This is a genomic window from Microcystis sp. (assembly GCF_048564745.1).
Lineage (GTDB): Bacteria > Cyanobacteriota > Cyanobacteriia > Cyanobacteriales > Microcystaceae > Microcystis > Microcystis ichthyoblabe_A.
The window spans coordinates 1-48,011 of the sequence record NZ_JBLZRT010000013.1 but is presented as its reverse complement, the minus strand read 5'-3'; the positions used below and the strand labels follow the sequence as shown (position 1 = coordinate 48,011).

The window sequence follows — 48,011 nt, the reverse complement described above, 5'->3', positions numbered from 1 at the left end:
GAAGCCCTAGATGCCAAGGGAACCCGCGATTATTACCAAAATAAGACGAGAGCTTAAGGTCGTCGGTCGTCGGTCGTCAGGAAATAGGGTGATAGGGTTTTGGGGTGATAGGGTGATGAGACAGCTTCCCCACTTCCCCACACCCTGTCCCCAGGAAAAACTTTTTGCCGCAAACCCTAAATATGGTCGAGCATGATGCCAGTTCAATTATCGTTGCCGTTGTATCATCAACTTTCTCAACCAGAGGTGATTGAATACTTGACCAGCGATGGGTCAGCGGGCTTATCAGCAGAAGAAGTGGCCAGTCGCTACGAAAAATATGGCCCGAATGAACTGCGATTTAAGCCGGGGAAACCAGCTTGGTTGAGATTTTTGGGGCAATTTCATCAGCCACTACTCTATATTCTCCTGCTTGCGGGTACTATTAAGGCATTTTTAGGGTCTTGGACGAATGCCTCGGTGATTTGGGGAGTTACCCTGATCAATGCCATTATTGGCTATGTGCAGGAAGCTAAGGCGGAAGGTGCGATCGCTTCCTTGGCCAAAGCCGTAACCACAGAAGCGACGGTGTTGCGAGAGGGACAAACTCTCCGGATTCCATCTCGGGATTTGGTGCCGGGAGATATCGTTTTATTGGTATCGGGGGATAAAGTACCGGCGGACTTGAGGCTGCTGAAAGTCCGCAATTTGCAGGTGGATGAGTCTGCCCTGACTGGGGAATCCTTGCCCGGGTCAAAAGCGATCGAACCCTTACCCGGGGATACGCCCCTAGCAGAAAGGACAAACATGGCCTACGCAGGGAGTTTCGTTACCTTTGGACAGGGCAAAGGGATTGTTGTCTCTACGGCCAATGCCACCGAAGTGGGGCAGATTTCCCAGTCGATGGAAAGCCGAGTCAGCCTTAGCACACCCCTGACCCGTAAATTTGCCCAATTTAGCCGCACCCTACTCTACGCAATTTTGACCCTAGCAACCTTGACCTTTGCCATCGGGTTAGGACGGGGGAAATCTTGGATCGATATGTTTGAAGCTGCCGTTGCCCTCGCAGTGAGTGCGATTCCAGAAGGGCTGCCGGCAGTGGTAACGATTACCTTGGCCATTGGGGTCAACCGCATGGCCCGTCGTCATGCGATTATTCGTAAACTGCCCGCAGTGGAAGCATTGGGGAGTGCGACCGTCATTTGTTCCGACAAAACCGGAACCCTGACCGAAAATCAAATGACTGTACAGTCCATTTATACTGAAGGGCAATATTACGCCGTTAGTGGTGGTGGCTATAGTCCCAAGGGCGAAATTAGTCTGATCACCGATGGCAACCCTGGCAGCCCCTTTGCAGATGAATTGCCCCCGGCCCTAGGGGATTGTCTGGTAGCTGGTTTGCTTTGTAATGACTCCGGGCTAAAACAAACGGGAGAAGATTGGTCAGTGGTGGGGGATCCTACGGAAGGGGCGCTGATTGCGGCCGCCGCCAAAGCAGGTCTCAGTCAATTGGGGCTATTGTCTTTAACCCCACGATTAGATGCAATTCCCTTTGAATCTGAGTACCAATACATGGCAACCCTGCATGATGGGATACCTCGCCTGATCTATGTCAAGGGATCGGTTGAGTCCCTGATGCGTCGTTGTTCCCAGATGATCGATCGCTATGGTCAGATGACCGCGCTGAACGCCCAACAGATCGAGCAAGCGGTAGAAACGATGGCAGGGCAGGGTTTACGGGTGCTTGCCTTTGCCAAAAAAGCAGCAGCGACCCATCAGCATTCTATCGACCATGAGGATATCGAAACAGGCTTGGTGTTTCTGGGATTACAGGGCATGATTGACCCGCCTCGTCCAGAGGCGATCGCTGCCGTTCATGCCTGTCAAACTGCCGGGATTCGGGTCAAGATGATTACTGGTGATCATCTTGTCACGGCACGGGCGATCGCGGAACGGATGGGCATTAAAACGGCAGCACAAGTCTTAGCATTTGAGGGAAAAGAATTAGCGCAAATGGATAATCATCAACTGGCCCAAGCGGTGGTCGATGGATCGGTATTTGCCAGGGTTGCCCCTACCCAAAAACTGCAACTGGTGGAAGTACTCCAGTCTCAAGGGGAAATCGTGGCGATGACCGGCGATGGTGTCAATGATGCGCCGGCTCTCAAGCAGGCCGATATCGGCATTGCCATGGGGAAAGGGGGAACGGAAGTCGCCAGGGAATCGGCTGATATGCTCCTCACTGATGATAACTTTGCCTCGATCAAGGCCGCTGTCGAAGAAGGACGCACCGTTTATCAAAATTTACGCAAAGCGATATCTTTTCTCTTGCCTGTCAATGGTGGCGAATCGATGACCATTCTGATCAGTACTTTACTAGCGCGAGATTTACCCATCCTCTCCCTACAAGTACTCTGGTTGAACATGATCAACTCGGTCACGATGACTGTTCCCCTGGCCTTTGAAGCAAAATCCCCCGGCATTATGCAGTCACCACCACGCAATCCCAATGAACCTTTGATCACCAAAAAACTATTGCGCCGAATTTTGGCTGTTTCATTGTTTAACTGGATTCTGATTTTTGGTATGTTTGAGTGGGCTAAATCGACCACAGGAGATATTGCCGTTGCCCGCACAATGGCAATTCAATCCCTTGTGGCAGCACGGGTTATCTATCTGCTCAGTATCAGCCAATTAGGGATGAGCCTAGTTAACTACCTGCGTGGTCAGTCAACCTCGATTACTAATGCACCAATCCTAATTTTGGGGATTGTGGCTGCTGTTGCCCTACAAATTTTATTTAGTCAATGGGGGGTGATGAACAGTCTGTTTGCAACGGCGACCCTAAGCGGTCATCAATGGCTAATCTGTTTATTGCCGATGCCGCTCATGGTACTTTGGGCAATTTTTACCAATGTTATCGATCCTCCTCATTGTCATGGGAAATAACTAGGGTTTGCGGCAAAAAGTTTGTTGGTGGGGTTAGGAGTCAGGAGCCGGTCGTCGGTCGTTTCAGGCTTTGTTGCCCTCTCTTTTTGTACCAGTTTATGTACTAAAAGAAGGATAATGCAAGGTTTTTGAGAGTCCCAATCCGATTTTCTGGCACTAATACCATTTCTCTAAATGAAAACTACACATCGAATTTAAGTCACCCTTTTTAAGGGGGATTTAGGGGGATTAAACTTCTGTAGTCAGACTTTGGAGAATTGGTATAACATCGGATTTTAACAGGTCAAAAACCTCATTTTAAAAGGGTTTTACCATTATTCAGCAAACCCTAAATATTCTCAAGTTTTTGTAATCAATCAATAATTTTTACTTATCTTTAGCCAACATTGGGTTAGGAGACAGTATTCTCCGAGTCGGGAGTCAGGAGTCAGGAGTCGGGAGTCAGCTTTATTCTCCCCACACCCTACACCCCACACCCCACACCCCACACCCCACACCCGTTCGGACCTCGGCGTGAGCTCGGTCGAACGCTGAGCTCACGGCCGAAGCCCACACCCCACTTCCCCACTTCCCCACTTCCCCACTTCCCACTGTGCAGGGGGATTATTTTCTAGAGAATAAAACGTAAAAACAGGGAATAATAAACAGAGTTAACAGAGTTGCTAAAGACAAACCCGAAAAAACGACAATTCCTAAAGGTTGCAGGAATTCTCCCCCCTCTCCTAATCCTAAAGCGAGGGGAAATAAACCTAAAACCGTGGTCACGGTAGTCATTAAAATCGGTCGTAAACGTTGGGGAGCGGCCTTTAAAATAGCTTGTAGTCGAGTAAAACCGAATTCTTGCCGCAATTGATTCGCCAATTCCACCATAATAATCGCATTATTAACCACAATCCCCACCAATAAAACCACCCCGACGATGACAATGGCATTAATCGGGGTTTTGGTCAAATATAGTCCAAAAATTCCCCCCGCTAGGGCCAAAGGAACGGTTAACATAATCACCAAAGGGTCTATAAGCGAGTTATACTGCACGGCCATGACCACAAAGACTAAAAATACCGATAAACCCGCTAATAAACCCAAAGAACCCTGAATTTCTTGATTAGACGTGGCAGCAGCACTGGGTAAAATGCTGACACCATCGGGTAAGGGAGTAGCGTTTAAAACCGATTGTACCCCCGCGAGTGCGTCACTTAATTTCGCTCCCTCGACCAAACTGCCGATAATAATAAAAACTTGACGCTGATTGATTCTCTGGATGACCCCGGGGGTTTTTCCCGCTTCAATCCGGGCTATATCTGCTAATTTTAAGTCTTCTTGCCTATTGACAAAAATAGGTATTTGTGATATGTCACTAATTTTTTGGCGCGAGTTGGGGTCCAATTGTACCCGGATATCGATTAATCTTTCTCCCCGTTGCAGTTGGGTGGGGATTGATCCTTGAATAGCGGTCCGTAGGGTTTGTCCCACTTCCAGGGTACTCAATCCCAAACTATTTAAGCGGGTCCAATCGGGTTTAATCTGGATTTCCGGTTGTCTGGGGTCAGCATCGGCACGAAAACGCGCACTAGGGACTTTTTCATCGAGAATACCGAGGATTTCTTCACCAGCTTGCTCTAAAGTTTTCCCATCGCGTCCCTGTAACATCACATCCACATCGGCACCAACGGAGGGAGAGTTATTCAGAATAATACCGCGCACTTGACCGGGGGTGAGACGCAAACGCACGTTAACGAGGTTTAATTGCTCTAGTGCTTTGCTCATGCGTTCGATATATGCTTCTGTATTAGTGCCTTTTTTGAGACTAATCGTACTAGAAGCACGCAAAATATTTTCATTGGTAGTTGTGCCAAAAAGAGAACCGCCACTGGTAGTAAAAACGTACTTAGTCTCTGGTTGTGATGATAAAATCTTTTCTACTTCCCGCATCACCTGACGGTTAGTATTTAAATTGGTACCGGGGGGAAATTGAGCAAAAACGTTCACCTGTCCGGTTTGAATACGACTAAAGACTTCCTGGGGGATATATTGCCAGAGATAGAAACTACTTCCCCCTAAAATTAAAAAGGCCAGCAGGATAACAGGTATTCTGTAGTGGATGATTTTAGCTAAAAAACGACCGTAGAGGATGGTTAAACCTTCTAGACGTTGACTAAAGACTTTTAATAGCCAAAATCGCTGAATACCACTAGAAACCCGCATATTTAACAAACGACTGGCCAACATGGGAACAACGGTTAACGCACACAGCAGAGAAGCAGCCACAGCAAAACTGATAGTGAGGATAATCTCGTTAAACAGCAGGGAAATAAAACCACCCAATAATAAAAATGGCAGGATAGAGACGAGATTAGTCGCAGTGGAGGCCACTAAAGCAGATTCTACCTCTTGGCTGCTATTACGCGCAATTTCTAAAAAATCTCGCTTATTTTGGTTTTGATTAACTTTGAGGGCAATATTTTCCAGCATGACGATGGAATTATCCACCACGATACCCACCCCTAGGGCCAATCCTCCCAAACTAAACACATTTATCGATAACCCGAATAACTTCATACAGATAATTGCGACGAGGGTAGAAAGAGGAATCGCTAGGGTAATGATAAAAGTCTGTCGCAGGGAACCGAGAAAGACGAATACAGTCAATCCTGCTAGAATTGTCCCCGCTAGTCCCGAAGAAACCACGTTATTGACCGCGTTTTGGATAAATACAGACTCATCGGTAGTGGTGACGACTTGCATTCCCCCGGTCATTAACCCGGATTTTTTTAATTCTGTAATGCGTTTTTTGACCCCTTCTACCACAGCAATCGTGTTCGCATTCGGTTGTTTTTGGACGCTAACCCTGACGGCATTTTTTCCATTTAGGGTGACAAAAATTCTTTGTTCTTCTGTCCCATCGATAACTCTGGCCACATCCCGCAGATAGACTTTTTCTTCGGGATTATTACTATCGGTCAGTGCTAAATCTTGGATATCTGCTACGTTTTTAAATTTCCCCATCGCGCGGGTTAAAGGTTCCCCGGTTTCTCCCTCTAGTCGGCCCCCAGAGATGTCCTGATTACGTCTTTTTAGGGTGTCTAAAACCTGATTTAATCCCACCCCTAAAGATTGTAATCGCTGCAGGTCAATATTAACTTGAATTTCTTCTCTAACTCCCCCAATCACGTCCACTACTGCCACTCCTCCCACAAATCCTAATTCTCTCCCTAATTCTTCATCAGCAAATAATCTTAAATCTTTTAGGGGTAGGGTATCAGAAACGAGAGCGAATTCATAGACGGGTAAACGAGAGGGTTCAAATTTGTTTAAGCGCGGTTCCTCAATAATATCGGGTAAATTTTGTCGGACACGATTAAAACTTTCGGTAGCTTCATTTAAAGCAACATTTAAATCTCCCCCCGGTTGAAAAAATAAATCTACTCGCATCCTCCCCTCGCGAGTTTCTGAATAAACTTGCACTACTCCCTCGGTGGCACTCATTCCTTCTTCTAGGGGTTTAGTTACTTCTTCGAGAATAACTTCCGGGGAAACTCCCGGGACATTCATCCTTAAACTAATGCGAGGATAAGTAATAGAAGGAAGCAAATCTACTTGTAAACGATTTAGAAAAAAAAGACCGATGATGATAACTGCTATAGTTAACGTCAATACTCCTATGTGACGACGAATTGATAGACCGCTTAGGGAGATGTTTTCTAACATGATTACCTATGGGGGAGAGTAAACAGTGAAAAGTAAACAGTGAAAAGTAAACAGTAAACAGTGACCAATCACTGATAACTGATTAATTGTGCATAACTCGACCGAAACTCCATAATTTTTGATAATAATGACGACTGACGCTATCCCTATCATCGGTGAGTAGATTGATAGCGATACCATTATTACCTGTTTCTTTACCTGAACTGTGGATATATTGATTATTCCCTAGATATAAAGCCACATGATTAACTCTTTTATCACCAAAGAAAATTAAATCTCCTGGGAGTAATTCCTCTCGGTTTATTTTTTGACAAAAAGCCTCCTGTTGATAGGAATCCCTCGGCAACCAAATGCCAAAGCTGGCAAAAGCGGCCTGGATTAATCCTGAACAATCGTAATTAGGTGCAAGGGTTCCACCCCAGAGATAATGATTGGTACGGTTCCTTGCTTCCTGAGTAAAAGTGATAATATCAGGAATATGTTTTTCTATGTCTGAACGAGTTACAGGAATTTTTTGATAAGCTGTGGTGGCCACCGCAATTGCATCTAAATCTTCTCCGCATAACCAAGCTAAATAATTATCTTCCCTTAGCTGAATTTGTAGCCCTTTTTCGGTAATTTCTAGGGAAATAAATTTTAATTTTCTTCCCTGTTGTGCTTGGGTAGCTAACTCTTGACAACTGGGAGAATTGTAGAGATTTAAGTCTCTTATACAGAGATATTCCTGGGTGGATGATGGGGGAAGGGAGATGATTTTCATAAAAAATAGATCAGAATTATATTGACAGAAACAAATGCCCAACTAGCCAAAAGCTAAGGGATAAAATTGAGGATTTAATGATAAAATAAATAAGGAGAGTAACCTTAGTTCTGTCATCTTCAAGTTTCCACCTCTCTTAATTCTTGGCCACAGAGATAATCTATAACCGAACCGAATCCCTCAAAAATTATTAAACCTCTTGCCTAATTAACTTTTCAGGGTTCAAAAACGGCAAAAATAAGGATTAAATGGCATAAAATCTGTGAATAGAGCATTTAATTGACTATTAAGTAGGTAGGTGTTAAAAATTGTCAGATACCCCCCTTATCAAGGGGAGATTAAGGGGGGATCGAAGGCAAAATTTATCTTCTATCTTAACTCTCCTGACTACTGGCTACTGGCTACTGATCCCTAACCCTAACAACAATTTTTAATTTTTACAACAGGTCTAGGATAGCCAGTTCCTTAACAATATGTTACAATAGCCGGCGAGAGGGGGGTGGCCAATATCTGGAACTTTTGGGCTAGAGATAGATTCTAGGTATCAGCAGTCACCTCCTAGAGTAAGCTTTTAATCAGATGTTGAGGTTAGTCCATGGCCAATGTTTCCGGGCGGTTTGAAAAGCAAGAATACAGCCAAAACTCAGAAAATACCGTCGCAGTGGTCAGTTCAGTCATGTCCGGTTTTAAAAAAGCATCTCCCCTGCAAAAGGGCTTATTTTGGGGAATGACCCTCAGTTTTACCGCCCTAGTTTCCGCTACTCTCGGGGCTGCCGTCGCTTTAATTAGTCCCTTACCCGCACCAATTGGGGCTATCTTCCAAAAAACGACTTTTCCCACCCAAACAGACATCCTTGAGGCTCAAGCTTGGAATAGCTTAATCAATCAGCAGCTTTCTCGTCCTGTTAATATTTTAGTTATGGGCATCGATCGAGTTTTAGATGCCAAAAACGGCGACGATGTATTTAAAGGTCGCAGCGATACCATGCTCCTAGTGCGCTTCGATCCTAGCGATAAAACCGTGAGAATGCTGTCTATCCCTCGCGATAGCCGCGTCAGAATCCCCGGCCACGGTTTCACTAAAATCAACGATGCCAACGTTCACGGCGGACCAACTCTAGCGGCGGAAGTGGTCAGTAATACTTTAGGGGATGTCACCGTTGATCGCTATGTGCGGGTGACTACCGATGCCTTTAAGGAATTAGTCGATTTAGTCGGGGGTGTAGAGGTTTATGTACCCGAACGAATGTATCATAAAGATGTCACCCAAAAATTAGAAATTGATTTACAAGAGGGTTGGCAAAATCTCAACGGCGACCAAGCCGAACAATTTGCCCGTTTTCGTAACCCGCAATACGGCGATATTGGTCGCGTACAAAGACAACAAATTTTATTAAAAGCACTCCAACAAAAGATTTTTAGTCCGACAATTCTCCCCAGTCTCCCGAAAGCAGTACAGGTTTTACAACAATATATCGATACGAATTTAAGCGTCGAGGAAATGCTGGCTATCGCTAATTTTGGCCGGGAAATTAAACAGGATGACTTGAGAATGATCCTACTCCCCGGCCGCTTTAATAGCCTCGAAGAATACGATGGTCGCAGTTATTGGATTTTGAACCGTCGCGAAATTAGAACCATTGTGGCTAATAATTTTACCGATAACTACGCGGGGGGAGAAACCTCCGTTTATAGTCTGCGGATTGCCATTCAAAATGCCACCCATACCAAAGGTTTAGCCCGTCGTACTCGTAATTATCTGGCCAAACGGGGCTACACAAATGTTTATATTAGCGATGACTCCTCCCAAAAGCTAGAAACCACGGCAATTATTGCTCAAAAAGGTGATATTCAGTCCGCTAACCTCTTGAAAAATCAATTGGGAATCGGTAAAGTAGAATCATCCTCCACTGGTGCTTTAGACTCAGACCTAACTATTCGGGTGGGTGATGATGTGGCCCAGTTTCTCGACGCTCAACAGTAACAATGTTGAAAAATGTTTTCAGTCTGGTTTTAATTATTTTGCTGGCGATTCTTTGGCTACTTTTCGCGGCCCGTCCGGTGGCTTTAGCCCAAGATAAAACGATTAACTATAGTTTTGCCCAGCTGCAAGATCGGGATTTTTCCCATCAGGATTTGCGCGGAGGAGTTTTCGCAGCTGCCGCGATGCGGGGAGTTAACCTAGAAGGTGCCGATTTATCCTATAGCATTCTCACCGAGGCTGTCCTCTTAAAAGCTAACTTAAAAGGGGCCGATTTAACCGCCTCTTTGGTAGATAGAGTTACCCTCGATTTTGCCGATTTAACTAATACTATTTTTACCGATGCGATCGCTACTCGCAGCCGTTTTTATGACACAATTATTACCGGGGCCGATTTCACTAACGCGATAATTGATAACTATCAGGTTAAGTTAATGTGTGAACGGGCCGATGGCATTAATCCCGTCACAGGAGTGGCCACCAGAGATAGTTTAGGCTGTAATTAGTAATTCCGGGCAGATTCTAGCTGACTGCTCAAAAATAGCCTACCCCCTACACTCCGGCTATCTCGATCGAGACAGCAGGGATGTAGAATAAAAATACTGAGCGAGGCTAGAGAAAGGAGAGGGACTCTTGATAATCGTCATCGATAACTATGATAGTTTTACCTACAATTTAGTCCAGTATTTGGGAGAATTAGCCTCCGAGTTCCCGATCGCTGTGCCGATCGAGGTCTATCGTAATGATAAAATCGATCTGCCCATGATCGAACAAATGCGGCCGGATGGGATTGTCATTTCCCCCGGTCCTGGTCGTCCAGTCGATGCGGGCATATCTCTGGAATTAATCGCCAAATTTGGCCCCTATTTGCCAATTTTGGGGGTCTGTCTCGGTCATCAAAGTATCGGTCAGGTATTCGGAGGGGATGTGGTCCGGGCCCCGGTCTTGATGCACGGCAAAACTTCCCCAATCTATCACAACAGTGAAGGGGTATTTCAAGGGTTAGAAAATCCTTTTACTGCCACCCGTTACCATAGTTTAGTGATCGATCGCTCCACCATGCCGGATAATTTAGAGATCACGGCCTGGGTGGAAGATGGCACGGTCATGGGAGTCCGTCATCGGGATTACCCCCACATTCAAGGAGTACAATTCCATCCCGAAAGTATTTTAACCACTGCTGGCAAGGAACTTTTAAGAAACTTTCTCCGATCCCTCTAGTGTTTACTAATCCCCAACCCCTGAAATTAACCCTAACTTGATTAATTCTGCATCTACATTTATGAAAAGGCGAGATTTTATCTTATCGGCGGGGGCAAGTTTCTTAACCGTGGCAGTAAGCTCAGTTTTAGCGGAAACTAAACCGAAACCCACTAACCCCACTTCCCCCCAAAAACCCGATAATTCCCTCTTAGTTCAATGGTTGGGTCATAGTTGCTTTTTATTCACTGGAGGAGGGCAAAGAGTCCTCGTTAATCCCTTCCGGGCGATCGGTTGTACGGCGGGTTTTCCTTTGCCAAAAGTAGAAGCAGATATCGTTTTAATTAGTAGTCAACTCTGGGATGAAGGGGCCGCCGAGGGTTTACCAGGTAATCCGAAAATTTTGTTTGAGCCGGGGGCCTATGATCTGGGTAAATTAAAATTCCAGGGCATTAGTATCGCCCATGATCGCATGGGTGGGCAACGTTTCGGCATGAATGTGGCCTGGCGTTGGACCCAGGCGGGGATTAGTATTGTCCATTTAGGAGGGGCAGCAGCCCCAATCGAATTAGAACAAAGAATTCTGCTAGGTTCCCCGGATTTAGCTTTTATTCCCGTGGGAGGGGGTCCAAAAAATTATAATCCCCAAGAAGCAAAACAGGCGATCGAAGTTTTACAACCGCGAATTGCTGTCCCGACGCAATACTTCACCAGTGCCGCCGATAAAAATGCCTGTGAATTGGTCTCTGTAGATGAGTTTCTCAAGTTGGTCAAGGATAAAAATATCCGTTTGATCGAGGACAATAAATTACGGATTCGTGCCGCCGATTTACCCAAAAAAGGGACTCTCATTCGCGTGTTTGACTACCGCAATCTGTTACAGAAATCCTAATTTTTAGGAGCCAATGACCTAGGACTGCTGTAGATCATCTCCTAGTTCTCTAAAAATTGCTTTAACAATTTTATTAAAAATGTTTTTGCTGAAAGAATCTCGCTCTTTTTTTAGACAGGGATGGACAATTGCGGTTTTACTAATTGCCCTGCTTGTTTCCCTGCCGATTTTATCGGTGGCCAGTAGTTTATTAACTAATTCCAGTCAAGTCTGGCAACATCTGATCGAAACTGTTCTCTGGGATTATCTAGTTAATTCTTTTTGGTTAATGTGCGGGGTGGGCAGCGGCGTTTTAATCATCGGTGTAGGGACCGCTTGGTTAACAACGATGTGTCAATTTCCCGGTCGTCAACAATTTCAATGGTTATTATTACTACCCCTTGCCGCTCCTGCCTATCTCTTGGCCTATACTTATACCAATATGATGGACTATTTTGGTCCGGTGCAGACGTTCTTAAGAAGTGTTTTCGCTTGGAATAGTGTCGAAGATTATTGGTTTCCTAATATCCGTTCTCTTTGGGGGGGGATTCTAATGTTAATACTGGTGCTTTATCCCTACGTTTATCTGTTAGCAAGGGTCGGTTTTTTAGAACAATCTGTCTGCACAGTGGAGGCAAGTCGCTCCTTGGGATGTAACCCTTGGCGTAGTTTTTTTACTGTCGCTTTACCCCTAACAAGACCGGCAATTATGGCGGGATTAGCCCTAGCTTTAATGGAAACTCTGAACGATTTTGGTACGGTGCAGTATTTCGGCATTAATGCTTTTACCACGGGGATTTATAATACTTGGTTCGGTATGGGCGATCGCATAGCAGCGGGGCAGTTATCCACAGTTTTAATGGTATTTATCCTCGTTTTAGTTTTCCTTGAACAATCCTCCCGTCGTCAAGCTCGTTACTATGAAATGACCAATCGTTTCCAGTCACCGACTAAGTACAAACTGGGATTTATTCGGAGTTTTTTGGCAATGTTCTCCTGTTTTGTGCCGGTATTTCTGGGGTTTATTGCCCCTGCTTTTTATCTAGCTTATCTAGCCTTTAACCATGCCCAAGAAACTTTTAATAATGACTTTTTTAGTCTATCGGGAAACAGTTTTTTTCTGGCTAGTTTAAGCGCAATTATTGCGGTAGTTTTAGCTTTAATTCTCGCCTACGGGGAAAGACTTAATCCGAATAAAACTCTTAAAGGTTCTGTGCGGATTGCGGCGGCTGGTTATGCTATCCCCGGCATTGTTATCGCAGTGGGGGTTTTAATTCCTCTAGGTAAATTAGATAACTTTTTCAACCAAGTATTAAATATCAATTTAATTCTGAGCGGCACAATTTTCTGTCTAATTTTTGCCTATATTGTCCGGTTTTTAGCCGTAGCTTTTTCCACATTAGAATCGAGTTTAAGTAAAATTAAACCTAGTTTAGATGATGCTTCCCGCAGCCTTGGCTATGGCACTGGTGCCACTTTAATTAAAGTGCATATTCCTCTTTTGTCGGGGGGATTATTGACGGCGGCTATGTTAGTTTTTGTCGATGTGATGAAGGAATTACCGGCTACTTTGGTGTTAAGACCTTTTAATTTTGATACCCTAGCGGTGCGCGTTTATCAATACGCCAGTGATGAACGTTTGGTGGAAGCGGCGGCACCGGCCCTGGCCATTGTCCTAGTGGGATTAATTCCGGTAATTTTTTTAAGTTGGCAAATTTCCCGACGGGCGATCGATTAAAGTGGTGGGCGAGCGCCTGGCCGCTTAGTTCTATTTAGGGTCTGCTGAAAAAGTTTGTTGGTGGGGTTAGGAGTCAGGAGTCAGGAGCCGGTCGTTAGGAGCCGGTCGTCAGGAGTTAGGAGGCAGGAGTCAGGAGACAGGAGACAGTTTCATTTATTCTCCCCACACCCCACACCCCACACCCTGCCGCGAGGAAAAACTTTTTCGGTAAATCCTAGTTCTATAGTCTAGTACAAAATAATGTTACAGTTCTTGACAAGACTACTAGAGAGGGGGGGTGTCAGTGATAGGATTCCCTAAAACCCCTTTTCTTTATTTTTGTAGAGAGAACAAAATCCTATGACAGAACTTTCTGGAAAAGCTCCTAAGTTCGGTGGCAGCACGGGCGGTTTACTCACCAAAGCCGATCTGGAAGAAAAATACGCCATCACTTGGACAAGCAGCAAAGAACAAGTCTTTGAAATGCCCACTGGTGGCGCCGCTATCATGAACGAAGGCGAAAATCTCCTCTATTTGGCCCGCAAAGAACACGCGCTCGCTCTTGGTACCCAATTCCGGACGAAATTCAAACCCAAAATCGAAGATTACAAAATCTATCGGATTTACCCCAGTGGTGAAGTGCAGTATCTCCACCCCGCTGATGGTGTCTTCCCCGAAAAAGTTAACGCTGGTCGTGAATTTTTCGGCAAAAAAGACCGCAATATCGGCAAAAACCCGGAACCGGCGACAATTAAGTTCTCTGGTGTCACTCCCTACGAAGCATAAATAAACCCTAAAATCGAGAGGGGGGAGTTAGATTTAGAAGCTATTTGGCCCTAGGATTTAACTTCTGACTCTCGATTTCTCTGATCGCAATCGGCTACAAGTGTTGTGCTATCCGTTTCCTGAACCATCAAAATATGATCTTCCCCGACTTCGATCGCTTTCGTCAACTCGCCGGCCAAGGTAACTTTATTCCTGTCTATCAAGAATGGATCGCTGACCTAGAAACGCCCGTTTCGGCCTGGTATAAAATTTGTGCCGATCAAGCCTACAATTTTTTATTAGAGTCGGTGGAAGGGGGCGAAACCTTGGGACGCTACAGCTTTTTAGGCGGCGATCCCGTCTGGGTATTGGAAGCGCGGGGAAACACCACCACCCAAACTTTTCGCGATGGTTCTCAAGAGATTTTTTCGGGGGATCCTTTCGAGATTTTAACCCGATGTTTAGCCCCGATCGTGCCGGTTAAATTGCCGCAATTACCCGCCGGAATAGGGGGTTTATTTGGTTTTTGGGGTTATGAATTAATTAATTGGATTGAACCGCGAGTGCCTATTTATCCCGCTACGGATGCCGATCTACCGGATGGTATTTGGATGCAGGTGGATAATCTAATTATTTTCGATCAAGTTAAACGGAAAATTTGGGCGATCGCCTATGCCGATATTCGGGGTAAAAATCCCGATTTAGCGGCTGCTTATCAAGCGGCCTGCGATCGAGTGACACAATTAGTTCTGAAGTTACGATTACCCCTACCAACTAATGCCAAAACCCTGGAATTATTACCAGTTGGTCACGGGAAAGAATTGGTCTATGAAAGCAATACAACTCAGGAAAAATTCTGTCAAAATGTCCTGAAAGCCAAGGATTACATCAAAGCGGGGGATATTTTTCAGGTGGTTATTTCCCAGCGTTTAAATGCCAATTATCAGGGTCATCCCTTCGATTTATATCGTTCCCTGCGTCTGATTAATCCTTCTCCCTACATGGCTTTTTATAACTTTAAGGATTGGCAGATTATTGGCTCTAGTCCTGAAGTGATGGTTAAGGCAGAACGGGACGAATTAGGTAAAATAAGAGCTACTGTCAGACCAATTGCTGGAACCCGTCGCCGGGGACAAAACTTCAGTGAAGATCAAGCTTTAGCAATAGATTTATTGCAAGATCCCAAAGAAATTGCCGAGCATATTATGTTAGTGGATTTGGGTAGAAATGATCTAGGCCGGGTGTGCGATCGAGGTACGGTCAAAGTGGACGAATTAATGATCATTGAACGTTATTCCCACGTTATGCACATTGTTAGTAATGTGGTGGGGGATTTAGCCACCAATAAAAGTGCTTGGGATTTATTAAAAGCTTGTTTTCCGGCGGGAACCGTCAGTGGGGCCCCGAAAATTCGCGCTATGGAAATTATTCATGAATTAGAACCCTGTCGTCGTGGTCCCTATTCAGGGGTTTATGGTTACTACGATTTCGAGGGACAGTTAAATAGTGCCATCACGATTCGCACTATGATTGTTCGTCCCCAAGGTAATCAAAATTATCTGGTTTCTGTGCAAGCGGGAGCGGGGTTAGTAGCCGATTCTGAGCCGGAGAAAGAGTATGAAGAAACCCTCAACAAAGCCAGGGGTTTATTGGAGGCAATTCGCTGTTTAAGTTAGATTTTTTAGCCCAGGATCCTCCTTCTCTATTTAACCTCATGAGGAGGAAAAATATTTAATCGGTAGCTCTAGGGGAAACTCTGGTACTGACAGAGTATTTAACTTTATCTTTATCGGTATCTCCAGTAGTCAGATTTACCTGAGCGTTGGCATTCAAAATCACTTGACCACCACCACCGCGAACACAGGTATAAAAATCGTCCACATTGCCAAGGGTGGGAATTCGGGTAAAACTTGCAGGACAATTGGGGTTATTAGCAGCCGCTGCTAACATATCGGTGACGGGGGAATGTTGCCAAGGGGAAGTAATATCGTAGTTGCCATCTTCGTCCAAGTTTGGACCATAGCGCCACAAGACTCGCGGACCGGTCAAGCTATTTTCAGGTCCTTTGGTATAGTAAACGATCTGCTCTGCGAGCGTACCATCGAGATTGTTGGGGTCGGGAATTTGGAAAGCTAGAACTGCTCGCGCTCCTGTGGGTACTTGATTACTCGTGATCGCAGCTTCAGAATCAGCGATAATTTTTGCCCGTCTCACTTCATCTGAAACAAACTCTAGAGTACGATTAAGATTATTTTGGATTTCAGTACCAGCATTAGCTCGATAGTCACTTCTGAGCAAGTTAATCACACCAATTCCCGCCACCGAGATGACAATCACCATCATCGCACTTGCCAGTAAAACTTCTGTTATCGTGAAACCCGCTTGTCGAACCGGTTGGTTCGACAAGCTCACCAACCGGGCGGATTTTTTTGGTAAACGGCCTAGGTGATTGATGTAGCCTAAATAAGAACGCATAGCTTTAACCCGTGCCAATTTTTCTGTTCTGTACTCCCCTAAATATTTGACATTTATTGCAGTCACGCAGATTTTATTAAACTATCGGTCAGTCAAGTCAAAAGGTGTTTTCGGAAACCACTGAAAATTTACTACTACCTACTGCCTTGACAATTCCCCTAGAAAACTCCTGAACGAGACTGTTTTAACTTAATCAACTTCACCACTAAATACACGATAGACCGAGAAAATCTTCTAGATAGTGATTTCGGTGTTGCCAGAAAGTTGATTTTTTTCACAGCGATTATGGGAGTAAGTGGTTTTACAGGAAATTTCGTACACTTGTATTAGTATAATTGTTGACCCTGAAGGAGATAAGAAGGCTCAAGGACTGGTTACAATCAAGAATGAGTAATTTTTCGATCGATGTCATCTAAATAATCATGCGTCTCTTACACACCATGCTCCGCGTCAATAACTTGCAGGAATCTCTACAATTTTACTGCGATGTGCTAGGAATGAAGTTATTACGCCAGAAAGACTATCCCAATGGTCAATTTACTCTCGCTTTCGTCGGTTATGGCGATGAGGCTAATCATGCTGTCATCGAACTGACTTATAATTGGGGAGTCGATCGCTACGAAGTCGGTAATGCTTATGGTCATATTGCCCTAGGCGTGGATGATATCTATAGCACCTGTGAGAAAATTAAAGCTCTTGGTGGCAATGTCACCAGGGAACCGGGCCCGATGAAACACGGTTCTACGGTGATTGCTTTCGTGGAAGATCCTAATGGCTACAAGATCGAGTTAATTCAACTAGGAACCCAGGGTGCTGCCGTGGCTACGGCTTAAATTTATTGTTGTCAAAAGCTTATGTCTGTTGAAATTGAACGGAAGTTTCTGGTTAAAGGGGATCACTGGCGATCGCTGGCTGCTGGCAAGTTGTATCGTCAGGGATATATTCCCACCCAAGATGGATTGACAACCGTGCGGGTTCGTGTGGTTGGAGATCGGGGTTATTTAACCATTAAAGGCAAGACTGAGGGCATTAGTCGTCAGGAATTCGAGTATGTAATTCCCCTAGAAGACGCGGCACTGATGTTAGAAAACCTCTGTAAAAAACCTTTAATTGAAAAGATTCGTCATCGCATTTCTTTGGATAATTTAACTTGGGAAGTTGATGAATTTTTGGGGGATAATCAAGGACTGATTATGGCTGAAATTGAGTTGGAACAAGAGGATCAAGTCATTACTATTCCCGATTGGATCGGCGAAGAAGTCACGGGAGATGCGCGATACTACAATAGCAATTTACAGAAATTTCCCTATAAAATGTGGTCATTGTAGTATGAATTTCCTCCCAGTTTAACTCTGGGTAGATACGGCTTTTTCTGCTTCGTTTAGCTTATTCGTTACCCGTCGGAGAACGCCATTAATAAAACGATAACCTTCATCATCAGAATAACGTTTGGCTAATTCGATCGCTTCATTAATTGCTACTTTTTGAGGTATATCGAGATAGAGCATTTCTGCCACGGCAATTTGCAGGATATCCCGATCGATTCTCGGTAAACGATGTAGTTGCCAATCCACTAAAGCACCGGTTAATTCCTGTTCGATTTCCGCACGACGACGATAGACTGTACCGATTAATTCTAGGGCATATTCCCGCACTTCGTACTGACTAGATAACTGGACAATTTCGGGAAAATCTATCACGGTTCCCAAACGATTAATGGCATTGTGGGTAAGAGAAATTGCCTCTTTTACCATGGTTTGGGCGCTTTTTATATTTGTTGCCTTAGTATCACTAGCGAGAATCCTTTCATTACCACGACTAATTTCAGCAGCGGCAGTTTCTAAGGTTTCTTGAATTTCGACGGTTAAGGTTCTAACTGCGACTAAAATTAAATCGTTTAAAGTTTGCTGTTCCAGGTTTTCAGGATTACCTTTAATCTGACTTAAACTCAAAAGGGCAAGTTCTCGAGCAATGCGGCGGGGTTGTTGACGGGGAGGCATAGAAGTTTAGAAGGAGAGGAAAGAAAATTATACAACTTTATCGATCGCTATTCGGTTGGGTTAATTTTTCTCGGCGATCAATTCTTGAATAACTTCTATTCTAGCATAAAAGCTTCAAAAATATGAATTTTTAACTTTTAATTAGACAAAAGACAATATCTATCTTGAATCTCCCCTAATTTAGTCTCAGCTTCTTGAGCATTAATAGCTAATTGGGCAAACTCTAGAAAGCGTTTTAATTCCTTGCGTAATAAATTCCTTTCTACTTCCCAGGTTTCTCGATCTAAGGTCGGTGGCATAACGATCATATCAAATAAAGTGGCCTGTTTTTTATCGGGATGGGGTCGCAATATTCGCCCGCGACGCTGAATAAATTGTCGAGGATTACCACTACTAGCCAGAATAACTGCGTTTTGAATTGATGGCAGATCTACTCCTTCATCTAAACATCTAATTGCCACTAATCCTTGCAGATAACCCTCCTCAAATTGTTGGCGAATTTTTTCTCGTTCTTCTAGAGAAGTTTCTGCGGTGTAGGTAGCAACTCGATAACCTAATTGATTGCCTAATAAATGAGTAACTGCCTCTACCTGACGACGATAATTAGCCGTATAATTTTCTACATAACCATCCCCACAATAAAATAAAGTATGATCCGTATCTAAACGCTCTTGCATCAGTTGTTGTAAAGCCTGTAATTTATTACTCGCTGAACCAATTAATCGCGATCTTTGCATTAGCAATGCTGTTAAATTTTCATTGCCATTTAAATTACTATTTTTCTGCAAAGTCCAGCCAATTTTCTGGGTTAATTTTGCGTATAATAAAGCCTCACCGTCGGTTAATTCAACCAAGACTGGATAATAAAAATAATTGACTAAAGCTCCTTTACTAATAGCATCAGCCAAGGTAAATTCTGGTTGTAGAATTTGCCCAAAATAATCAAGAATAGCGTCGGTTCCTTCCTCATCAAAATATCTTTCAGGAGTAGCAGATAAAGCCAATCTTAGACCTAAAGAACGGGGTAATAATTCTTCTAATCGGGGGGAACCTAAATTATGGGCTTCATCACCAACTATTAAAGTTTTATCGGGAAAAAATTTTATTTGTGATTGAAAACCCTCGCTAATAAAAGTTGAGTTAGTAGTTAAAATAGTGACAAATTTTTGATTACCCGCTTGCACATTATATAACTCTGTGGATAGTTGACTTTGCCATGTATGGACACTTTCGTAGGCTAAAATCGGTTTAAGATTAAATTTTTCCGCTTCTCGTTGCCATTGATTGACTAGGTGACGATAGGGGCAAATTACTAATAATACTTGCAATTCTATCGCTTGGTAAAGTTCCATGGCAATAGCTAAAGCAGTAATAGTTTTACCGCTGCCGGTGGCCATTTTTAAAGTTCCCCGTCCCCGATTACGAAACCAACTGATAATCGCTGTATTTTGGTAGTCTCTCAATTCCAAATCGGGAGGAATCCTAGGAATACCAGAGGGATTGACTCGATAGAATCCTCGCAATTCAGCAACTTGTCTGAGCTTGCGAGAACTCAAAAAATCCCTAGTTATTTTTTCCCAATCTATCCAGCAACTATTCATAGGACCTCTTGTAAAAATCAAAAATTGTTGTTAGGGTTAGGAGTCGGTCGTCAGGAGATTGTTTTTATTTATAGCGTTTCCTGTTTGCAAGAGGTTTATACTAAATCCTGTTTAAAAGGTATAGGATGGTGGGAAGTGGGAAGTGGGAGAAACAATCCATAGCTTGGCAGTTCATCACAATATTAAAAATAGTTTTTGTATAAGCTCAAAAATAGCAAAAAGCCAAAAACCTAAAAGCTAAAGGTTGCTCCCTATATAATTGGGATGGACTAAAAAGACCATCCCACAGCTGTCAAACCACTCTTAACTGTTATCCTAGAAACCTAGGCAAGGATTAGGATAATTTACATGGTCGCTACTTCTTCTTTTTGGAGAGTATTTTGCTGAAGTTTTTCTTGATCTTTGCGACGTTTTTTAGCATAGAGTTGGATTGTCACTGCCATTAATACCACTAAAGCTACAATTAACCAAGTGGTCAAATCGAGGGGTAATTGATTCTTAAATACTGCCAAAAGGACAATAACTACCAATAACAGGGTTGGTGCTTCATTTAAGGCCCGAAATTGCTGTCCCGTCCAATTACATTCTCCTTTTTCTAGCTTCTTCATGATGCGACCACAGTAGAAATGATAGAGGAGTAAAAGAGCCACAAAGGATAATTTAATATGTAACCATCCCGATTTTAAAATTTCCGGTTCTGTGGAGATTAAACCGATCGCCATGGCCACGGTGACAATCATCCCCGGTGTGGTGATGATATTGTAGAGTCGCTTCTCCATGATCTCGTATTGCGCTTTCAGAATAGCTTGTGCGGGTTCCGTTTGTGTTGCTGCCTCCGCATGATAGACAAACAAACGTACTAAATAAAATAGTCCCGCAAACCAAACAACTACCCCAATCAGGTGAAATGCTTTAAACCAATAGTAAGCCATAGTCTATATTGTGATGTGAGTCCCGAATTAATTAGTCTAAGAGTTATCCATGCTTTCCCAGACTATCCCTATACAAAAGTTTAGACGGAAAATAGGGGTTTCGGTTGGGGAGCAGGGAGAAGGGAGAGGGGTGTAGGGTGTAGGGTGTAGGGTGTGGGGTGTGGGGAGCTTTTTCAGTAAACAATAAACTAAAAACTCACATCTGATAACTGATAACTGATAACTGATAACTGATAACTGTCTCCTAACCCAATGTTGGACAAAGATAAGCAAAAATTATTTATTGACTCCACAAACTTGAGAATATTTAAATTAACATTCCGCAATATTTACAAATTCTTAAAAATTAATTGAGAAAGATTTTTATTTAACAACGATGTTATGCTGGTTACAGCGATTTTACTGAATTTCATAATGGGTTTTTCTGTGCTTTTTTGGCCAGCAATGTCTGAAACCCTTGCCACACCTAGAAGGTGATCCTAATCAAGACAGGTAAATGAGTCAATTTCACCCACAACGATGATCTTTTTTTTGTGTAGTTTTATTGCAAAAAAAAAGTTTTTTTGACAAAAAGGACAAATTATGCTGCGGTCTAGCGGATTTCTAGCTGCTAGTAATTATGGGAGAGAAGGGAGCAAGGAGAGAAAGTTCGAGCATTTGTACTAAAAATTCTCATAGGCAGTTTAAATTCAGTACAACAAACCCTAATTATCTAAGAGCAAAGGTCGCAGAAAACCGCCATAATTCTCGTCATCCGTACCGATAAAGACTTCTACTTCACCTCTAGGAGATTCTCTGGTGGTCAGCGCTTCCACTTTAGCACCGTCGATTTCTGCAATTTTTTGGGGATTAGGGGCAAGAATTAGGCTATTATCGGGTGTAACTTGACCGATACGGTAAACAGCACTTCTAAACACTCCCGCACTATCTGGATCGTCAGCGGAAGCTATGTAGATATTACCTTGCTTATCTACGGCTAAATCGGAGATGAGGCGAATATTTTTACCGCTACCAAAAGGACTCCGAAAAGTTACCGACTGAAATTCCCCGAATTTTAAGGGATTGAACGAGATATCCGTCCAGCGAATTTTTGTACTCTCTTGACTATCGGCCCGTTCTGCGTAGATAAATAGATAACGATCGCCTTGCCGACTAACAGCGATCGCCTCTACATTTTCCACCGCGATCGGCCAATTTATTTGCTCAACTATCTTGACTTGTTGCTGGTTGTATGCTGCTAAAAACAGTCTTTGAAAAGGTTTTTTCTCGCCACTTTCAGCCAACAAAAATAAGTTAGTTTCAGGGATATGAGTAATACTTTCGAGATCGTTACTCAATCCCTCTGGATTTGGCCAATCTACCCTTAAAACCTGCCATAATAGGGGTTTTTCCTGCGTAGGCAGCCGTAAAAGACTCAGCCTTGCTTGAGATGGATCACTATTTTTGCCCTTATTTTTGGCATCGTGAACCCCTAGAAAAATATCCGCCTCTACCCAAGCTAAACCACTGAGATCCGGGAGATAAGTCTCCAGTCGTCTCGATTGTTGAGCAAAAGAGACTTGCACGGCCGAAAAAAAGAAAACTAGGGCTAGAATCACCGAAAAAAAAGTTTTTAATCGGCTATTCTTGCTAAAAAAAGCTCTATTCTCTAACACCTATTCCCTAACTCCTAATATCACTGATTAACTCCTCCACCACCCGATTTAAACCGACGGAATGGGAAGCTTTGCATAAAATGCGATCGCCTGAATCGATCACTTCCTTTAAACGATTAATTAAATCTGCGTGAGTTTGAAAACATTCGCAAGCGACCCCAGTAGCCGCCTCAGCAATAAACTTAGCTTCGGGGTCGTCCACCAAGACAAACAAGCGATCTATGCCTAGTTTTTGCACCCTCTCACCCACTTGGCGATGTAATTGCTCCGAAAAAGACCCTAACTCCTTCATCGTGCCTAAAACAGCAATATGACGCTGACCGGGGGTAGCTTTCAGTAAATCCAAGGCCGCTAACATTGATTCTAGACCTGCGTTATAGGTTTCATCGAGGAGTAGGATATCGGTTGCTAATTGGTAACGTTTGGCCCGACCACTGGGTAAATTAACCTTAATTCCCTCTTGCAAAGAAGTCCAATCGATGCCTAAAATTTTCGCTACAGCCAAGGCTGCCATAAAATTTAAAGCATGATGACGACCGGATAAAGGTAAGTTAAAATCTAGTCCATTGACTCGTAAAGTGGTTAAATCCAGTAATTCTCCGACTATATCGCCGCCAGAGAAGCCATAGGTAATTGTTTCCCCCTGCCATACCCGTTTAGCTGTTTCGGTAAGTAAAGGGTGATCGTAGTTAAGAACAGCTATACTACCGGAAGCAGACTCGGCCAATAACTCGCATTTCGCCTCTGCGATCGCCGTTTCCGACCCTAAACGACCGATGTGAGCGGTTCCCACATTAGTAATCACTGCGATCGTTGGTTGGGCGATTTGAGCGAGCAGGGCAATTTCTCCCCGTCCCCGCATTCCCATCTCGATTACAGCACTATCGTGAGTTTCATCCAGTTCGAGGAGAGTTTTCGGCACTCCGATCTCATTGTTATAATTAGCCAGGGTTTTGTGTACCTTTCCCTGGGTTGCTAATACGGAGGCGATTAATTCTTTAGTGGTGGTTTTCCCCACCGATCCTGTAATAGCAATCACGGGTATAGTGAATTGATTCCGCCACCAATGGGCTAATTGCTGATAAGTTTCTAGGGTATTCTGGACTAAAAATACAGGAATATTTTTAGAAGAATTTACCGAAACTGGCTGATCGACAATCAATGTCGCCGCTCCTTTTTCGATAGCCATATCGATAAAATCATGACCATTAAAATTATCACCTTTTAAGGCTAAAAATGCTTGTCCAGGCTCAATACTACGGCTATCAGTATTAATGCCAGATACTAAACTATCGGGACTAAAACTTATGTCAGTCTTATCTTGTAAGGACAATAATTGAGCTAGTTGATTCAGGGATAAATGACAGGGCATAGACAGTAAAAATAATTAGAGTAAATTCCGAATAATCTAGAAGATAGATTGAGGGTTAACGGGGACTTAGATCAGATAAAATCGATTTTTCTTGGCCCTCTCAATCAGAGCTGGTGTCATGTAGGGGCGCAACGTGGTCAGGGAGTTTATCGAACTGCTTGCACCCATAATCTAATATTGTGAATATTTTTCAGCCAATGTCCGAGAGAGCCAACTCAATTCAGTAGAATGACCCAAAATAGGGACAGCCTAAGAAGGGAGCATCTACTATCTAATCACAATTGACTCCTTTACAGCAGTTAAGTAGGTAGGCGTTAAAAGTTGTCAGATGCCCCCCTTATTAAGGGGGGATTAAGGGGGGATCCCCCCGCCTATCTGCACCCCCCTTATCAAGGGGGGCAGGGGGGATCGAACCTAAAATCCATTTTTAATTTAATTATAACCAGCTACTTATCTGATCACCTCCGTAGGACTAGGGCCAGGGTTATTGCTCAACAGGTGGGGAGCGGGGATTAAAAAGTTAAGTAATCTCAACTTCTAGCCAATAGCACCCTGGAACTGGGGGATAATTAAGCCATCGTCATTTAGGCTGCGTTTATCCGTGAAAATTATCGTTATCGGCAGTGGTGGTCGAGAACACGCCCTGGCTTGGAAACTGCTGCAATCACCCGAAGTTGAACAAGTGTTCTGTATTCCGGGTAATGGGGGAACGGCAATTTTACCTCAATGTGAAAATATCCCCCTAGCAATGGAGGATTTTGCCGAAATTAGCCGTTTTGCCCAGGAAAATAGCGTCGATTTGGTGGTTGTCGGGCCAGAATATCCTCTCTCCCTCGGCATTACTGATCATCTTCTCGCCCAAGAAATTGCCGTTTTTGGCCCCACACAAACCGGGGCCTTAATTGAATCGAGCAAATCCTGGGCAAAAGAATTAATGATCGAAGCCGGAGTTATCACCGCCGCCTCGGAAACCTTTACCGATGCAGAATTAGCAAAAACTTATATCCGAGAGCAAGGAGCGCCCATCGTGGTGAAAGCTGACGGATTAGCCGCAGGAAAAGGGGTAATTGTCGCCGAAACCGTAGATACGGCCCTAGAAGCGATCGATGATCTTTTTACCAGTGGCTTTACTAAAGTCGTGGTGGAGGAATTCCTAGAGGGGGAAGAAGTGTCCATCCTCACCCTCACCGATGGGATCAGTTTTCGTTCCCTGCTACCCGCCCAAGATCACAAGCGCATCGGTGAAGGCGATACCGGCAAAAATACCGGCGGTATGGGAGTTTATGCCCCCGCACCCATAGCCACCGCCGCCATTATCGAAGCGGTGGACCGAGACATCCTCGCCCCCATCGTCGCCACCCTACAAAAACGCGGCATTGACTATCGGGGAGTCCTCTACGCGGGTTTAATGATTTCCCCCGCCGGAGAGCCAAAAGTTCTCGAATTTAACTGTCGTTTTGGCGATCCCGAAACCCAAGCGGTTTTACCCCTACTGGAAACTCCCCTGGCACCGCTGCTGCTGGCTTGCGCTCAACAAAAATTAACTGATTTCCCCTCTTTACAATGGCGATCCGGTAGTGCCGTTTGTGTGGTGGCCGCGTCTGCCGGTTATCCCGACCACTACGAAAAGGGCCAGTTAATCACTGGAATTAAGACCGCTGAAACCGCAGGGGCGCTCGTTTTCCACGCCGGCACGGTTTTAAAACACGGCGATATCTTCACCGATGGCGGCCGCGTCTTGGGTGTCACTGCTATGGGAGCCAATTTTAATCAGGCGATCGAACTTGCCTATCAATCGGTGAACAGGATACACTTTCAGGGCATCTATTATCGTCGTGATATCGGCCACCGGGTACGCGAAAAATAAGGGTCAGTATTGATGCTGGGGTAAGGGGGAATAGTTAGGGGTTTTGAGGATTAATTTATTAGCCAATTTCCCCTTTTTTCCCGCATCTCTCACTTAATCTCCGCCTTTTTCTAGGGTAATCTCTGACAAAGGCGAATCTGATTTGTCAAAAAACCAGTAACTATTGATAAAATCATGAAACTGAATCGCCTAACCAAATTGCCATCCCTATGCGAATTTTGCTCTATTCTTATAACTATTATCCAGAACCGATCGGCATCGCTCCCCTGATGACAGAATTGGCGGAGGGATTGGTTAAAAGAGGTCATCAAGTTAGGGTTTTAACCGCCTTTCCTTGGTATCCTAATAGTGAAATCGATCCCGAATACCGAGGAAAAATCTATCTGGAAGAAGAACGAAATGGTGTTAAAATTCAACGTTCCTACGTTTGGGCCCGCCCACAAAGAAGTCTAAAAAATCGTATTTTATTTGAGTTGAGCTTTGTTTTTTTGAGTTTCTTTCAGGCTCTCAAAGGCGAAAAACCTGATCTAATTTTCTTAACTGTCCCCGGATTACCCGTTTGCGTTCCCGCCGCTTTATTGAGTAAATTATACGGGGTGCCGATCATTCTAAATTTGCAGGATATTCTGCCCGATGCGGCAGTTCATGTGGGATTATTAACTAATCAGAAAATGATTAAGGTTTTTAGTAGTCTCGAAAAATTTGCCTACAAAACTGCCGGTAAAATCTCAGTTATTGCCGATGGTTTTACCAAAAATCTCCTCACTAAAAATGTGCCGAGTCAGAAAATTATTGAGATTCCTAATTGGGTTGATGTCAGCTTTATTAAACCTCTGCCGAAAAACAATAATTATTTCCGTCAAGAAAATCATCTTGAGGGCAAATTTGTTGTTTTATATTCTGGCAATATTGCCCTAACCCAACCCCTAGAAACCCTGATCGATGCTGCGGTTCACTTAGTTGACATTCCTGAGATTAAAGTGGTAATTGTTGGTAAAAAAGAAGCACTCGATCGCCTAGAAAAGTATCGCCAACAACAGGGGGCCAGTAATGTGCTTTTATTACCCTTTCAATCCAGGGAAAAATTACCAGAAATGTTAGCGGCAGCCGATGTGGGTATGGTGATGCAAAAACATAATGTTATTTCCTTTAATATGCCGTCCAAAATTCAGGTATTATTAGCTAGTGGTCGTGCTATTATTGCTTCTGTTCCCGCCGATGGAACCGCCGCTAGGGCGATCGAGCGTAGTGGTGGTGGTTTGGTGGTTACTCCTGAAGATCCGGAGGCATTAGCTACGGCTATTTTAAAATTATACAAAAACCCAGATTTAGCAACTATACTAGGAGAAAGGGGACGACAATACGCGGAGGAAAATTATGCCTTTGAAAAGACTTTGGATCAATACGAAAATCTTTTTTCTCAAGTAATTAGTTAATAATTAGGGAATAGGGAATAGGGATAGGGAAAATTTTCCACGACACCTATTACCCAACCCCATCACCCCATCACATCACCCCTAACTCCCAATTCCCTATTTTCATGTTCGATAATTTCTCAACAAAACTCTCCTGGCAAAGTCTCAAACAAGCGATCGCTTTTGTCTTAACAATTATTGCTTTAACTCCAGTGGTTACAGCTTTAATTTCTAGTGTGAATCAGCCCCAAATCCAATCGAATATTCAACTATATCAAACCAATCTCAATCTAGAAGCCACGACTCTCAGCACCGATGCTGATCCTAATAGTGAGGAATTTGCTAATCTTAAATTAATTCAAACTTCCCTGATCGGTGAAGATACTTATAACACTGCCGAGGAACAGTATTTATCAGCCCAGAAAAGTGCCAAAAAAACAATCACCGAACTAGAAAAATCAGCAGTTAATCCCGAACAAAAAAAATCCCTTGAGCGCGACATAAATTCCTTAAAAGATTTAGAACTGAAATTAAGTCTCATTCAAGCTAGTCAAGGTGACTTGGATTCGGCACGGAAAATCTGGCAAGAGATCAAGGAAAAATCAGCATTTGAGAATTATAAACCTGCTGTTTTAAAAAATGCGCTGCTGTTAGAGGGATTGTACAGTGAACCCCCCCAAATTGCTGCCGATGCTGAAGCGAGAATCGAGCGCAATTTTCAAGGATGGTTTCGTTATACCATTCTGGAAAAATTATATAGTCTCGAAAATCGTCAAGAGGATTTACTCGCTTTAGAGGAAGAACAGAGTGAAGTGGCGGCTAATGCCTTAATTAAACTAATTTTGCTGGCTTTCTTGCCTCTTATCGGCGGTTTAATCGGTTTCGTGCTGTTGATCTTTTTATTAGTGCAGTGGCTGCTCCGTAAACAGCGATCGCTGCTCTTTTTAGATGATAGTCTCGCTTGGCAAACTAAGTGGGGAGGAGAAACCCTCTGGTGGGGAATAATTATTGGTTTCTTTTTCGTCGGACAAATTGTTTTACCGGTAATTTTCGGGATTTTATCGAGTTCCTTGAGTCTCAATCCCGAAAAATTTAACCTAGAAGCTAAAGCAATATACGTTGTAGTTAGTTATTTAGCCTTAACATTGAGCAGTTTATCGGTTTTATACCTAGCGATCAAGCCTTTTCGCCCTTTACCTCCCGATTGGTTTCGTTTTAAACTCTTTAGTCCTTGGCTTCTCTGGGGGTTAGCCGGCTATTTTGTCGCTTTACCCATGGTTATTATCGTTTCTTTGCTAAATCAACTAATTTGGCAAGGACAAGGGGGCAGTAACCCGCTGCTGACTTTAGCCCTAGAATCCCAGAATACCTTCGCTTTAATCTGTTTTGGCTTTACTGCTTCCCTTGCCGCTCCTTTTTTCGAGGAAATTGTCTTTCGCGGCTTTTTACTAGCTTCTTTGACTCGTTATCTGCCTGTCTGGGGTGCAATTGCGCTTAGTAGTTTGATTTTCGCCCTTGCTCACCAAAATTTGTCAGAAGTGCTGCCTTTAACCGTCCTAGGTTGTGTTCTTGGCTTTGTTTACACCCGCTCGAAAAATTTATTATCCTCGATGTTGGTTCATAGTCTCTGGAATGGTGGCACCCTGTTAAGTTTATTTTTATTGGGCAGCGGTGCGGGTTAGGTGAGGTAAAAAGTCTCTTAGTCTAGAGATAACTAATCTTCCCCTTTCAACCCTTGCACTTAATTAGATAACCACATCGTTGCTCACCTTGATTGATCCAGTGAGTCCGTTCGATCGTACAATCGGGAAGCAGCAGCGCAAACATTTCTAATTCATGGCCACAGATACTGGGATAGGAACCAGCCACCTCAGCAATAGCGCAATGATGCTCGGCCAGGATATAACTATTTTCTGCTTCCAGTGCCACTAATTCTGCCATATAACCCTCCTCTTGGCGAATTTCCAGCAATTTTCTCATTCTTTCCCCTAAAGACCCCTTCCCGAGGCGCAATTGATATTCTGCCGCTTTGCGTTGCCACTGTTTTTTGAGAATTTCCCCCACCTGTTGCTCTCCCACCGTCTCCACGAGAGTATTGAGGAAAGAAACGGCGAAATTATCGTAATTATGGGGAAAACGGCCACGGCCTTGACGACTGAGACGATAAATGTGCTGAGGCCGTCCTATCTTATTTTGTACCGCAAAATATTCGATCAGTCCTTCCCCCTCCAAATCCTTAAGATGGCGGCGCGTCGCTTGCGGACTAATACTTAACTCTTCAGCCAAGTCTTGGGCGGTAGATTGACCGTTTTTGAGCAAATATTGCAGAATATCGTCTTTCGTCGAGGCGGGTTGAGTCGTGGTCATGATACCAAAAACAGAGGCTTTAGCGTACAATTGCTGAGGGTCAAGGAGCGGCCAATTACCCCTACAGAGTAACCTGAATAACAGAGGTTTACCAGCATCCTCTCAAATTTTCCGTGACTTTGACAACAGCTTTGTTGTTAATCTATTATATAATCAATTTAAACAACTTTATTGTTGTTTAACTGCCTCCCCTGCCTACCGCGTAGAGAGAACACTAACCCCCATGAGTGCAACCACCGTTAAAAACCTCGTTAACCAACCCTACAAGTACGGTTTCATCACCGATATCGAATCGGAAACCATCCCTCGCGGTTTGAATGAGGAGATTATTCGCCTAATTTCGGCAAAAAAGAAGGAACCGGAATTCATGCTCGATTTTCGTCTCCGGGCCTACCATCAATGGCAAAAGATGACCGAACCCAGTTGGCCGCACGTTTCCTATCCTGCCATTGATTATCAAAATATTATCTACTACTCTGCACCCAAACAGAAAAAAGAAAAACTCAACAGTCTTGAAGAAGTTGACCCCACTTTAATCGAAACCTTTGAAAAATTAGGCATTCCCCTTTCGGAACAAAAACGCCTCTCTAACGTGGCCGTCGATGCTATCTTTGACAGCGTTTCTATCGCCACAACTTTTAAAGAAAAACTAGCAGAACAGGGGGTTATTTTCTGTTCTATTTCGGAAGCTTTACAGGAACATCCCGACTTAGTGCAGAAATATCTCGGTACTGTGGTTCCCGTGGGTGATAATTATTTTGCCGCTCTTAATTCTGCTGTTTTTAGCGATGGTTCCTTTGTTTTTATACCCAAAGGTGTCGTCTGTCCGATGGAATTGTCCACCTATTTTCGGATTAATAACGGTGAGACGGGACAATTTGAAAGAACTTTAATTGTCGCTGAAGAAGGGGCATCGGTAAGTTATTTAGAAGGTTGCACCGCTCCGATGTACGATAGTAATCAACTTCATGCCGCCGTCGTGGAATTAGTCGCCCTCGATAATGCGGATATTAAATATTCGACGGTGCAAAATTGGTACGCTGGCGATGCCAATGGTAAGGGAGGTATTTATAATTTCGTCACTAAACGGGGTCTGTGTAAAGGAGTTAATTCTAAAATTTCTTGGACGCAGGTGGAAACTGGTTCAGCAATTACTTGGAAGTATCCCAGTTGTGTCTTAGTCGGCGATAATTCCGTCGGGGAATTCTACTCAATTGCCCTAACTAATAACAAACAACAGGCCGATACAGGTACGAAAATGATTCACATTGGCCGCAACACCAAGAGTACGATTATTTCTAAGGGAATTTCTGCGGGTAACTCCCAAAATAGTTATCGCGGTTTAGTGAAAATGGGACCGAAAGCCAAGGGAGCAAGAAATTACTCCCAGTGTGATTCTATGCTGATTGGAGATAATGCCGAAGCTAACACTTTTCCCTATATTCAGGTGGATAACAACAGTGCTAAAGTAGAACACGAAGCTTCTACTTCTAAAATCGGTGAAGACCAATTATTCTACTTCGCACAACGGGGCATTTCCGAGGAAGATGCTGTCTCTATGTTAGTCAGTGGTTTCTGTAAAGATGTCCTCAGTAAATTACCGATGGAATTCGCCGCCGAAGCTGATAAACTCCTCAGTCTCAAGCTAGAAGGAACCGTCGGATAATCAGTAAAGTAGGGTGGGTTAGGCGATAGCTGTAACCCACCAAAAGCTAAGACAATTTATCCATCAATTGATGATTCGCCGTCAACCCCCAAAACTAATATTTTTGTTCTAGAAAAACATCCCATGAGTGAAGTAATTTTATCGGTAAAAAATCTGACCGCTAGTATTGATGGAAATCAGATTCTTAAAGGAGTTAACCTCGAAATTAAAGCGGGTGAAACCCACGCAATTATGGGGCGCAATGGCTCAGGAAAAAGCACCTTTTCCAAAGTAATCGCTGGACATCCTGATTATGAAGTAACTGGGGGAGAAATAATTTATAAAGGTGAAAATCTTTTAGACAAAGAACCCGATGAACGAGCGCTCATGGGGATATTTCTCGCTTTCCAATATCCCCTAGAAATCCCCGGCGTTAGTAACCTCGATTTTCTTCGCGTTGCCTATAATGCCAGACAAAAACATCTAGGATCGGAAGAATTAGATAGTTTTGACTTTGAGGAATTAGTCGAGAAAAAACTAGAAGTTGTCCAGATGAATCCTAGCTTTCTTAGTAGAAGTTTAAACGAAGGTTTCTCCGGTGGTGAGAAAAAACGTAATGAAATCCTCCAAATGGCTTTATTAGAACCCACTTTAGGAATTCTCGATGAAATTGACTCCGGTTTAGACATCGATGCTTTGCGAATTGTTGCCCAGGGAGTCAATCAATTAGCTACTCCCGATAACGCTTTTTTACTTATCACTCACTACCAGCGTCTGCTCAACTACATTGAACCCGATGTTATTCATGTTATGTACGATGGGCGCATTGTCACCAGTGGCGGTAAAGAATTAGCCCTCGAATTAGAAAGAACCGGCTACGATTTCCTCGACGAACAATTATTAGCCGTTAAATAATCTAGCTATCAGTTATCAGTTATCAGGAGATTGCTTTTATTTATTCTCCCCACACCCCACACCCTACACCCCACACCCCACACCCCACACCCGTTCGGCTGAGCTCACGGCCGAAGCCCACACCCCACACCCTACACCCCACACCCCACACCCCACACCCCACACCCGTTCGGCTGAGCTCACGGCCGAAGCCCACACCCCACACCCCACACCCCAACCCCCACCCCCACCTACCAATGACAGCCATAATCACGAAACCTGAACAATCAGGAGAATTATTGTTAAAATTGTCGCGAGAAACGGTTCCCACTGTCGATAACAGTAAAATTCTCGAATTAAGAGAATCGGGAGCCAGTAAAGCTCAAGAATTAGCCATCCCTGGCAGAAAAGACGAAGAATGGCAATTCACCGATTTAAGTCAACTCTGGGCGATCGATTTTCGCGCTCCCCAAACCGTTACAATCGATAAAAATGCTCTGGCTGTTTTTTTACTGCCCGAAGCCAAAAACAGCCGTATAGTCTTCGTTAACGGCATTTATCAGCCTGAATTGTCCGATATCTCCGCTTTACCCCCCGGTGTCAGCGTCAGCAATCTCGCCAATGCACAAAAAGATGTTCTTGTCAACTATCTAGGGAAAGAAAAAACCCCCGAATTTTTTACCGCACTCAACCAAGCTGGACTAAGCGATGGGGCAGTAATTCACGTCACCGCTAACACCGTTGTCACAACCCCGATACATCTCCTATTTATCACCGTTGTGGAGGAAATTCCCCGCTTTTATCAGCCCCATAGCCTCATCGTGGCGGAAACGGGAGCCAGTGTCAATATTATCGAGAATTACGGAGCTTTAGCCGAACATTGCTCCGATTTACCCGTAAATTACTCTTATTTTACCAACGCTGTCACGGAAATTTACCTCGAAGCCAACGCCGAGGTCATCCATACCAGAGTACAACGGGAATCGGGAGATGGTTTTCACATCGGACGCACGATAATTGAACAAGGGCGCGATAGCCGTTACACTCTCAACGAGATAAATCTAGGAGCTAAACTCTGCCGTCATAACCTCGATATCCTGCAAAAAGGAGAACAAACCGAGACAAATCTGCACGGATTAGCCATGATTGCCGGACAACAAACCGCCGATACCCACAGCGCCATCTATCTCAACCATCCCCACGGCATCGCCAACCAACTGCATAAATGTATCGTTGATGGTAGCGCTCACGCCATCTTTAATGGTAAAGTGTTTGTTCCCAAACCCGCCCAATTAACCAACGCCTCCCAGTTAAATCGGAATTTGTTAATTTCTAACAAGGCACGAGTCAACACCAAACCCGAATTACAAATTACCGCCGATAACGTCAAATGTTCCCACGGGGCAACCATTAGCCAACTGGAAGCCGATGATTTATTCTATCTGCAAAGCCGGGGCTTAAGTGCCGACACCGCCCGCAGTTTGTTAATTGATGCTTTCTCGGCCGAGATTTTAGCTAAAATTCCTCTAGAATCCCTCCGCCAAAGATTGGGGCAATGCGTCGCCTGTCGCAGTGTGGAATAACTCTACCGGGGTGGGTCTCAACCTGCCCAAAGTACCCCTCTGACTCCTGACTAAAATGACAATTATCCAAGAAAAAACCCTCGCCCAAAAAGTCCGCGCCGATTTCCCTATCCTCCATCAAACCGTACACGATAAACCCCTTATCTATCTCGATAGTGCCGCCACTTCCCAAAAACCCATTCAAGTATTAGAAACCCTGCGAAACTATTACGAAAAAGATAACGCTAATGTGCATCGGGGGGCGCATACTTTAAGTGTCCGGGCAACGGAAGCCTACGAAGGAGCCAGAGATAAGGTGGCTAGGTTTATTAATGCCGCTTCTCGTCAGGAAATTGTCTATACTCGCAACGCCACGGAAGCGATTAATTTAGTCGCCTACAGTTGGGCGTTAAATACCCTGAAAGCAGGGGATGAAATTATTCTCTCGGTTATGGAACACCACAGTAATTTAATCCCCTGGCAAATTGTCTGCCAAAAGACGGGGGCAGTGATTAAATATGTGCCATTAACCAGCGAAGAAAGCTTTGATTTAGAACAATATAAATCTTTGTTATCTGACAAAACTAAATTAGTTGCTGTCCTTCATGTTTCTAATACATTAGGCTGTATTAATCCCGTTGCCGAAATAGTCAGCCTTGCCCATCAAGTCGGGGCGAAAGTATTAATTGATGCCTGTCAAAGTGTCCCCCATTTAGCCATTGATGTGCAGGCCATAGATTGTGATTGGTTGGTGGCTAGTGGTCATAAAATGTGCGCCCCCACCGGTATTGGATTTTTGTACGGCAAAGAGGCTATTTTAGAGGCAATGCCGCCCTTTTTTGGTGGTGGCGAAATGATTGCAGAAGTCTATTTAGACCATTTTACCTGTGCGGAACTGCCCCACAAATTTGAAGCTGGAACCCCCGCTATTGGCGAAGCGATTGCTCTCGGTGCTGCGGTAGAATATTTAAGGGGTTTAGGGATGGATAATATTCATGCCTACGAAGAAGAATTAACCGCCCATTTGTTCAAAAAATTAGGAGAAATTGAGGGTTTAAGAATTTACGGGCCGCCACCTAGTTTAACGGGCCAAGGTCGGGCTAGTTTAGCCGCCTTTAATGTGGAAGGGATTCATGCTAGTGATTTAGCTACTTTATTAGACCACGAAGGAATCGCTATTCGTTCTGGTCATCACTGTACCCAACCTCTACACCGCCTTTTTGATGCTTCCGGCAGCGCGCGGGCAAGTCTATATTTTTATAATACCCGCGAAGAAATTGATAGCTTTATTGTCGCTTTACAGGAAACTATTGATTTCTTTGCCAATTGTTTTTCTTAGGGGGATTTCTGGCCCCTTTCCTGTTCTTAAAGAGTGAAGGAAGTTACCTATTATTATCAAGGAATTTGTCCCGAAACGGGCGAGTTATTGCGCTTGCCCCGCACTCTTTTGGCTGAAAAAATCGCCCAAGATTTGATGACAACTATCACCAATCCTCAAGGCAAAATGTATGGAATTTTGTTAGGAGAAAATGCTGCTGGCGAAATAGAAATTTTAAAAGCTTTTTCTGGACAGGGAGAAGCTGCTGGCTGGGTTCCGTCCCTAGTGGGGAGAGAAAAAATTATTCGGGAAGAAAAGCGAGTTTTGCAACTTTTAGAAACAATTAAACAGGAAATTATCACCCTACAATCAATTCCCGAACATAATTTATATCGACTCAATCAAGCAAATTTTGAGCGTAAAATACAAGCTTTACAGCAACAACATCAAACCCATAAACAGGAACGAGATAGATTAAGAAATTCAGGGAATTTAAAGCCAGAAGAATTAGAAAAGTTAAATAATCTCAGTCGTCAGGAAAAAAGAGCAAGAAAGCAATTAAAACAGGAACAAAAACAAGTTTTAGAACCATTAATTGAGAAAATAAACTTAGCCAATCAGAGAATTATTGAACTTAAGCAACAGCGTAGGAACCTCTCCAAACAGTTACAGGAATTGCTGTATCAATCCTACTGTTTAAATAACTTTTCTGGACAATCTCTCTCCTTAGCTAAATTGATGGGCAGTAATTTGTTACCGACGGGAACAGGGGAATGTTGCGCCCCAAAATTATTAAATTATGCCGCCATGAAAGGATTAAAACCCATCGCCATGGCCGAATTTTGGTGGGGAGAATCGAATCGAGATAGAAAACAGGGAGAATTTTATGGCGCTTGTCAAGAAAGATGTCAACCTCTCATGGGTTTTTTACTTTCTGGTTTACGTTCATCCCTAGAAATTATCTACGAAGACGAGGGAATAATTGCTATTAATAAACCCGCGGGATTATTATCGGTAGCAGGACGTTATCAAGATAGTCAAGATGCTGTGGTCAATCGTTTTCGTCGTCAGGGAAAAAATGTCATTCCAGTTCATCGTTTAGACCGAGAAACTTCTGGTATATTATTACTAGCTAAAAGTTTAGATATTTATCGTTGTTTATCCCAACAATTTCAACGGCGAGAAGTGGAGAAAATCTACGAAGCTATATTATCAGAAATTATTGAGCGAGAATCAGGTATAATTGACCTACCTCTCTGGGGAAATCCGCAAAATCGACCCTATCAAACTGTGGACTGGCAAAGGGGAAAAGCTAGTCAAACCTATTTTAAAGTTATCGGTAAAGAAGGCAATTATTCTCGCCTTGAATTTATTCCCTACACGGGAAGAACTCATCAAATTCGCGTTCATAGTCAACAGGGATTAGGGATAGGAATTTTAGGCGATTTTTTGTATAATGGTAAGCAGTCTGACCGTTTATACCTACACGCTAAACAATTATCTTTTCGTCATCCTCAGACCGAAACTAAAATTGATCTAATCATTCCCACTCCCTTTTGAGAGCTATAATTGCTAACAGCAACAAATTAGCTATCTAAATGGAGCAAGAGGACTCCCGTTAAATTTCTCCTTAATTAAAGGCCGCCTTGATCGCTTTTTACCCTAGATTGTGCTATAATGAGAAGTTGGCATTTTTTAGGCAGAGAGCAATTAAAGGAGGTGAATTAGGTTAATGACCCAAGTGGTAGTTGGTCAGAACGAGGCGATCGAATCAGCCCTACGTCGTTTTAAGCGACAGGTAGCGAAAGCGGGAATTTATGCGGATATCAAAAAGCATCAATTTTTTGAAACCCCTCAAGAAAAGAGAAAGCGTAAAGCAGTAGCCCGAAGACGACAAAGAACCCGTCGTCGTTAAATTCCACCAGTCAGAAGCTGAATAAAGGCTTCTGGCTGTCTTTTATTTTGATCGGGTTTTGGGGGTTGGGAAACAGATTAGGGAGCAGGGGAGTAGAGATAAAACAGCTGATGGCTGTCTCTTGCCAGAGTGCCTATCTCTACTGGGAAATTAATTCTGCACGACTGCTTAAAACTCAACCCTTTGACCATAACTTAGGAGATTTTGTAGGGTTGCGAGGCGATTTTCCCAGACTTGTATTTGATAGGCAGATAAATCTTTTTGTCTGGACATCACAGATTTAAATTGATAGCTAAATCGCTTTAAAGCATTTTGAGTTAAAGTCAAATTGCGAGGGCTGGGATTAGTAGCTAATTGTTCTAATAGATTAGCCATTTCGTCCACTTCTTGCCCCCAGGCTTTTAATGTTCCTTCCTCCATTGCCCATAAATTATTCACTATTAAAAAACTCCACTCTTGACGCAGAGAATTAAACCGCGCCGCTGCCGTTTTAAAGGGTTGACGGTGGGGTAAAGGTTCAGCTTTTTTCGTAATTATCGATCCCTGAATGCGATTAAGAATTGTTTGCAGGTTGGGATTGAGATTTTCTGTGGCAAAAAGAGCAAATCCCGAAGTGGGAAGATTGCGAATAAATTGTAGTTGATCGATCATGACTTGATCGGGGACTTTTAACAGACGGATACCGGGTATAATCAGAGCATTTCCTGCAATTTGTCGATCAAACAAAGACTTGGTTTTCTCTTCTAAAGTCCCTGTATCGAGAGCATAAGTCATTAAAAAGATCAGGTCTATCCATTGATTTCTTCCCCATTCTTCCCAGTTTTGTTGAATACGATATAATCGTTCTTTTTGTTCTAGTGGAAACACCGCCGCCGACATTTTTAAGTTAGGGCGAATCTGTTTTAAGCGAGTAGAAACCTGCGAGACAAAAGTATCAACCTGACGGATTTTAAAGCTAGTCCATTGTTCCCATAAAGCACCCCGAGGATTTAAAGTAATCGGATCAACTCCCGTCATTTGTTTAAATAACCAACGGCCGGATTTACCATAACCATAGGTTTGATTAGAATTTTGATTCTGGAAGGGATAGCGAATATAATCTAACTGCAAGCCATCCACGTCGTAATTCTTGACAATTTCCTCGTAAAGAGATAAAAGATAGTTCTGTACGTCGGGATTAGCAGGATCAAAAAAGGCCTTTTTCGTGCCTTGACTATAATCAAAATAACCACCACTTTTATTTGTTGCCCCCCAATCGGGATTACGCGATAAAACCGGTCCGAGATAATCTAATGGTTGCTCTAATACTTTATTATGAGCTTGATTAGCCGCCGCAAAAACCCACACCCATGCGTGGATTTCCATATTGCGTTCATGGGCTAATTTAACGGCAACTTTTAGGGGATCCCAACCTCTGGTTAAAGGGTTTTGTTCGGGGGCAACTTGACTGGGATAAATAGTATAACTAGCATTAACTGTCTCGAAAAAGACCACATTAATACCCGCTGCCGCCATGCGATCGAATACTTTAGCTAAATCGTCCTCATTTTTAGCTTCTACGATCGTGCCTCGATCTAACCACATTGCCCGTATTTCTGGCTGGGCAAATTGTCGATTAGTGGGATAATTATCCCAAAGATTTCGCCGCGCTTGTAACCAAAATTCCCGCGCTTGGGTATAGTCCCCCTGAGCGATTAAATTCTGAAAATTATTTAAGGTTCCTTGGGCATTTTCTAGGGCTAAACGGAATCGTCTGGCTGTATCTGTGGTGGGGGAGTTTTTCGCCCGCTCATGAAATGCTTGTGCTAGGGATTTATCAGTAGTTAAGGTGTTATTATTGCTGGCCTCTAAAGCTAAGAGAGTCGCCCCATAACGCCCGATTAATCCCTGCAATTCCGCCGTCATCTGGCTAATTTGTTGAGGAGTTAGGCTCGCTCTGGGGGGAATTGCCTCGGTATTCGGGCTTAATCTCGTTGTTTCACTGGGGGGATTTTCTAAAATCTGGGGTAGAGGGCGACGGGGTGAGATCGCTGTTGGTGTATTGTTAATATTATTAACTATTGTTGAGTTTCCTTGACAATAGGGGGCAATTGTGTTAACAGAAGAACTGCGATTAATGCCGTAGCGTTGCAGGGCGGTTTCTAGCCAAGCACTATCGAGGGCGAGATTAGCGACGGCATCGCTGCCCCAGCGCCAACCGAGAAAAATCGAGTTATTATTGAGGACAACGGCGGGGGGATTGTTGCGCGCCCCCCAGACGGCAACGGTTTGGCTATTAACTCCAGTGGGGATAACCACACCACCGAGGAGACTGCTGGCTAAAGGTTTTTGGTTTTTCAGTTCACCTAAATTAGTCGGCCGCAGGGTGTAAGCTTGGGAGTGAGGATAAGCCCAGTAAGCCCCAAATAGCGATCGCAGTTGCTCGCGCACCGCAGGTTCCGAAAGATTTCCCGCCGGACCGGTGACGATAATTTTACCACCGCGATTCAGCCAACGACTCAAGACACTAGCTTGTAAACCGGAAATAGTCTCGACGTTGGGGATGATGAGAACCTTAATTTTATTCAAATCCGCGTCGCTTTGCCACTGATTACTCTGGAGAATGCAGTAATTAACCCCGACATTTTGCAAACGATCAGTGATAGCTGTCCATTGATTGGCATTTTCTTGACTTTTTAACACTGCCACCGGTGTCGCTAAAACTGGGATCGGTAGTAAGACAGCAACACAGGACAAGAGGCAGGTAATCAGGGGCTTGTTAAAAAGATGATCAAGACGGAAGAACGATCCCAGCACGTTTTTTTCTCTTAATTTTTTTGGTTAACTCCTCCTGATCTTACCCAACTTAGCCAAAAAATAGTATCTTGGGGAACAAAAATTGCGTCTTAGTCGTCGGCAACGCGGGTGTTGGGGTTTTAGGGTGTTGGGGTTTTAGTTGAAATTCCCCATTCCCCCATTCCCCCATCTCCCCATTCCCCCATTCATAATTCATAATTCATAATTCATAATTCCCATCTCCCCATCCCCCCATTCATAATTCATAATTCATAATTCATAATTCATAATTCCCCATCCCCCTACAACTGTAAAGACAATTGCCGAAAGTGATCGCCGCGATGTTCAAAACTTTGGTATTGGTCAAAACTAGCGCAAGCGGGCGATAATAACACCACTTTAGCCTCTTTTTCTAGTCCTAGTTCGGCTGCGCGTTGAACTGCCCTGTCCATCGTCTCTACACATTCATAATCTTGATAACCTGCTGACTGTAAACGACGGGCAAAATCGGCGGCAGCGTCACCAATAAGCAGCACGGTGGCGACTTTTGCCTTAATTTCAGCGATCCAAACCCGATCATCCCCTGCTTTTGCTTCCCCCCCCGCGATTAAAATCGCCGGACTAGGGACAGATTTTAAGCCCACTGCGGCGGCATCGTAGTTAGTTGCTTTACTATCATTAATAAAGTCTAGTCCTTTGTAAGTACAAATGTACTCTAGACGATGGGCAACTCCGGGGAAAGTAGCGATCGCTTCGGTAATGGCTTTTTTCTCGATTCCCGCCAATCTAGCGGCGGCCACAGCCATAAGCAAATTCTGCTGATTGTGACTACCCACCATTTTCAGCAGATTAACCGGGGCAATTAACTCCCCAAAAGCCACGATCCAGTTATCTTGCAGATAAACACCACGACTAGGATCGCCCAAAAGTGCCTCTTTGCCCTTCACAGAAGTCCAATAAGCTTGTTGCCATTGACTAACACCGATTTGACGCAGATAGGGATCATCACCGTTGAGGATTTGGCGATCGCTTCTTTGCAGTAAAGAGGCTTTAATCTGATAATAATTTTCCAGAGTTTGATGACGACTGAGGTGATCGGGGGTAAAAGTTGTCCAGATGCCGATTTTCGGCGATAAATCCCGACTGGACTCGATCTGATAACTACTAATCTCCGCAATAATCCAATCGTATTTATCGGCTTTTAAAGCCAATTCACAGGCAGCATAGCCGATATTACCGCAGGAAGGGGCATTTAACCCCGCTTTTTGAAAAATAGCGGCACAGAGGGCGGTGGTGGTGGTTTTGCCGTTAGTTCCCGTAATCCCCAACCAGGGGGAAGATTGCAGATAACGCCAAGCTAATTCTAATTCTCCGATCGTATCGATGCCTTTTTCTCTGGCAGTAATTAAAATCGGGGCATCCCAAGGCACGCCGGGGCTAACCACGATAAGATTAGGCAAGTCTGAAGCCTCTAGACTGAGATTTTGACCAAGATTGACCATAATTCCTTCTCTTTCCAGATTGGTTTTGGTTGCTTGTAAACTGGGAGAATCAGAGCGATCGCTTAATGTCACCTGCCAACCATCCCGTTTTAAGCATCTTGCCGCTGCTATTCCCGATCTTCCCAATCCAATAATCGCCGCTTTCGCCATCTTGTTGCCACTCTACTCAAGAGTCAATTTTTAGCAATCTCTATCCTACTGTGGATTAGGTCGAGTAATAACTAGGGTTTGCGGCAAAAAGTTTTTCGGTGGGGGCAGGGTGTGGGGTGTAGGGTGTGGGGTGTAGGGTGTAGGGTGTAGGGTTTTAGCGATTTTGAGCGGGTCAATTACCTAATTTTCAGGGAAAAAGTACCTGAATTTTCCACCCGATCACTCCCAGATCTGGGACTTTTTGGTTTCCAAAAAGTCTAAAAGTTTTACCCAACAAGGTTTTTAGATTTATTGAACAAACCCTAGCTATCTTCCAAGAAAACAAAATTCTCTCGCTTACGTCTAGATCGATAAAATAAATGCAAGTACGATCTCAATAACAACACACCCTATTTATGAATCTAAAATCATCCTTAAAATTTACCCTACTGTTTTCACTTCTGGGGGGTTGTCTCCTGACTACACCGAGTCAAGCAACTCTCTTTGAACAAAGAGAAGTTAATCAAGAGGATTTTATCGCTATTGCCCGACCCTACGGTAACGGTAAATACGATTTACTGATTTTGCAACAAATCCCCGGAAAACGCCAATGTTGGGCGGTAAATGGCAGAGAACCGACCATTGTTCAGCCTCTCCTCCTCGATTTCGATTTTACCGGCAGTTGTGAACGGGCCACCGACAGTAACGGTTATTCCCTTCGCATTCAGGGCAAAGATTACGGTTTAGAATACCTGCTGCGTATCGTACAACGCAACGGGGAATTAGTCCTCGTGGGAACCCCCCGCAATCCCAGGCAATCGGAGGTAATTGTTGGACGGACAAAAGGTTTAGGGACCGGTTTAATCCAAATTTATCTCATCGATGGCTGGCGCTTTACTAAACGCAGTCTAGCCGGTCAAAATCTCGGTCATATCTATCTAACTGCCGATAGTCCCAGTTTCAATCCTCCTCCAGAATTACTCGCGGGTACCCAATCGTCTATCCCCCCCACACCCCTCCCCAGAGAATCCGTCAAAGCAGAAACACCGGTTAATCCTGCTGCTAATCCCGAAGTGCGAGAATATACCTTTACGGCTGCAGAAACAGCAGTACAGAGCAATCCTCAGCCAGTGGTCAGTAATCCAGTACCAGAGCCAAATTTTACGCCACAGACCCCAGTTACCCCTAATTTACCTCCCCTAACTCCTCCCCTTCGACTTGGCTCAGGGCAAGCCAATGCTCAGAATAGTAATACAATTGTACCGCCGCCGCCGCCGCGCAACCTAGGCAATCAGAGAAGTTTATCGGATGTGATTACTTTTAATCGACCGGCTGCTAATCCCAGTAGTGGCAATACTAGCAATAGTGGCCGCAAAGGCTTTAAAGTAGTAATCGAAGCTAAAAACGAGAGCGATCGCACCAAAGTTCGTTCTCTCTATCCCGACGCTTTCCCCACTTCCCACCAAGGTCGTCGCGTCTGGCAAATAGGCGCGTTTAGCAGTCGTGATAAGGCTGAAAACGCTTTACAAAGTCTTGCTCCCTTGCGCGGATCGATCGTACCATTTTAGGGAACGCTGGAACTGCGGAACGGTTAACAGATAGTGGATAGGGGAAATGGGAAAATGGGGGAATTTCAACTAAAACCCCAAAACCCTAAAACCCTAACTCTCAACTCCGGCCTCCTGACTCCTGACTCCTGACTCCTGACTTCTAGAGTAACTGATAACTGATAACTGATAACTGAAAACATGGAAATATCGGAACTAAAAAAAGGTATCGAGATAGTAGGATCGCGCCTGGGTAAAACCCAGGACTATCTTTGACTTACCCACTTTAAGGGCCAAAATTAAAGACTTAGAACAGGTGGCAGCCGTCCCCACTTTTTGGGATAATCCCGATACTGCTCAAAAAACCCTGCAAGAACTAAACGAGTGTAAATCTTCTTTAGAAACCTATCAAAGTTGGTGTGAACAATTAGAAGATACTAAGGCAATTATCGAGTTATTAGAATTAGAATCCGATCGAGCTTTACTAGAAGAAGCGACGGACAATTTAACCCATTTACAGCATGACCTCGATCGCTGGGAATTGCAACAGCTTTTAAATGGTCCCTACGACGCAAAAGGAGCAGTTTTAACGATTAATGCGGGGGCCGGGGGAACCGATGCCCAAGACTGGACAGAAATGCTCCTGAGAATGTATTCTCGCTGGGCCGAGAAACAGGGATATAAAGTCACTTTAGCGGAAATATCAGAAGGAGATGAAGCGGGAATTAAATCGGTGACAATTGAGATTGCTGGAACCTACGCTTACGGTTATCTGAAAGGAGAAAAAGGCACCCATCGGTTAGTCAGAATTTCCCCTTTTAATGCCAATGGTAAACGTCAAACCAGTTTCGCCGGGGTGGAAGTGATGCCAATTTTAGGCGATGATGCGGTGAGGGTAGAAATTCCCGATAAAGATTTAGAAATTACCACCACTAGATCGGGGGGAAAAGGTGGACAAAATGTTAATAAAGTGGAAACTGCCGTGCGTGTGGTTCATCTTCCCACAGGCATCGCTGTGCGTTGTACCCAAGAGCGATCGCAATTACAAAATAAAGAAAAAGCCCTAGCTTTATTAAAGGCGAAATTGTTAATTATTGCTCGGGAACAACAGGCTCAAGCGATCGCCGAAATTCGCGGCGATATGGTGGAGGCCGCTTGGGGCAATCAAATCCGTAACTATGTTTTTCATCCCTATCAATTAGTTAAGGATCTGCGTAGTAATGTGGAAACCACCGATGTTACCGGGGTAATGAATGGGGATTTAGATAGCTTTATTGAAGCCTATTTACGTTTGGGCGGGAACAGTGCAGGTTATACTGATTCCTAAGATGAGAGCAGCTCTATTTTCTTGCAAATTCTGTTCTTATTGCTTGTTAAGCTATTTGTCCTCTACTAAGAAGAAAAATCAATGGTTATTATCGAGATTACCAATGTGGAAGAAATATTGAGCGCAAAAATTGGCTCTTTCGCCGCTAAAATCGTCCAAGCTCTAGCAGATGATGAAGGGAAAGTGGAAGAGGTTCTCATCAAAGAATTACAGGCTAATTTTCAGGAAAGGGGAATTAAAGCTAATCTGTTTAGCGTCACTGGGTTAGATATGCTCGGCAATGGCAGGCTAGAAGTTAACGTTAATGTTCGTTCTGCTAATATGATGTCCTAAGAGAAGATAAAATCGCCAATGGTTGGGTTTAACTATGTTTAACCCAACCTTATTTTGGTAGTTACCGTCAAAGGCAATGGCAACGAAGCTTGAGGTTATAATAAACCAACAAAATGTAACGGTCCTTGACCGGTAATTAATTCGATAATAATTGCCAGAAAACCGATCATCGCTAATCGACCATTCCACACCTCGGCTGCCGTTGTCATCCCCCATTCCCAACGTTCCTGGGGATACATTTTCATATTCGCTTTCGGATGGGTAATTTGCTCGAAAGTGGTGGGTTTTTCCTCTAGGGATTTGACCACTAACTGGGAGAGAGATTCGATAAACATCGGGTGAGTGTTAAGAGCCGGTACTCGCTGAAAATGTTCAATTCCCGCTTCTTCCGCCACTTCTCGGTACTCTATATCGATTTCTTGCAGGGTTTCGATGTGTTCCGAGACAAAGCTAATCGGCACGACCAATAAATTCTTAATTCCCTGCTCTCCCAACTCTTTTAAAGCATCTTCAGTATAGGGTTTTAGCCATTCCACCGGACCGACGCGACTTTGATAGGCTAAAGTGTACTGATTGGGTCGGTTGAGCGTACGCATGATCGCCCTAGTGCATTCTTCAATTTCCCTTTGATAGGGATCTCCCGCTTCCTCCACATAACTTTGGGGGACACCATGGGCGCTAAAAAAGATATGTACTTGGTCAGGATTAGCACACTGCTCTAACTCTCGCGCAATCAGATCCGCCATAGCACTCAGATAGGTGGGATGATCGTACCAAGAGGGGATGAGAGTATATTCCGTCAAACGTAGATAGGGATCCTGCTGCCACATTTCCTCCAGTACACGAAAACTGGAACCACTGGTGCTGATGGAAAATTGGGGATAAAGGGGGAGAATAACTAATTTTTTGATATGATCCCGTTTAATCCGCTCGATCGCTTCTTCGGTGAAGGGGTTCCAATAACGCATCCCGATATAAACGCTCACCTCGCGGCCCATTTCCGCGAGACGTTGTTGCAGTGCCGTGGCCTGTGCTTCCGTAATCTTGAGTAAAGGGGAGCCACCACCAATCTGACGGTAATTTTCTTGGGATTTACTCGCTCTTAGCGTCGATATTAACCAAGCTAACGGTTTTTGTAATCCTTTGATCGGTAAACGGATGATCTCTGGGTCAGAAAAAAGGTTAAATAGAAAAGGACGCACATCCTCTAACCGCTCCGGCCCACCCAAATTTAATAATAAAACGCCAACGCGACCCATAGTGTTAACAGATAATTTTTAAATTTTCAGATTCTTTACCAAGTTTAACAATATATCGGTGGAACCGTTAAAACAAATTACAGGCTACAGAGAACTTAATCAAATCTTGGAGGTTGATCTTGGCTACAATTTTACGTCCCCTCAGTTATCAATATCAATGGCTTTACGATGGTATCTCCCGTCTGGCTGCCCTAGCAGTGGGTGGCGAGTCCCGTTTTCGGCAATTGGCCCTAGAAGGTTTAAAAATCGCTAAAAATGACCCTATCCTCGATCTCTGTTGTGGTGCGGGTCAAACCACCCGTTATTTAGTCCCCCTATCCGATCACTGTACCGGTTTAGATGTCTCTCCTGTGGCTCTGGAGCGAGCTAGTTTAGCGGTACCGCAAGCGCATTATGTGGAGGGATTAGCCGAAAAAATGCCCTTTAGTGCCGGAGAATTCGCCTTTGTTCATACTAGCGCCGCTCTCCACGAAATGGAACCAGAGCAGTTAGAGGAAATTCTTAAAGAAGTGTATCGAGTTCTCAGACCGGGGGGAATTTTTGCTCTCGTGGATTTTCATCGACCCACTAACCCGCTTTTTTGGCCTTCTTTAGCCCTATTTTTGCAATTATTTGAAACCGATACCGCTTGGCAGTTTATCGATCGGGACTTGATCCAATCTTTACAGGCGATCGGTTTTCGTGATTGTCAACAAAAATTATACGCTGGTGGTAGTTTACAGGTGATTCAAGCGGCCAAGTGAAGGGATGGATCCGGCATTATTTTCAGGGGCTGTCGGTCATTTATACTAAATAAGGCAACGGTTTTTTAATCAAGCTGAGTTCGATCGACTCGCTGCCAGTTATTTTTGAGAAGTTAATGACTAGAGCAAAAATTCTACAACCTGATTTAATTTTAGGGGATACGATTCTCGGTCTCACTCTGGAGATTTTGAGTCAGCATCAGATTAAGGGATTGATTCTCGATGTGGACGATACCCTTGTTCCCCTCCAGGAAACGACGGTTTCTGACGATTTACAGCGTTGGGTCGATTCCTTGCGTCTTTATCTACCGATTTGGTTGGTCAGCAATAATCTCAGTGAAAATCGCATCGGCGCGATCGCTGATAATTTACAACTTCCCTACCTTCTCGGTGCGGTGAAACCCTCTCGACGCAAACTCCGGCAAGCGATGGCAGCCATGAGTCTCCCCCCCCAACAAATTGCTATGGTTGGCGATCGCTTGTTTACCGATGTTTTAGCGGGAAATCGTCTGGGAATGTTTACCATTCTGGTGAAACCAATGGTAAATCCCTTGACGGGGGGGGCAGCTTATCCAATCCACGATTTTGAGGTGTGGATATCACAAATTCTCGGCGTTTCCCTGCATCCGCAGCATTACTTAATAAAACCTGACCAATCCTCACAAAAGTAAATATTAAAAAATACTTAACTATAGAGGTAAATGGCGAAAAGTAGGAAATACTATAGAGGATTTGAAATGAGGTCAGCCGAGATAAAGACCTTAACGAAAATATGGCACGGGAATTCCCCACCCTGAGCAAGCGCACTGGTGGGGATCCCCCGACCGCCTTGTTTACCTCCGATCAAAGCCTGTACTATAATAGACCTCTTGTAAAAATCAAAAATCTTCCCTTAGGTGAGGAGCCAGTAGTCAGTATTCAGGAGAATTAAGAATGAGAATTAATCAATTAAATGCTCTGTTTAGGGATTTTATGCAATTTTATGCCTATTTTTCTCATTTTTGAACTCTCAAAAATTAATTAGGCAAGAACTCTCATCTCAAAAGCTTAGTCAAGTGATGGGAGCAGTCTGGTGGTGGGATTATCTCAGGTAGCTCTCAACAAGGTTTGACCAAAGCTCAAAAACGAAGAAAAAACAGCTTGGTTAGGAGAATGTTACTCGCAGGTTTTGCAGCCAACGACTAGGTCATTAGGCATTGAGAATAAATAAACTTTATAGATAAAACTCCTTCTACCCTTTTGAGAAAAGGTGAAACATGATTAAGTGTAAAACTTATTTATGCTTACTGCCTAACGATTAAGTAGTATAGACCTCTTGCATAAATCCGAAAACAAACGATAGAAACAATAATGGGAGGGACTTTCAGTTAATTATTTATTAGTAGTTGATAATCTTCAAAAATGTTGCTGTACAAGGATCGACTTAAGACTTTTGCAAGAGGTCTATT

The 48,011-nt window shown here is 43.8% G+C and carries 36 protein-coding genes; 24 read left to right on the top strand and 12 right to left on the bottom strand.

All coding sequences use genetic code 11. The annotated features are described in order from the left end of the window. Positions 1-195: 195 nt before the first annotated feature. The gene (locus ACOCD9_RS02375) at positions 196-2,928 is read left to right on the top strand and encodes a cation-transporting P-type ATPase (protein ID WP_419546277.1); all 2,733 of its coding nucleotides are present in this window, start codon (positions 196-198) and stop codon (positions 2,926-2,928) included. Between the two features lie 603 nt (positions 2,929-3,531). On the opposite strand, the gene ACOCD9_RS02370 is transcribed toward ACOCD9_RS02375, so the two are convergent. After that, positions 3,532-6,636 (bottom strand): efflux RND transporter permease subunit, encoded by a 3,105-nt coding sequence (locus ACOCD9_RS02370; RefSeq protein ID WP_419546275.1) that lies wholly within the window; start codon positions 6,634-6,636, stop codon positions 3,532-3,534. Between the two features lie 82 nt (positions 6,637-6,718). Then, positions 6,719-7,396 (bottom strand): NlpC/P60 family protein, encoded by a 678-nt coding sequence (locus ACOCD9_RS02365; protein ID WP_419546274.1) that lies wholly within the window; start codon positions 7,394-7,396, stop codon positions 6,719-6,721. 595 nt (positions 7,397-7,991) lie between these two features. On the opposite strand from ACOCD9_RS02365, the gene ACOCD9_RS02360 reads away from it, so the two are divergent. The 7 genes from ACOCD9_RS02360 to trpE all read left to right on the top strand — a co-directional run bounded on the left by ACOCD9_RS02360 (position 7,992) and on the right by trpE (position 15,606). Continuing rightward, positions 7,992-9,380, top strand: coding sequence for an LCP family protein (locus ACOCD9_RS02360; protein WP_419546273.1), 1,389 nt, complete (start codon positions 7,992-7,994; stop codon positions 9,378-9,380). A gap of 2 nt (positions 9,381-9,382) precedes the next feature. Next, the gene (locus ACOCD9_RS02355) at positions 9,383-9,883 is read left to right on the top strand and encodes a pentapeptide repeat-containing protein (protein ID WP_419546272.1); all 501 of its coding nucleotides are present in this window, start codon (positions 9,383-9,385) and stop codon (positions 9,881-9,883) included. A gap of 127 nt (positions 9,884-10,010) precedes the next feature. Then, the gene (locus ACOCD9_RS02350; protein WP_419546271.1) at positions 10,011-10,598 is read left to right on the top strand and encodes an anthranilate synthase component II; all 588 of its coding nucleotides are present in this window, start codon (positions 10,011-10,013) and stop codon (positions 10,596-10,598) included. 61 nt (positions 10,599-10,659) lie between these two features. Beyond that, positions 10,660-11,469, top strand: a complete 810-nt coding sequence (locus tag ACOCD9_RS02345; protein ID WP_419546270.1) for an MBL fold metallo-hydrolase — start codon at positions 10,660-10,662, stop codon at positions 11,467-11,469. A 79-nt stretch (positions 11,470-11,548) separates the two neighbouring features. Continuing rightward, the gene (locus ACOCD9_RS02340) at positions 11,549-13,186 is read left to right on the top strand and encodes an ABC transporter permease (RefSeq protein WP_419546269.1); all 1,638 of its coding nucleotides are present in this window, start codon (positions 11,549-11,551) and stop codon (positions 13,184-13,186) included. Positions 13,187-13,525: 339 nt separating this feature from the next. Beyond that, positions 13,526-13,951 (top strand): photosystem I reaction center subunit II PsaD, encoded by a 426-nt coding sequence (locus ACOCD9_RS02335; RefSeq protein WP_108935671.1) that lies wholly within the window; start codon positions 13,526-13,528, stop codon positions 13,949-13,951. Between the two features lie 134 nt (positions 13,952-14,085). Next, positions 14,086-15,606, top strand: coding sequence for an anthranilate synthase component I (gene trpE, locus ACOCD9_RS02330; RefSeq protein ID WP_419546268.1), 1,521 nt, complete (start codon positions 14,086-14,088; stop codon positions 15,604-15,606). A 55-nt stretch (positions 15,607-15,661) separates the two neighbouring features. On the opposite strand, the gene ACOCD9_RS02325 is transcribed toward trpE, so the two are convergent. Then, complete coding sequence (locus tag ACOCD9_RS02325) at positions 15,662-16,405, bottom strand: PulJ/GspJ family protein (RefSeq protein WP_419546276.1); 744 nt, start codon at positions 16,403-16,405, stop codon at positions 15,662-15,664. A gap of 422 nt (positions 16,406-16,827) precedes the next feature. Between ACOCD9_RS02325 and gloA the strand changes: the two genes are divergently transcribed. Next, positions 16,828-17,238: a lactoylglutathione lyase gene (gloA, locus tag ACOCD9_RS02320; protein WP_002758448.1), complete on the top strand. Its 411-nt coding sequence runs from the start codon at positions 16,828-16,830 to the stop codon at positions 17,236-17,238. Between the two features lie 21 nt (positions 17,239-17,259). Further along, entirely contained in the window at positions 17,260-17,733 is a 474-nt protein-coding gene (locus ACOCD9_RS02315) for a CYTH domain-containing protein (RefSeq protein WP_287703619.1), read from the top strand. An 18-nt stretch (positions 17,734-17,751) separates the two neighbouring features. Here ACOCD9_RS02315 and nusB read toward each other — a convergent pair whose 3' ends face one another. The 5 genes from nusB to ACOCD9_RS02290 form a co-directional block, all read right to left on the bottom strand. Continuing rightward, positions 17,752-18,405 carry a transcription antitermination factor NusB gene (nusB, locus tag ACOCD9_RS02310; protein ID WP_046660952.1) on the bottom strand — a complete coding sequence of 218 codons (654 nt, stop codon included), beginning with the start codon at positions 18,403-18,405 and terminating at the stop codon, positions 17,752-17,754. 137 nt (positions 18,406-18,542) lie between these two features. Beyond that, entirely contained in the window at positions 18,543-20,006 is a 1,464-nt protein-coding gene (locus tag ACOCD9_RS02305; protein WP_419546267.1) for a DNA phosphorothioation system restriction enzyme, read from the bottom strand. A 344-nt stretch (positions 20,007-20,350) separates the two neighbouring features. Continuing rightward, on the bottom strand, positions 20,351-20,938 hold the full coding sequence (hemJ, locus tag ACOCD9_RS02300) for a protoporphyrinogen oxidase HemJ (protein WP_046660950.1): 588 nt from the start codon (positions 20,936-20,938) through the stop codon (positions 20,351-20,353). 704 nt (positions 20,939-21,642) lie between these two features. After that, a complete protein-coding gene (locus ACOCD9_RS02295) occupies positions 21,643-22,593 on the bottom strand; it encodes a hypothetical protein (protein WP_287703622.1) in 951 nt (316 codons plus the stop codon). A gap of 7 nt (positions 22,594-22,600) precedes the next feature. Further along, positions 22,601-23,965 carry a UDP-N-acetylmuramoyl-tripeptide--D-alanyl-D-alanine ligase gene (locus ACOCD9_RS02290; RefSeq protein WP_287703624.1) on the bottom strand — a complete coding sequence of 455 codons (1,365 nt, stop codon included), beginning with the start codon at positions 23,963-23,965 and terminating at the stop codon, positions 22,601-22,603. Between the two features lie 601 nt (positions 23,966-24,566). Between ACOCD9_RS02290 and purD the strand changes: the two genes are divergently transcribed. The 3 genes from purD (at position 24,567) to ACOCD9_RS02275 (ending at position 28,929) form a co-directional block, all read left to right on the top strand. Then, positions 24,567-25,832, top strand: coding sequence for a phosphoribosylamine--glycine ligase (purD, locus tag ACOCD9_RS02285; RefSeq protein WP_419546266.1), 1,266 nt, complete (start codon positions 24,567-24,569; stop codon positions 25,830-25,832). 209 nt (positions 25,833-26,041) lie between these two features. After that, positions 26,042-27,268: a glycosyltransferase family 4 protein gene (locus ACOCD9_RS02280; protein ID WP_419546265.1), complete on the top strand. Its 1,227-nt coding sequence runs from the start codon at positions 26,042-26,044 to the stop codon at positions 27,266-27,268. A gap of 104 nt (positions 27,269-27,372) precedes the next feature. After that, on the top strand, positions 27,373-28,929 hold the full coding sequence (locus ACOCD9_RS02275) for a CPBP family intramembrane glutamic endopeptidase (protein ID WP_419546264.1): 1,557 nt from the start codon (positions 27,373-27,375) through the stop codon (positions 28,927-28,929). Between the two features lie 46 nt (positions 28,930-28,975). Here ACOCD9_RS02275 and sufR read toward each other — a convergent pair whose 3' ends face one another. Then, on the bottom strand, positions 28,976-29,614 hold the full coding sequence (gene sufR / locus ACOCD9_RS02270) for an iron-sulfur cluster biosynthesis transcriptional regulator SufR (RefSeq protein ID WP_079209125.1): 639 nt from the start codon (positions 29,612-29,614) through the stop codon (positions 28,976-28,978). Between the two features lie 223 nt (positions 29,615-29,837). On the opposite strand from sufR, the gene sufB reads away from it, so the two are divergent. The 6 genes from sufB (at position 29,838) to rpsU (ending at position 36,948) form a co-directional block, all read left to right on the top strand. Beyond that, entirely contained in the window at positions 29,838-31,280 is a 1,443-nt protein-coding gene (gene sufB, locus ACOCD9_RS02265) for a Fe-S cluster assembly protein SufB (protein ID WP_036395285.1), read from the top strand. Between the two features lie 123 nt (positions 31,281-31,403). Beyond that, positions 31,404-32,174 (top strand): Fe-S cluster assembly ATPase SufC, encoded by a 771-nt coding sequence (sufC, locus tag ACOCD9_RS02260; RefSeq protein WP_419546263.1) that lies wholly within the window; start codon positions 31,404-31,406, stop codon positions 32,172-32,174. Positions 32,175-32,410: 236 nt separating this feature from the next. After that, complete coding sequence (gene sufD / locus ACOCD9_RS02255; protein WP_419546262.1) at positions 32,411-33,736, top strand: Fe-S cluster assembly protein SufD; 1,326 nt, start codon at positions 32,411-32,413, stop codon at positions 33,734-33,736. Positions 33,737-33,791: 55 nt separating this feature from the next. Further along, on the top strand, positions 33,792-35,054 hold the full coding sequence (locus tag ACOCD9_RS02250) for a SufS family cysteine desulfurase (RefSeq protein ID WP_287169971.1): 1,263 nt from the start codon (positions 33,792-33,794) through the stop codon (positions 35,052-35,054). 33 nt (positions 35,055-35,087) lie between these two features. After that, the gene (locus ACOCD9_RS02245; RefSeq protein ID WP_419546261.1) at positions 35,088-36,593 is read left to right on the top strand and encodes a pseudouridine synthase; all 1,506 of its coding nucleotides are present in this window, start codon (positions 35,088-35,090) and stop codon (positions 36,591-36,593) included. A 172-nt stretch (positions 36,594-36,765) separates the two neighbouring features. Next, on the top strand, positions 36,766-36,948 hold the full coding sequence (gene rpsU, locus ACOCD9_RS02240; protein ID WP_002738938.1) for a 30S ribosomal protein S21: 183 nt from the start codon (positions 36,766-36,768) through the stop codon (positions 36,946-36,948). Positions 36,949-37,116: 168 nt separating this feature from the next. Here rpsU and ACOCD9_RS02235 read toward each other — a convergent pair whose 3' ends face one another. Next, positions 37,117-39,744, bottom strand: coding sequence for a glycoside hydrolase family 10 protein (locus ACOCD9_RS02235; RefSeq protein WP_419546260.1), 2,628 nt, complete (start codon positions 39,742-39,744; stop codon positions 37,117-37,119). Positions 39,745-40,025: 281 nt separating this feature from the next. Then, complete coding sequence (murD, locus tag ACOCD9_RS02230) at positions 40,026-41,375, bottom strand: UDP-N-acetylmuramoyl-L-alanine--D-glutamate ligase (protein ID WP_419546259.1); 1,350 nt, start codon at positions 41,373-41,375, stop codon at positions 40,026-40,028. A 395-nt stretch (positions 41,376-41,770) separates the two neighbouring features. Between murD and ACOCD9_RS02225 the strand changes: the two genes are divergently transcribed. The 3 genes from ACOCD9_RS02225 to ACOCD9_RS02215 all read left to right on the top strand — a co-directional run bounded on the left by ACOCD9_RS02225 (position 41,771) and on the right by ACOCD9_RS02215 (position 44,561). Next, on the top strand, positions 41,771-42,922 hold the full coding sequence (locus tag ACOCD9_RS02225; RefSeq protein ID WP_419546258.1) for a DUF3747 domain-containing protein: 1,152 nt from the start codon (positions 41,771-41,773) through the stop codon (positions 42,920-42,922). Between the two features lie 180 nt (positions 42,923-43,102). Beyond that, a protein-coding gene (gene prfB / locus ACOCD9_RS02220) for a peptide chain release factor 2 (RefSeq protein WP_196219750.1) occupies positions 43,103-44,228 on the top strand; the annotation gives its coding sequence in 2 pieces (ribosomal slippage) (positions 43,103-43,174 and positions 43,176-44,228; 1,125 coding nt in all). Positions 44,229-44,309: 81 nt separating this feature from the next. Then, the gene (locus ACOCD9_RS02215; RefSeq protein WP_002739055.1) at positions 44,310-44,561 is read left to right on the top strand and encodes a hypothetical protein; all 252 of its coding nucleotides are present in this window, start codon (positions 44,310-44,312) and stop codon (positions 44,559-44,561) included. 95 nt (positions 44,562-44,656) lie between these two features. On the opposite strand, the gene hemH is transcribed toward ACOCD9_RS02215, so the two are convergent. Then, positions 44,657-45,820, bottom strand: a complete 1,164-nt coding sequence (gene hemH, locus ACOCD9_RS02210; protein WP_002738693.1) for a ferrochelatase — start codon at positions 45,818-45,820, stop codon at positions 44,657-44,659. A gap of 119 nt (positions 45,821-45,939) precedes the next feature. On the opposite strand from hemH, the gene ACOCD9_RS02205 reads away from it, so the two are divergent. After that, positions 45,940-46,563, top strand: coding sequence for a class I SAM-dependent methyltransferase (locus ACOCD9_RS02205; protein WP_287704276.1), 624 nt, complete (start codon positions 45,940-45,942; stop codon positions 46,561-46,563). A gap of 116 nt (positions 46,564-46,679) precedes the next feature. After that, complete coding sequence (locus ACOCD9_RS02200) at positions 46,680-47,234, top strand: YqeG family HAD IIIA-type phosphatase (RefSeq protein WP_287704274.1); 555 nt, start codon at positions 46,680-46,682, stop codon at positions 47,232-47,234. The last annotated feature ends 777 nt before the right edge of the window (positions 47,235-48,011 follow it).

Bases quoted from the DNA above. Each gene is read 5' to 3' on its own strand.
- ACOCD9_RS02375 (WP_419546277.1), top strand. From the start codon at position 196: ATGCCAGTTCAATTATCGTTGCCGTTGTATCATCAACTTTCTCAACCA.
- ACOCD9_RS02370 (WP_419546275.1), bottom strand. From the start codon at position 6,636: ATGTTAGAAAACATCTCCCTAAGCGGTCTATCAATTCGTCGTCACATA.
- ACOCD9_RS02365 (WP_419546274.1), bottom strand. From the start codon at position 7,396: ATGAAAATCATCTCCCTTCCCCCATCATCCACCCAGGAATATCTCTGT.
- ACOCD9_RS02360 (WP_419546273.1), top strand. From the start codon at position 7,992: ATGGCCAATGTTTCCGGGCGGTTTGAAAAGCAAGAATACAGCCAAAAC.
- ACOCD9_RS02355 (WP_419546272.1), top strand. From the start codon at position 9,383: ATGTTGAAAAATGTTTTCAGTCTGGTTTTAATTATTTTGCTGGCGATT.
- ACOCD9_RS02345 (WP_419546270.1), top strand. From the start codon at position 10,660: ATGAAAAGGCGAGATTTTATCTTATCGGCGGGGGCAAGTTTCTTAACC.
- ACOCD9_RS02340 (WP_419546269.1), top strand. From the start codon at position 11,549: ATGTTTTTGCTGAAAGAATCTCGCTCTTTTTTTAGACAGGGATGGACA.
- ACOCD9_RS02335 (WP_108935671.1), top strand. From the start codon at position 13,526: ATGACAGAACTTTCTGGAAAAGCTCCTAAGTTCGGTGGCAGCACGGGC.
- trpE (WP_419546268.1), top strand. From the start codon at position 14,086: ATGATCTTCCCCGACTTCGATCGCTTTCGTCAACTCGCCGGCCAAGGT.
- ACOCD9_RS02325 (WP_419546276.1), bottom strand. From the start codon at position 16,405: ATGCGTTCTTATTTAGGCTACATCAATCACCTAGGCCGTTTACCAAAA.
- gloA (WP_002758448.1), top strand. From the start codon at position 16,828: ATGCGTCTCTTACACACCATGCTCCGCGTCAATAACTTGCAGGAATCT.
- ACOCD9_RS02315 (WP_287703619.1), top strand. From the start codon at position 17,260: ATGTCTGTTGAAATTGAACGGAAGTTTCTGGTTAAAGGGGATCACTGG.
- nusB (WP_046660952.1), bottom strand. From the start codon at position 18,405: ATGCCTCCCCGTCAACAACCCCGCCGCATTGCTCGAGAACTTGCCCTT.
- ACOCD9_RS02305 (WP_419546267.1), bottom strand. From the start codon at position 20,006: ATGAATAGTTGCTGGATAGATTGGGAAAAAATAACTAGGGATTTTTTG.
- hemJ (WP_046660950.1), bottom strand. From the start codon at position 20,938: ATGGCTTACTATTGGTTTAAAGCATTTCACCTGATTGGGGTAGTTGTT.
- ACOCD9_RS02290 (WP_287703624.1), bottom strand. From the start codon at position 23,965: ATGCCCTGTCATTTATCCCTGAATCAACTAGCTCAATTATTGTCCTTA.
- ACOCD9_RS02280 (WP_419546265.1), top strand. From the start codon at position 26,042: ATGCGAATTTTGCTCTATTCTTATAACTATTATCCAGAACCGATCGGC.
- ACOCD9_RS02275 (WP_419546264.1), top strand. From the start codon at position 27,373: ATGTTCGATAATTTCTCAACAAAACTCTCCTGGCAAAGTCTCAAACAA.
- sufR (WP_079209125.1), bottom strand. From the start codon at position 29,614: ATGACCACGACTCAACCCGCCTCGACGAAAGACGATATTCTGCAATAT.
- sufB (WP_036395285.1), top strand. From the start codon at position 29,838: ATGAGTGCAACCACCGTTAAAAACCTCGTTAACCAACCCTACAAGTAC.
- sufC (WP_419546263.1), top strand. From the start codon at position 31,404: ATGAGTGAAGTAATTTTATCGGTAAAAAATCTGACCGCTAGTATTGAT.
- sufD (WP_419546262.1), top strand. From the start codon at position 32,411: ATGACAGCCATAATCACGAAACCTGAACAATCAGGAGAATTATTGTTA.
- ACOCD9_RS02250 (WP_287169971.1), top strand. From the start codon at position 33,792: ATGACAATTATCCAAGAAAAAACCCTCGCCCAAAAAGTCCGCGCCGAT.
- rpsU (WP_002738938.1), top strand. From the start codon at position 36,766: ATGACCCAAGTGGTAGTTGGTCAGAACGAGGCGATCGAATCAGCCCTA.
- murD (WP_419546259.1), bottom strand. From the start codon at position 41,375: ATGGCGAAAGCGGCGATTATTGGATTGGGAAGATCGGGAATAGCAGCG.
- ACOCD9_RS02225 (WP_419546258.1), top strand. From the start codon at position 41,771: ATGAATCTAAAATCATCCTTAAAATTTACCCTACTGTTTTCACTTCTG.
- ACOCD9_RS02215 (WP_002739055.1), top strand. From the start codon at position 44,310: ATGGTTATTATCGAGATTACCAATGTGGAAGAAATATTGAGCGCAAAA.
- hemH (WP_002738693.1), bottom strand. From the start codon at position 45,820: ATGGGTCGCGTTGGCGTTTTATTATTAAATTTGGGTGGGCCGGAGCGG.
- ACOCD9_RS02200 (WP_287704274.1), top strand. From the start codon at position 46,680: ATGACTAGAGCAAAAATTCTACAACCTGATTTAATTTTAGGGGATACG.